We start from the raw sequence: 50,625 nt of genomic DNA, 5'->3' as shown, positions 1-50,625 counted from the left end.
AATATAAGCAGCTTTTTATTCCATCCAACTTTTTTATAAACCTTTTTTTGCCTTTTTTTTAACCATCCTTTTAATGCCTTATTTATTAGCTATTTATATCGCAAACTTTTTTTTGACTTTTGTCTATTTGTCTATTTGTTGATTTGTTTGTTTGGCTTTTGCTTGGTTGTGGGTTAACGATTGAGGCATTGTTGAAGCTCCTCACTTCGGCTACCCTTAGTGACCTTGCTTTTTACTTTACTTAGTAGATTGCATTACACTATATACTATATACTATTAGTGAGAGCGACTGGCGAAAGCGTGACCCTTTGTATTTTATTTAAAAAGACAAAGGGAAACCCCATTAGGTCTTTGGTGTTGGGTGTTGGGTGTTGGGTTTAGATATCTGATTATTTATTTTCATATAATACACATATATATTGTACAGGATTTTGGTTCGTATTATCTTTGCCTGCTTAATATTTATTTTTGTATGATAAAAATTACATTGCCAGACGGCTCAGTTAGAGAATTTGATTCGAGTGTGACTCCAATGGATGTTGCCAAGAATATTAGTGAAGGTTTTGCAAGAAACGTGATTTCTGCAAACTTTAATGGTGTAACCGTAGAAACCACTACTCCACTTACGGAAGATGGAGCTCTTATATTATATACCTGGAGAGATGATGAAGGAAAGAAAGCTTTTTGGCATTCTTCTGCACATATTTTAGCGCAAGCAATTCTGGAATTGTATCCAGGTGCTAAATTATGGGTTGGTCCAGCTATTGATAGAGGGTTTTATTATGACGTAGACATGGGTGATACCGTGATTACCGATAAGGATTTTAAGACGATTGAAACGAAGATGCTTGAGATTGCAAGAGGAAAGCATGATTTTAAGATGCGCTCTGCAACTAAAGAGGAAGCATTATCCTATTATAAAGGTAGAAATGATTATAAGGTAGATCTTGTAGAAGGCTTGGAAGATGGAACGATTACTTTTTGTGATCATGATACTTTTACTGATTTGTGCCGCGGTGGTCATATTCCAAATACAGGTATTGTAAAAGCCGTGAAAGTAATGAGCGTTGCAGGTGCTTATTATAAAGGTGATGAAAATAATAAACAGCTAACTCGTATTTATGGTGTTTCTTTCCCTAAACAGAAAGAGCTAAAAGAATATTTGGAGTTATTAGAAGAAGCAAAGAAACGCGATCATAGAAAACTCGGAAAGGAATTAGAATTATTCACATTTTCACAGAAAGTTGGTCAAGGATTGCCTTTATGGTTACCAAAAGGAGCTGCTTTGCGTTCGCAATTGGAAAATTTCCTTAAGAAAGCACAGCAGAAAGCTGGTTATGAAATGGTCATTTCTCCACATATTGGACAAAAAGAGTTGTATGTTACTTCTGGTCATTTTGCAAAGTATGGAGAAGATAGCTTCCAAGCGATTACAACTCCAAAAGATGATGAAGAGTTTTTATTAAAACCGATGAACTGTCCGCATCACTGTGAAATTTATAATGCAAAACCATTTAGTTATAAGGATTTACCAAAACGTTTCGCAGAATTCGGTACGGTATATCGTTATGAACAAAGTGGAGAGTTACATGGATTGACTCGAGTTAGAGGATTTACACAAGATGATGCACATATTTTTTGTACACCAGATCAACTAGATCAGGAGTTTAAGAATGTGATTGATTTGGTAATGTATGTGTTCGGATCGTTAGGATTTGATAATTTTACAGCTCAAGTTTCATTGCGCGATCCTGAAAAGCCAGAAAAATATATTGGATCTGACGAAAATTGGGAAAAAGCCGAAAGTGCCATCATTAATGCTGCGAAAGAAAAAGAATTAAATTATGTAATTGAATATGGAGAAGCTGCATTTTACGGACCAAAATTAGATTTCATGGTCAAAGATGCACTTGGAAGAAGTTGGCAGTTAGGTACGATTCAGGTTGATTATAACTTGCCTGAGCGTTTTGATCTTACCTATAAAGGTAGTGATAACGAATTGCACAGACCAGTAATGATTCACCGTGCTCCTTTTGGAAGTATGGAACGATTTATTGCAATTTTATTAGAGCATACAGGCGGAAATTTCCCATTATGGCTCATGACAGAACAAGCAATTCTACTACCTGTGAGCGAAAAATATGAAAATTACGGGAAAAAAGTTTTAACTTTGTTAGAAAATAACGAAATTCGCGCCCAAATTGACAATCGTAACGAGACTGTCGGTAAGAAGATTCGTGAAGCAGAAATGAGCAAAGTTCCTTTTATGTTAATCATTGGAGAACAAGAGGAAAAAGATGGCACAGTTTCTGTACGAAGACACGGGGCAGGCGATATCGGAACTATAACTATGGAGGCTTTTGCTGAATTAGTCAAAGAAGAAGTAAAGAATAGCTTGAAACCATTTAATGTTTAACTTAAAATTTTAGAACCATAGCAATACGAAGAAAAAGAAGTAGAGCTCCTAGAAGAGAAATCAAGGAAGATCCACACAGAATTAACAGAAAAATTAATGCTCCTGAAGTACGACTTGTGGGAGATAATGTTGAAGTTGGTGTTTATCCAACAAGGAAAGCACTCGCCATAGCCGACGAACAAGAGTTAGATTTAGTTGAAATTTCACCTAAAGCGAATCCTCCTGTTTGTAAGATCATGGATTATAAAAAGTTTCTATACGAACAGAAAAAACGTGAGAAATCATTAAAAGCCAAAGCATCAAAGGTTACTGTTAAGGAAATTCGTTTTGGTCCTCAAACAGATGACCATGATTATGAGTTTAAGAAAAAGCATGCAGTTAAGTTCTTAAAAGAAGGAGCTAAATTAAAAGCGTATGTGTTTTTCAAAGGACGTTCTATCATCTATAAAGATCAAGGGCAAATCTTGTTATTAAGATTGGCACAAGAACTTGAAGAATATGGAAAGGTAGAGCAAATGCCAAAATTAGAGGGAAAGCGAATGATTATGTTCATCGCACCAAAAAAGAAATAATGTTTCTACTCCGCTCAACATAATTAATGTTAGTAGAGTTGAACTGAAGAATAAGCGAAATATTTAAAACAACTTAGGAATTATGCCTAAAATGAAAACAAAATCCAGTGCTAAAAAGCGTTTTAAGCTTACAGGTTCTGGTAAAATTAAAAGAAAGCACGCCTTCAAAAGCCACATCTTAACAAAGAAGTCTAAGAAGCGTAAGCTTAAGTTAACGCACAGTACATTAGTACACGAGAGTGACGTTAATAGTATTAAAGAACAATTACGTTTAAAGTAATCCGTTCTTTCGGTTAAAACAATTTATAAACCCTGGAGTTAGGCCTATCAATATTGTAAGTTTTTAATTTGCAATTTAAGAAAAGACTAAGTGTCGATGATCGACCGCCTACTACAAAAAATCATTTAAAATTATGCCAAGATCAGTAAACGCGGTTGCTCGTAGAGCCCGAAGAAAAAAGGTATTAAAACAAGCCAAAGGTTACTTTGGAAGACGTAAAAACGTTTGGACAGTTGCAAAGAATGCGGTTGACAAAGCTATGAGTTACTCATACAGAGACCGTAGAAATAAGAAAAGAACATTCCGTGCATTATGGATTACTCGTATTAATGCAGGTGCTCGTTTGAATGGAATGTCTTATTCTCAGTTTATGGGGAAAGTAAAAGCTAATAACATCGAATTAAACCGTAAGGTTTTAGCTGATTTAGCTATGAATCATCCAGAAGCTTTCAAAGCAATCGTTGATAAAGTAAAATAAATCGTCAAATAATATATATTTCGCTTAGAAAACCGACACTAAAAAGTATCGGTTTTTTTTATGCTCTTATTTTGCAGTCACTCTTCACATCCGTTTAGTATCAACCAAACTCCACTCCTATTTTAAATAGCAATAGAATCATCTCAAAAATTATTCAACTAAAAAATTAGTTTAAACTAAAACTTTAGTTATATTTGTTTGTAAACTATTTAAAAATGAAGAAACGTATTTTTTTACTACTTATAATATGTATTGCGAATCTGACTTCTTATGCGCAAGAGTCAAACAATCACCCAAAATTATTAGCAGCATTTAAAGCGCAAAATTCGCTAAACCTAGAAACTTCTAGAGAATTGTTTAGCGCATTATTAAAGGAAACAAATGTATCCAAGAAAGATAGATGCATTGCGCTACGAAAGTTAAGTCTGCAAGATTGGAAGTTTTATAAGGATTATAATCAAGCAAAAAAAAGACTCATGGAAGCCATACAAATTGGAGATTATGTTTCCGAAAGCTATGTTGTACTGAACAGAATTGAAAGTGAAGCTCACAATTATTCGAACGCTTTAGTAGCTGCTGAGAAATCTCTTGAGACTGCAACTTCTGCTTCCGATAGTACCTATGCTACGTATTTATACAGTAAGACAATATTAAAAGAAGCCACAAACGTAACGCTTCAACAAAAACCTATTGACACATCCAAACTACGCAAAGCGTCTACTCTATTACAAAAGATATTAGCCAAAAACCCTACACATGTTAATGCCGCTGAAGTTTTACTAGGTGTGTCATTACTTTTAAAAGACGGATCGTTGGCACTGAAAAGTTGGTTGGCATATTATCGCTTTGTCGATGTAAACGCTGCGTATTCTTATTTAAAAGAACCTGCAAAATTACTGTCACTTGAATTACCTATGTGGAATTCAGAAACCTCAAATTTTCAACGAACAAAAGCGATTATTGTTTCTTTAGCGAATTCTAGATTTTACGACTTTGCCAAATTAGTAGCTCTAAGAGAAAACGATAGTATACAGGCGAAAATTAAAGCTGATTCAGAAATTCAAGATATTATACATTACACCAACTATCTCAAAAAATTAAAAGATACTACAGATGAATACTATCGCTTGTCTGCCATTGAGAAAAATGAAGATGAGAATACTAAAAATAGAGAGGCTTTTATTAGCAATTTTAGAGTTACTAATGATAATTTAATGAATACATTATCCATTTTCAAAAAGAAAAGTAGTGAATATAGCATCCGTGAATTTCGAGAAAAACTGAGAACTCATTTCGGAACTGTACAAATTATTGCTTCTACTAGCAGCTCAAGTACGTTAGGAATGATCATGGGACATATTGTAAATGAACGAACGGAAACCATTAAACAATACAATCATGAAAGCGATTTTACCTTTACAGAAATAGATATGATGGTTTCTAATGGCTATCCAAGTTGGTTTTGGGAAGATCGTGGCGCAGGCGGATTTGCTGTTGAAGATGGTTTTTTACGTGTAAAACAACTTTTTAAATCATTACCTATTAATGCTTGGCAACGTATTACGGATCCGGTAAAAAGAGGGAAAATCGAAAAAGAAATTGCTGAAAAACTATTCAGTAACAGTACCGATGAAAAAACTATTTTTTCGGGTTTATCTCAAAAGCTAGAACTGGATGCTTTGAATGATTTATACAATACATTAAAAACACAAGGCTATACAGGCATACAATTACAATTAAAATTTATTGAAATGTATGAAGCCTACAGAGACAGAGCAACAATGTTTGCACATGAAGGACGTCATTCGTTAGATAAAAAAGTTTTGAAAGATAATTATAGAGCTTTAGGATCTACTGTTATTGAATATCGAGGACGTTTGTCTCAAATAGTATTTAGCAACGAACCACGATTAGAATTAGCCAACATGATTGATGGTGTAAATAATTCTCCAACGGGAATGTCTAACAAAATGATTGTAGATGTTGCCAAAGAATGGATTCTCAAAAATCATAGTGAAATCAAAAATTATGATGCAACGCAAATACCAATTTCACAATTGTACAAGCTTAGCAATGCACAAATTATTGCTTGTTACAAAGCTGTAGATCCTTTTTATATCGATTCAAAAAAATAATTAATGTGAGTTCTATGATAGTTACAACTGATTTTCATAGAACTCACGCTAAACAGAATATTCTACACAAATTATTGAATGCCAAACTACTTACAATTTAAAAATAGAAAAAACGCATATACTTCTAAAAATCACACAAAATCCACGGTATTCGTTATACATTTTTTTTCAATTTCTTTGCATATTTCTGCATAAATTCACAAAAACAAAAAAATATCTTCAATTTAACCCTTAAAAATTTGATATTTTTTCAATTTATCATATTTTTAGGTCGAATTCCCCTATTTATTGTTTATGACTAATATTCTATCGAATACAATGGTTGATAGTGTAGCAACTGTATTGCAAGAACACCAGCATGCTGCCACTTCCGAAACCTTCTCCCAAGGAGAATTGTTCGGGCTATTAGAGTTGCCTTTTTTAATTATTGCGCTCGTCTTTTGTTTCTTAACAGCAAAACGACTTCGCGGCGGAAAATTTGGAAGAGGAATGAACCTAATTGCCTGGGGATTTTTAGTTATGGCAATCGGACACCTTCACATGCAAGTAGATCATTTGTACGGTTACAACTTATTTAATGAGTTACTTGGACATGCTATTGGAAAAATCGTTTGGTTTACTGCATTGATTGCAACTTGGGGATTATCTGCTTTAGGATTTTATAAAATATATAAGGCTAGCAAGATTTAGAAATGTCCTATCTTAATAAATTTTTAAAACGTAACGTACAGAAAGCTACCAAAAATAAGAACGCATCTCTTAGCGTTACAATTTCTGCCCTATTAGAAGATGTAAAGACGCAGCTCTACAAATATTACGTTCATTACGAATTAAGCTCTAAGCTTAAGGTATTTGACAATATGTTTGAAGATAAACGCATTGAAAATTTCCCCAATTTATACTTAGAGATTGAAGATTTTTTAGCGTTACAACCAGATACTAAATTTAATAAAGCGCAATTTCGTCAAAAAATACTGCAAAAATTCCCCTTACTGAACGATGCCGATGAAATACGTACCATATTTATCTCAGATGATCATACACAAAAAGTAATCTTATCAGAGTTGTTTTTGAAAGATGTATTATTGAAATCAAAAGACCTACTCGGAAATTTTAATAATAGCTTTTTAGTCGAAGCTGAAAATCTACTTGTCAATTCTCCATTGTCGTTTGAAGTAGTTACGCAGCAAAAAGCATCCTCTATTTTAAAAGAACTCTTTGAATATTCGAATTTAATACAAAAGAAAATTCAAGAAAGTCTTGGGGTAAATGCAATGTTGAGCATCTATAATAACGCCTACAATAAACACTTTAACAACTACTATTTACTCGAAAACTTTACCATAACTGTGAATTTAGTCCCCGAACAATTATTGGTTGCAGAAAACGTAAACCTACCAAGCAAAGGGCAATTGCATCGCTTGCTTAAATCTCAAATCTCAAGTTTGGAAGATATCAATTCTAAACTAAGCAAAGAGATTTTTCAAAAGTCTCAAATTCAAAAAGAATTAGAAGAAAATGAAAAGCTCTATTCTGCGGTAATTCACAACTCATTAGACGCAAATATCATTTTTAATGTAGATGGAATTATTATTCGATCCAATAAAAAAGCGGCAGAATTCATCAATGCGCATGAAAACCAAATTAACTTTTATAAGCTTTTGCCCGCAGCGTTTTCTGAAAAACTGAAAGCGATTATTGAAAAATTCTCTCTCAATACAAATGCAGGTTTAGCACAAGAATTTTTTGAATTTGAAATCTATGAGAATAATGAGATTATCTATTACAACTTAAAAATCAATCCAATATACATCAACAGTAAAGTGTTGTTTTTCTGTGTGATTCGTGATATATCAAAAGATATCAGAAACATGATTCGTATTGAAGAAGCGCGTGTAATTGCAGAGAAATCTGCCAAAGCAAAGACGACGTTTTTATCAAATATGAGTCACGAAATTCGAACACCTTTGAATGTAATTCTCGGTTTGTCTGAATTGTTCAATAGAAAAGATTTTACGGGAAGTGAAAAAGAATATGAAAACATTGAAGCTATCCGATTTTCTACGGAAAATTTGTTGATGATTGTCAATGATATTTTAGATTTTTCTAAGATTGAAGCCGGAAAACTGAATGTACAGAAGGTAGATTTCAATTTTACAGAACTCATTTCCAATCTTCATAAAGGATTTAAGATTAAAGCTGAAGAAAAAGGACTCGATTTTACCATGAATATTGCCAATACGATTCCTAAATATATTGTGGGCGATCAATACCGATTGAGTCAAATTTTGAACAATCTAATTGGAAACGCCATAAAGTTTACCAAAAAAGGCTTTATCAATATCAACATTATTGCCAAAGAACTTAAAGATAAAACCATTCAATTGTACTTTACCATTGAAGATTCTGGATATGGGATTCCGAAAGAAAATCTCGATAGCATTTTTGAAAGCTTCTATCAGTCAAATCACAGTGAAAAAAAGCCAGAAGGTACAGGTTTAGGTTTGAGTATTACCAAAGAATTAGTCTCGCTTTTAGGCGGAAAATTAACGGTAAAAAGCAAACAAAATGTTGGGACAGCCTTTCATTTTGATCTTAACTATACGGTCAGTGATTTGAGCGATGTAGAATTGCAAAGCACACAAAACATCAATCACAATTTGCGTCACAAACGTATTTTAGTGGCTGAAGACAACAAGTTGAATCAGTTGTTCATCAAACAATTGCTCAAAAAATGGGATGCAGAAACTACGATTGTAGAAAACGGTCAAGAAGCTGTGGAAGTCGTAAAAATGCAAGATTTTGATTTGATTCTTATGGACATTCAAATGCCTGTTTTAGACGGTTTGGAAGCAACTGCGGCCATTCGTGCTTTAGAAAAAGAGAAAAAAGACATTCCAATTGTTGCCTGCTCCGCCGATGTATTTCCTGAATCAAGGCAGAAAGCAGAAGAAGCTGGCGTGAATTACTATATCACAAAACCCATCAGCGCCAAGTCAATCAATGAAATTTTATATTTACTAACGACTAGCAATTAACAATCTAAAAGCGAACTCTTTCAAGTTCGCTTTTCAATTTCATATTCTTTATATACAATCTCTACACGTAGGCATTTCCGTTTGTGTAATACAATCTATCAAAATACTTTCGCCACATGTTTTATAAGCTTGTGTCTCAAAACAAATATTAATACCGTTTACATCAAGCGTCAATATGCATGGTTTTGCCAAAGACTCAATATTATTTCCTCCTCGTTGATGCAGTGCATCTAACTTAGAAATTGTTTTCTTGTTGAGTCTAAATTTTGTGAATTTGTCTTTTTTCATAATAAAAGTTTTAAAATTAATAATGCTGCTAAACAACGTATAAATACTAAGCTTACAAATTGGTTATATCCTAAATTGAACGATTTATGTTGGCACTTTTTGGGGAAAACGAACTAAAATTCAAAAAAAAGCGAACCGAAGTCCGCTTACGTTTATCCTATGAGTTCAATTCTTTGAATCCCTGTCAATCCACTTCCCCCGTAAATAACTTTGGGATTTTCTAGTCTAAACTTCTCTAGTTTTTCTAACATAACTATGGCTTTTAAAATTAATACTAAACTCTTTAAATACTATATGTCCTAGCTTGTACGCCATTTCCAGAGATCATCAGTAGCTGTATAACCTCCTTGAATAGCATGTAGATTTTCAATTGAAAATTGTTCTAATTTTTCTAACATCATAAATTGTTTTTAAATTAATACTATACTAAAACTACTTATAAAGTATCGAACTAAAAACAACTGCTGCCCCAAATTAGATGATTTGTGAACGTAAAACAGTAAGTTTTATACACAAAAAAACCAGCAACTTAAGTTTAACTTGCTGGTTTGTTTATCGTATTTTTTGTCTGTTTGAAACTCTTTAATATTCAAAACCTAAATTTCAAACACTAAAGAATCTGTCAAAATCAAGTTTTCTGCTTTTTCTTTTTTGCCGCTGGAAATAAGATATTATTTAAAATTAAGCGATATCCTGGCGAATTTGGATGTAATTCTAATTCTGTTTTTGGATCTCCTACTCTATGCTGATAATCTTCCGGATCATGTCCGCCATAGAATGTAAAAAATCCTTTTCCTTTAATTCCGTGAATATAACGACCTTCTCCATTGGTTCTATTCTCTCCTAAAATCAATACAGATGGTTTTATTTGTGAACGATCAAAACTTGTTGTTTGTCCCATAAAACCTTTAACTAATGCGGTATGATTTTGACACAACATGGTTGGAATTGGATCCCATTTTGCTGAAAAATCCATCAGCGTGAAATAATCTGCATCTTTTATGATGCGTCGTTTTGAAGTCATATCAATCGAAGAAAACTCATATTTAGTCGAGCTTCTCTCTAATTCAAAGTTTGTAAACGCAAAAGTTTTATTGAAGTCTATCTTATTTTGATAATTTCTATCCGACACATCGCCGTCAAACATTGGCTCGCAAATATCAACACCTTCTGCCGCCAACGCAATATCAAAACTATCTGTAGCACTGCACATGGCAAACATAAATCCGCCACCAATTACATAATCACGAATCTTTAAAGCAACATCGCGCTTTTCTTCTGAAACCTTTGAATATCCTAACTTTTTCGCCAATGCTTCTGCTTCCTTCTTCTCTCGAATATACCAAGGTGCCGATCGGTAAATACCATAAAACTTTCCATATTGACCTGTAAAATCTTCATGATGCAAGTGCAACCAATCGTATTTTATCAAATCATCCGCCAATACTTCTTCATCATACACAACTTCATATGGAATTTCAGCATAGGTCAACACCATCGTAACGGCATCATCCCAAGGAACATTTCCTTTTGGAGAATATACCGCAACTTTTGGCGCTTTTTCCAAAATAACGGCTTCCTGATTTTTACTTGGACTCGCAATTTCTTCTAAAATAGTATTCGTCTTAGCATCTGATAAAATCTCATAAGAAACGCCGCGAATCTTACATTCCTTTTCTACGGCATCAACCGCAGGCAACAAAAATGAACCGCCGCGATAATTGAGCAACCATTTGACTTTAATCTTCTTTTCGAGCGACCAATAAGTAATTCCGTACGCCTTTAAATGATCTTTTTGTGATTCTGAATCCATCGGAATCAGAATATATGAAGCATAGCTACTTACCGAAAACAGTAAAAGTAGTATGAGTGTACTAATGTTTTTAATTTTCAACTGCATGATATTTTATACAACGGAAAGATACGCAAAAATTATACCGCTGTAAAGATTTTATCGTTTCTGTAACAATTTCTATCAAAAATTACGCTTCATCTCTTTAGAATCAACAATTATACAAGTCTAAAAACGTGCTCATTAGAAGCCTAAAATATGGGCTTAAATACTGTAAAATAAGGGCTCACATAAATTCACCCATTAAAAAAAGGGGAAAACACTGAATCAAAAAGCATAAAAACACTCGCAACTAAAAACCCGTATGGAAGTAGTTTTACCACTCTAATATTAACTACAACTCTTTATGGAAAATACCGTAATTATTAACTCTATAGGAAACGCAACTCCTGGAGCTTCAAAAGTATTGTCGGAAGCTTTAAAAGTCCCACAAGACTATATACTGAAACTATTGTACAACGCACCATCTGTTTTATTTCAAAAAGTAGATAAAGATACAGCGCAAAAAGCAGAAGACACACTTACAAAACTAGGTTTAGATGTGTCAGTTTGTACCAAAGATGACGAAATCGATTTAAAAACTGAGTCTATTGATATCAGTGTAAGTCTCGATAATATTTTGTCATTACCTAAGGTCATTGAACAATTGGCTGTATTCTTAGGATGCAAGCAATCGGAAGTATTAAACTTATTGTTGAATGAACCAAGTATTGTACTTGGAAATGTATCTGTAGCAACGGCAGAAGCATTACAAAAACGTACGGATGCCAATGTGCACTTCTCAAATCCGCGTAAAGATGCATATACAATTCTTATCAGTAAAGAAGCTTCGGATGTAAAATTGCGAAATATTGAAAAAATTCTAAAAACAAAAGCTGAAGAAACTCCTACTGCCTATGTAATTGAAAATGTATCGTACGATCATTCGCAGTTACTGTGGAGACAATACCAATCTGACAAAGCTGTAAAACTCTTAAATCAAAGTCATCAACTAGTATCTATTCTTTTAAATGATTTTGATGTTTCTAAAGAAGCACATGTCAATTTCTTGGTAGAAAAAATTGGAATGCCCGCAGAAATTTTAGAAGATATACATGCTGCACTTCCTATTTCATTATTTGAAAATGTGAATAGAAATCAAGCAACAACAATTAGTGCTGATTGTGCTTCAATAGGCATGATCACAACTATTGAAAAAGATTTCATCTTTAAGAAAAAGCTACAAGTTTCAGCCATTGAAGATGCTGAAAATGTCACTAAAATCTTGGCACAATTCATTGCTCAAGAAGATTTACCAAAAGCAAATGCAACCAACTGGACGAGCAAAGAAGAAGTGCCGCCATTAATTGCACGATACCTTTTAGCACAATTAGAACAAGTACAATGTAACCCAGAAATCATCAATTAGTCATGGAAAAAAATATGCTACACTACCGAATTGCAGAACGTGGAAAAATGCACGCTTTAGACAAAAACTATAAAGAAGCATTACGCCATTATAAAGAAGCAATGAAAATGTCACAACAAGAAAAAGATAGCGAACTCTTTTTTCAACACTACAGTCAGTGCGTTATGGAAACCTTAGAACTTTCTGGCGCACATGATCAAGTGATTGAATTTTGTGAAAACTATCGCTCATTCTTAAAAGATAAAGAACAAAGTGTTTTCGTGAGAAAGCACAATGCTTTTGTAAGCGAGCGTCAAGCAATTCAGCATGTATTAAGAGAAGAACAAGACGAAGCAAGAACATTGCTTCAAGAGATTCAAAAGGATCTCGGAAGAGGTAAACAACCTATTACAGATGAGCTTTTAGGTTGGTTGCAAAGAGGATACAAAGTCAATAGAGACCAATTGACCAGACTCCAAAAAAAACATAATTATTTTATTGTGAGAAAAGAATCAGTAAACACCAAAATTGCCATGGATTTACCTGAGGGCATTTCTCCATTCTAACTTTTAAAAACAGAAAATGGCAGACGTACAAACATTTGATCAGGGATCAAAAATACTACAAAACGTAGACGTTAGTAGTATGGTAACTGCGCTCGCCTTGGGTATTGCAGAAGCTCAAGAGCGGCTCGACACGAACTCGGTTTCGCAGCTTATTCGACTTTCCGAAAGTAAAGTAGCTGGGAAATCATTATTAGAATTAGGGTTTCAACCCGCATTTTATGCTTTTGATTATGCTGATATTTCAGCATCCATCAGCTTAAAAATGGCAGTCAAAGAAGAAGTTGAAGTAGACTTTAGCTTATCGGTGGATTATAAAAACAACACCACTTTTGACAAAGATTTCTTTAATCAATTAAAGCAAAACAAAAGCAAATCTTTAAGCAAGTATTCTAAAACGCAAAAAGATATTTCGTTACAAGCAAAAACTTCAGAAGATGTTAGCATCAATGAAAAATCATTCAAAATTCACAAAGAAGAAGGTTCGTATTCTAAAGTAGAGAAAGCGAAAGAACAAATGCGTGATGAAGCGAATGAATTGCGCGTAGAAAGTGTTATTGAAGACGAAAGAAAGCTTGAAGAAAACAGCTCAACTGCTGTGTATATTGCAAAAGAAGAAGGTTATGTAGTTATTACAGAACCGTACATTCACACAGATACAGAAGGTTTATTAAAACTAGATTCTTCATCGTATCCTTCAAGCAATCCAAAACCAGAAATTACACTGAAAGGTGGTAGTCCAGGTAAAAAATTCACCAAAGAAACCGATTATGCAACCACTCTTGGAAACGCAAGAACTGCTAACGGAGGAACTGTGGTGGGAATCAACGCAGATGGAATTCACCGATCTGGAGGAAAAAAAGTACATGAATTTTTCTTTGGTTGGGACAAGTATGATATGAATTATACCTATTCTAACGGCGTAAAATCAGATGCTGTAAATCTAGCAGATGTGACAGCTTTAGCTATGCTTTTAAAAAGAGACACTTCTTTAAATATTACTGTCAAAGGATATACTGATGGAAGCGGAAGTACAAGCGATAAAAATGCTAAATACAACGAAGCTTTAGGTCAAAAAAGAGCAAACTCTTTTAGAAGTGAGCTGAGTAAAATTGCAGGTGTTACCTTTGATGACACTCGTGTAAAAACAGAAACTGAAGGTGAATCTTTAGCCAACGGAAGTTCTGCAAAAGATGCCAATATTCGTAAAGTAACTATTGTATTTCCTGCAGGTGCACCAGACTATATTCTTTTCAATGGAGGAGAAATTACAAAAACTGGAGCAGCTCCAAAAAATACAGGACCAGACCATTTTGTATATGTAGAAACTTCAAACTCTAGTGCCAATTCAGGTTTAGACATCACTTTTAAATATGGAGGAAAAACCTATGTATTGCGCGATACGAACGCGAATCAACTATCGTCTTTAGTGAATAGCAAAGGAAAATATCAAGAGTTATACATCGAAAAAGTAAACGAAACGTATTACCTATTACACGAAGAAACGAAGATCAACTACTTTATTCACTCTAAAGAAAATAAAGAAGTCAATGTAAAGGTAAATAATGAGGCTTCCGCCGATATGAACAAAGAAACCACAAAAGTATATGTGGGTGAAACACAAAACGAATTTTCGAAATTAAAACAATCTCAAAAAGATTTTAAAGGAGATCGTTCGTTGGCAATTAGTGGTTCATTAGATGTTCGTTATGCACGTCAGTTCAACATGTCTGTAGAAGGAAATGCTTCTGTATCGGCACGTATGATTTCTGTACCGCCACCAACAGCATTGGAAAATTATATTCAATCGCTGACAAACACAAACACAAATTCAAACTAATTATTGATGAGTACAACGCCTAAAGTAATACAACAAATTACCAACGCTCCGTTGCCAATGATGCTGGAAAAGCTCGGAATGTCTATTGCCAATGCGCAATCGGCTTTAGATGCGAATTCCATTCGTTTGGCAAATGAATTAGCCGCGGTAAAGATTAATCTAGGCGATGAAGAATACAGTTTATTAAGCCTTGGTTTTGCACCCACATTTTACGCTTTTACAGAAGCTTCTGTAGAAATGAAAATGGAATTTTCTATGGCTGAATCTGAAAGCTACGGAGGCGCATTAGGATTCAGCTATGGAAATAGCAGCAACTCCAACAATAGTTCTAGCTCAAACAATAGTAGTAGTGACAGTACTTCTACACAAATGTTTGGCGTATCTATATCGGCTCATTATTCACGAAAGTTTTCTTCATCAGCAGAAGGCTCCTCATCAATTGCAGCAAAGATTGTATCGTTGCCTGCACCTGATATATATCTTGAATTATTAAAAGCAACAATTAACAAAGAAGAGTAACAAATAAAAATTATAACATATGTTTCATAAAAATCCAGAAATAGGGCAAGAATTACTAAATGTACCTATGGGACAAATGATCGAGAGCATGGCAACATCTATTGCCAATGCACAAATGGCATTAGATTCCAACTCGATCGAAGTAGCAGAAATGATGGGAGGATTAAGTCCTGTGAAATCTACTATTAACGGAAAAGAATTTATCAATTTCAAAGACAGTCGTGTGTTCTTTGGAAAAGAAAAAGTACAAACCAGTGATGCTGTTGAGTTGTATAACTCTAACTCAGACGCAGCCTACAGAGCAGCGATCATCTCTAAAATTGATGCTAATGACATTGAAGACGGATATGACAAATCTGTTGTAAACGTAGACAAAAGTCCTATTGGTGCGAGTGACGCTGTATTTACTCCTGACGATCAGAAGAATGCAGATGTTTACTACAGAAACGGCGGAAGTTGGTATGAATACAATGCAGGAACTGGAGTATATGCTTCTATAACGGCGCCTACCATTGTACCTGGAAAGAAGATGAAAAAACCAGAAAAGCCAGAAAAAACATTGTACTTACCACAGCGTTTGTCGATGTTAGAACTTGGGTTTGCTCCTACTTTCTATCAATTTGTAGATACAATTATCAAAGTATCGATCAGTATTAAGTTTACACGAGAAGGATCATCTTCATACCAATACCAAAGAAACTCAAAAAGTACAGACAGAAGTGCTAGTTTTAGCTGGAGAAGAGGTCTTAAAACCAACAAAACTGTGACAACAACACAAGTAAATGCTGGTTTCTCTCAAAAGTATAGCTATTCGGCAGAAGGTTCTAGTTTGTTACAAACGAAATTAGTTCCAATCCCGCCACCAGCGGCATTAGAAGAGCGTGTTCAACAACAAATGGCAATTGCTAGAGAAGAAGAAGAAAACTAGTATCCATGGGTAGAATCACCAGAGAAATACAAAATGCACCCTTACCCGAGATGATTAAATCTCTGGGTATAGGGATTGCAGAAGCACAGAGAGCTTTGGATAGAGTTTCTATGGATTTAGCAAAAGAACTTGTAAATACCAAAGTAGAAATGGGCGGTGAAGAATATAGTTTATTGGCTTTAGGCTTCACTCCTACATTTTACCAATTTGTAGATACATTTTTTGAATGTAAAATGTCTGTTTCTATGATGGAATCAAGAGAGTTTGGAGCTTCCGTTTCGGTAACTGGAGGATTTAATGTAGGATTTGCAGCTGTAAGCGCCACCGTTTCTGCTAGCTATTCGCAAAAATACCAGTATTCAGCTGAAGCAAGTTCTTTAGTGAGAACCAAATTAGTAACCGTTCCAAATCCACCCGTTTTTGAACAACGTTTACAAGCGTTGATTGAAAATGAGTTGGAAAGTAAAAGACCTTCAAATAATTCAAATACCAGTTCATAAAGATGGCTAAACATTGGAAAAGCTTTGTTAAAAAAGAAGAAACTCCGAAGAAAGAAAACGCAGCTATAGAAGATATAGCTTCGTTGCTTTCTCCTGAGGCAAAAAAATCAGACAAATCATTAGAAGATGTTGCCGAATTTAATTCGAGTTTAAAATCATTGATTGAAGAGCAAAAACAGCTCGAAGATCAAATGGCAGAACTTACTGGTAAGAAGCAAAAGTCAAATACAGATAGAAAGTATGAGAATGATATAAAATCAATTGATCAAAAGAAGAAAGAGGAAGCCGCAGCCGAAGAAAAGCTTAGGAAACGCAAAGAAAGTCATCGCAAAAAAAATGATGATCGTTGGGAAGTAACACCTTCGTTTAACAAGAAGAATAAAGAACGAGAAATTTCTAGTGTTCCGCCCGTTTCGCAAAAGAGAAAAAAAGCGAAACCAAATACAGGTTTTATTCATAAAAAGAAAGCTGCAAAACCCGAAGTTCGCATTCCAAAAGTTCAGCGTAAGCCTGAAACTACCATTGTATCAAAGAAAAAGAAGCAAGCCACAACACTACTTGCATCTATAAATAGAGTTCAACAAGAAAAAAGGTCTGTTGAAGATTTTACGAAGAAAACCAAAAAATCCGTAGCTAAGGTTTCTTCAAAATCACCAAAAAAACCAACTGTACAAAAGCTTTCAAAACCAAAGCCAAAAACGCAAAAACCAAAAAGGCAAGAAAAAACACTTTTACAGAATGTCGGGAAACGAAAAGTAAGTACGCCAATGCAACCACGCAAGAAACCTACTGAAGCGGTTTCTACAGCAGTGAAAAAAGGCGCAAAAAAAATCGATTCGTTTGTCAACAATCCGGCGCAAAAAAAGCAAGTACAAACAGTAAAATCTACTGTAAAAAAGGTTTCTAAAGCAATAGACACATTTGATAGTGTAACCAAAAAAGTATCAAAAGGTATTGATACGTTCAATACAATTCGTAGTAAAGGAAATGAAGTGCAAGCTGGCATCAATAAAGTGGCTAGCGTTGTGAAATCACCTGAATTGCAAACCTTTAGCAAAAAAGTTTCCAAAGGAATGGACATTGTCAATAAAACTGGAAAGAAACTAGACAAAGTGAATCAGTTATTCAATACTGCTAACAAACGTTTAGAAAAAACCAAATCAGTGACCAATCTATTTGAGAAAAAGCTAAAAGCCGTCGATTTTATAAGCGGTCAGGATACCAATACGAAAAATGGGTTCGATTTTGATTTCATTCAACAACAACAAACAAAAAAAGAAGAAACGCAAAGCTTTAATGTTGCCGATAAAAAATTAAATGTTGATTTCAATACCATCAAAAATATCAAAAAAGATATTGACACATTGAAAAACGTAAAAAAGCAAAAAGACAGTTTCGCATTTTAAAAATATACACATGAGCACAGCAAATAACGCATTAACCTTAAAACAAATACTATTAGGAATTTCTGATAGTTTGAATGAGGCGCAAAATCATTTGAGGAATGTAAAACCTTATGACGAATTTGGTAGACCCAATACTTTGTATACGTTGCCATATTTAGATTTCAATTTACAAGTAGAAGCTGAATTTGAGAAAGAAACAAGTACTGAACCTACTGCGGTAGCGGGAAGAACGGCAGCGCTCTCACATGCACAATCATACCAGAAAGGATATTCAAGATCGTTGGCTTTTAAACCTGTAGCAAGTGTAGCCACAGATACGAAAGAAACGAACAAAGTAACAAGTACCATTTCTGGGCGATTTATTGCAGTAGTTCCGAATGAAGGATTGCCGCAAATGATTATCAATGCTACACCAAAAGCGACTTCTAATGTTCATATTTTTGATATTGATGTAGAGGTGTTTAATGCTGCTGGTGAAAAGATTTCTGATGCATTGGTTGAATTCAATTACAATCAGCAAAAGACAGAATTGTTAAATCCGAGCGCAACCTTAAATCATGGAACTTCTTTCTTAAGTACTAGTGAGATTCGTACAGACGTGAATGGAAAAGCGGTAACACAAGTAAAAGTAGATGGTGTTGACTTCACTAATGGAAACATTTTAATTATAGAAGTGAACGTTGGAAACGTACTCACTAAAATTTCAATTCAAAAATAGTCATGGCAATTAATATACAAAGTATTCAGTTTAAGCATCTGTTGTATGATGTAACTAATAAGCCTGCAAAAGCCGTGAAGGTACAAGTGCAGTTTTACAATGTAAATACAAAATCGTGGTTGGCACTTACGAGCGCACTTGCTTTAACGAGTGGAAAGTTGGCGTATACATTAACGATTCCTTCGAGAATTTCTACAAAAAATCAAACAATACGCGTTGTTCGTGAAGTATTAAAATCTGGAGGTACACCTTCGTTTAGAATTATCAGAGTTTCACAGTCGAGACTTCCTGAAGTCATTGCTACAACCTTTAATGCAACTATTATAGGTGATTCAAAAATTACCATCGATTTTAATAAAAGTTGGTTGTTAGATTCTAAAAAATACATCACAAAAAGTGATCATGTAGTGATAGCTTCCGAAGTTCCTATGTTTGAGCTCATGAACTCAATTCGCGTGATAGAAGAAGAAAAAGAAACCGCAGTTGCACAAGTTTCAGGACTCAATGCAACGATTATTTCTTTGTCTGACGAACGTGAATCGTTACGTACACAATTGTTGTCAGCACAAAATACTGTTCAAAACAGTTCACAAGAAGTAGCCGATTTAAATCTTAATTTACAGACAGTAACGGCAAATTTAGCCAATGAAAGAGCACTGAGAGAAACGCTTGAAACGGATAAAGCAAACCTAGAAACAGCACTTGCAACACAACGTGAAGAAATGGAAACCATGGAAGTTTCTGGAGATATTCGCGCTATAGAAATAGAGAGAGATACTGCTTTTGCTCAAATTTCTGAATTAAACGAGAGTGTAGCTTCTTTGTCTAATGAACGTGAAATGCTACAAACACAACTTTCAACGGTTCAAAATGATATTGAAACCAAAGAACAGCAAGTAGCTGATTTAAGTGTCGATTTACAAACTGTGAATGCAAACTTAACCAATGAACGTCAACTGAGACAGACACTGGAAGCAGATAAAGCAAATTTAGAAACACAACTTGCGGCACAACGAACGCAGATTGAAAATATGGAAGCTGTCAGCGTCAGCGGAAGCAATTTTGAAGTGCTCTACAACGATTTACAACAACAAGTTTCTGTCATTACGATAGATAAAAATAATTTAGAGCAGCAAGTAGCAGACATTTCTATAGAAAGAGATAATCTGCAACAAGAAAAAGTATCTTTCTTAGCTAGTATTTCTCAATTACAAACCTCCGTACAACGAGAAAAAGCCTTAGTGACTGCCAAAGATGTTGAACTACAAACACAAAAAACATTGGTAACTACTTTGGAACGTGAAAACGGAAAGCTACAAGAACAACTGGCAGAAGCTCAAGATTTCACAGTGACAGATCATCCAAATAAATTATCTGCTGCCAAAGTATATAGTAGTATTGTAAATGATGTGGTAAAAGCCGATCAAGAATTAATCAATTCTAAATATACGCTTGCCAATGTCTCTTTAAACCTTAAAACTACGGTTGAAAAAGGTCCTGACGGAACTGTGTTTGGTTTGTTAGATTACGAATCTGCCAAAGATGTAAGCAGCGCAGCCATTAGTGATATTAGCATTGACATTGTGCCTACTGGCAATACAAGCACTACTGTGAATCAGAAAATGCCGAATATTTTAGGATTGACAGAAACTGCTGTTAGAAAGGTATTGCTCAACAATGGCTTAAAACTAGATGCTGTATATCATGCAACTAATGATAAATCGCTCATTGAAGGACAATCTTTCAAACAATCGCCAGCACCCGATGCAGCCGTTGAAGAAGGACAAGAAGTAATAGTAATTTTCGCAAAACCAATAAACTAAAAAAATTATGTCAAGCAATTCATACGATTATGTAAAAGATGCCTTTGCCGCACCTCTAGGAGATTTTATCGCTTCCATTGGAGAAGGTGTTGGAGAAGCACAAGCCGCACTTGACGAAGGTTCGTTAAGACAAACATTAGAAATATATAATAGTGATCCTGATAAAGGTTCCGAAACCTTAAAAATGCTCCGTGAAGTTGGTTATCAACCTACATTTTATACGATTCCGAAAACGACAGCAAAAGCAAAAATTTCCTTATCTATTTCACAGCAAAGCACTGGAAATACACTTCAAAACGGACGTTCATTTCGCCCAAAAATGTATGCAACTCCGGTGAATGCTTCCAATACAAATAAATATAATTTGGGATTGAACGCTACAGCGGAAATTGAATTTGATATTGTGCCAGTGCCGCCATCGGAAGCACAAATTATTCGCTTTTTGCCAAATATTATTGAAAAAGAAGGCAACGTAAAGAGAACCTTTGGAGAGATTAAAACCTTATTGACTGAGTATGGACTTGGCTATGAATTTGGTGATCATGTAGATGAAGAAGCTATTACAGACGAATCTACTTTTGATACGCAATCGCCAGCTTTTGATGTCAACAAACCGAGCATGGTTCGTGCAGATGATATCATTACATTAGATGTCAATGCTCCTGATCCTGATGATGCTTAATTGGTATTGAGATATTAGTATTGAGTATTGAGTATTGAGTATTGAGATGTACATTATTTAGTGGTTCACGATAGAAGAACTGCAAAACAAATAAAACTAAAACGGATCACAGATTTGCCTCTCGAACTGACGTTGACAAAATGTAAGATAGACATTGAATTCAGAACGTCATTTCGAGTAGTGTGCGTAAAGCTGAACTTGATTCAGTTTCTCATAAAGGCTTAATCTAAAATATAAAGAGTACGTTTTAAAACATTCGTGTATTCGTGGTTAAACACTTAAAAATTTAGAGCCTTTTTATAACACATCTTTTATCACGAATTCACAAATAGTGTTTAATTAATAGCTCAACTTATAAGTATTCACACAAATAGTCAATACAAACTAGTAGTTTTTCCATCAAAAATAATTTAGATAAAAGCACACACTAAAAAATTCGTGTATTCGTGGTTAAAACTTAAAAGCAAGACGGTTTTTAACAACACTACCTTTGTCACGAATTCACAAATAGTCTTTAATTAATAGCTAAACTTATAAGTATTTACACAAATAGTCTATACAAATGGTTTTCCAGCAAAAATAATTTACATCAAAGTACACTCTAAAACATTCGTGCATTCGTGGTTAAAAACTTAAAAACTAAAAGCCTTTTTATAACACATCTTTTGTCACGAATTCACGAATAGTGTTTAATTAATAGCTAAACTTATAAGTATTTACACAAATAGTCAATACAAACTATTTGGTTTTCCAGCAAAAATAATTTACATCAAAGTACACTCTAAAACATTCGTGCATTCGTGGTGAAACTCTCAAAAACAAGACGATTTTTGACAACACTACTTTTACCACGAATTCACGAATAGTGTTTAATTAATAGCTCAACTTATAAGTATTTACACAAATAGTCAATACAAACTAGAGGTTTTCCAGCAAAAATGATTTACATCAAAGTACACTCTAAAACATTCGTGTATTCGTGGTTAAAAACTTAAAAGCAAGACGGTTTTTAACAACACTACCTTTGTCACGAATTCACGAATAGTGTTTAATTAATAGCAAAACTTATAAGTATTCACACAAATAGTCTATACAAACTATTTGGTTTTCCAGCAAAAATGATTTAGATCAAAGTACACTCTAAAACATTCGTGCATTCGTGGTTAAACACTTAAAAACTAAAAGCTTTTTTAAACTTTTCTTATCACAAATTCACAAATAATATTTAGACGCTATTCATTACTTCTATTCTTTGATTTCAATTGAAATTCAGTTAGTTTTAGCTTCAATAAAACTTACAAACAAGTACCAATCATGAAAAGAATCATATCTCTATTAGTCCTGATTTTAGCTCTTCAAAGTTGTAACGAAATAGAATTCAAAAACGGAGGAAATTTCATAGCAGAAAACAATGATTTATTTTATGCGCTTCAGATAAATTCTGAAATGGACTCTATACAAATCTTTGTCTTAGATGAATGGCCGATTTTAAATTCAGAAACTCTTGCCAAAAAACAAAATCGAGAAATGTCTGTTAAAGGAACAATCAACATAAAAGATAATACAATCATAATCACGGAACTTGAAAGTGACTATCCTCCATCAGAAAGATCAAAACTTACGAATTTCACTATCAAAAACGGAAAAATATACGCTGATTGTAAAAACTTAACAGGATATATTTTTGGAAAAACGAATCTACAGAACTGTCCATCAGAAAAAATTGAATTTAGCCGAATGAAAAACTAAGTCCATACAATACTGCTTATAAAAAACGTTATAGCTAATAAAACTAGCATGACCATAAAAACCCAGTTAACTCGTCTATTCTTTTTTTTATCATTTTCAGTGCTCATCATTGGTTGTAAAAGTGTAGCACAAAAAGTGAATACAAACCTAGATACCATATATTCCTGTTCAGAATTTAAAAAAAGTACTCCAACTGCTGAATGGGAAGAATTTTCAAGCCTTTTTACAGCAAACAGCATAAAATCTGAACGTTTTGAAGGACTCAATCAAGATGAAAAACATTTTTTACAATCTGCAAAAGAAGCAAAAGCTTGGGATTTATTTGAAGAAGCTACGACATTACTTCAAGCTGATAAGAATAGAAAAAAAGCAAACAATCTTTTTACCAAAATTGCAACTGATTATCCTCAAACATACTATGCAAACCAAGCAAAAGAACTTTCAAATCTTTTATCTCAAATGATGATTGAAGATGCAAATTGGAAAGAACCATCGGACATAAACGATTTATCATTACATCAACAAATTGAATATCATATTTACCAACTAAGAAATATTGCTGCAGAACAAATAGGACAGCCAGCTAATTGTAGTGTTTTTGATACTCCAAAAGGTGAATACAATGCTGCTATAAGTTTAAAAAAAATAGGAAAACCTGCCATTCCTTTTTTAATCAATTTACTAGACGATAGAAGACCATTATCCACAATTGGTTATTTTAGAGACTTTTATCCGACAAGAACTATCTTAAGATATCAAGATGCGGCTGTTGAAATATTAAATCAAATAACTCAAGAAAGTTTTTATACCAATACATGTACAGCATGTTATTTTTCAACGGAATCTTGTGAATTTAGAACACAAAAATGGAATGACATTAAGAATTGGTATAACAAAGAACCTAAAAATAACTGATACGAAACTATAGAAAACAATCATGAACCAAAAAATTGAACCTATACTACATGCATTAAGCGAAACTCCAAGATTGTTGGCAGAATTGATTTCTGAAATAGATCCAGCGCTTTATAAAAAGGAAATTATCAAAGGAAAATGGTCCATTCATGAACATGCAACACATATCGGAGTTGGCGATATGTACGGATTTCAAAAAAGACTCCAAGATTTTAAAGAACACGAAAAACCAATTTTTGAACCTTTGTCAGGAGATAATTTTGATTCAACCTTTTTTATTGAATTGGATTTACAAAAAACCATCACTGATTTTTTTGACATGCGAAACAAAACCATCGAACTCGCCAAAGAATTTAACGCAGACGATTGGAACAAATTGGCAATGCATCCAGAATACAAAACTTATACGCCGTATATCATGCTCAGGCATTTGTTAATGCATGACCACAATCATTTGTACAAAATTGAAGATATGGGCTTTGGAATTGGACATGTGAAATAAGGAAGTGAAACCTTCGATGAAAGTGAGTATGAACGTTGTATTGAAACGTCATTACGAGGAAGAATGACGAAGTAATCTGTTTTTAAGTCAATCAAAATAGTTTTCCTAACAAACAGATTGCCACGAATTTATTCTAAATTCTCGCAATGACGAATCATAAAAAAAAGTATCCTATTTTAAAATGTCATTTCGAGCGCAGTCGAGAAATATTTGATATGAATACTCCTTAAGAATCTCGACTGCGCTCGAAATGACATCATATTTTCAAAAACAATCTATAGTTTTATTCCTAAGAGTTGTTCCAAGGCTTTGAATGTAATCACTTTTCTATTCTTTTGAAATGCTTTCTGATCAAATTCTTTTGAAATCGGTTCCACATTGGTTGCAAAAAACAACAATTGATCGCCATTTTCAACGTAACCCACAAACCAACCATTATGCTGATCGCCTTCAATAGACCAACCCGTTTTGCCGCGCAACACGTAGTTTTCCGTCTCTTTGAGAATCATGATTTCCTTCACAATTGTTGAGGTTCGATTTGAAATGGGCAAGCTTTCTTGTTGAAAACGCTTTAGGAAATCGATTTGTTGAAATTGAGTAATCGTTGCATTTCCTGTCAGCCAAAAGTTTTCCAAATTTGTTGCGTCAACTGTAATGTTTCCGTATTGCAATTTTTCTAAATATACATTCATTCGCTTCACTCCTACTTTTCGTGCAACTTCTTGGTAACACGGAACACACGAACGTTGAAACGCTTGTCGCAACGTTAAATCGGCTTCCCAAGATTTGAACATGCGTTTTTCTCCATTCCATTTAAAAATACTGTTTTGATCTTTAACTTCTTTAGTTTCCAATCCAATAATAGAATTTGGAATTTTATAGGTAGAAGCTGGCAATTTTCCTGTTAGTGCCCATTCAAAATTGTTGGAATAATATAATTCTTTCTTTACATCGTACACTAAAATTGAACCTTTTAAGTCCACAGAATCCATGATTTTTTGAAATGCTTCTTTGTGGATGAGATTATTTTTTATTTCTGGAACCACCGTAGTTTCTTCTGGTTGTGAAAGCTTTTTCGCTTCTTCTTTACAAGCGAAACACAAAATACAAAGCAAAAAGATGAATCGTTTTTTCATGGTTTTTCTTTAAGATTGATCACAATTCCCCCAAACCTAGCTTCTTCTGCTACAAATTCTTTATCATCAATATAACAGACATCCAATTCGTATTTTTCTTGTTGATTTGTTTCTGAATAATATCCTTGACAACCATAACCGCCGATGTGTGAATTAAAGAATTCGACACTTCTCCCATTCTTATCAGTCACTTTTGGCAAGCATTCATGACAAATTGATTTTGGGTATCGTTGAATAAACCCTAATCTTTCAGAACCACAATTTGCACAATAAGCTTTTAGTTTCTGACTTTCTTTCAGCACCAATTCGCTTTTATCTTTATACCGAAATAATAAATTATCCCATCCTGCAATACTATAAATTTCTTTCTCTGAAAATTCCATTTCTCGTCGTAATTTATTTGTTGCTTGTACAATAAATGGTGCCAAAATCTCAATATGTTTTTCTAGATTCTCAATTGTGCCTGCTTGGTATTCCACATACCATTTTTTTGATTTGGTGATATACTTCCAAAATTCGAATAGAGAACGAAATTTTTTAGTGTAAACATGTTTTGTTTTGGCTTCAGCATGTGCGTTTGTATTGATTCGATCTGGAAACATCACAATCGTTTTCTTCATCTTTTTCAAATAATACACATTCTTGGAATCAGAAAGCACGTAATGCACATATTCTTGCCTTTTGGAATTATCCTTAGTGCCAAATATTTTAGAAAATAAACTCATAAGAAAAAGTCACGTTCTGATTTTTATTTTGAAGATACTATTAATTAAAAAATCACCCGAATTAAAAGGCTATATATTTTAATTTTTATGCTTCAATTCTACTTTTCTCCCATCTAAATCCTGCACTAAAGCCGTTAATCCCCAAGCTGTTTCTTTTGGTTTGGATAGAATTTTCCATGTAGAACTTTCTAACATTTTGATCTTAGCTTCTAAATTTGCAACGTCAAATCCTAATCTGGTAGAATTGTCTGCTTTTTGTTGAGATTTTGTAAGTGGATAAATTTCAAAGACAAATCCGTTTTGTTCAGAAGCATAATGAAATGGCCCGTTTCCATGTTGATGGTACTCAAATTGAAAACCTAATTTTTCATATTGATCTTTCAATACTGCTGGATTTGGGGTTCGAATGACTAATAAATTTAATCGCACAATTGTAGTTGAATTGGTTTAATTAAAATCGTAACTGCTTCATTCCGGAAGTCAAAAATGGCATGATGGGCAAACAACTCATCACTTTGATATCTTCCCATACAGAACTTTCATTGCCTAAAAATGCTAAAATAGTTTCAATTGGACGGTTTTTAAAGATGGTTGCAAAGATTTCTTTTCCTTCCAATTTCTCTGAAAGAATTACTTCCAACAATGTTCGGTCGTACCATTGATACATCTTGTCACGAAACGTTACTTGCGGATTTGGATATTTTCCTGCTTTCAATAGTTGGATGATATTTTCCGTATGCTTTTGCACAAATTGAAACGTATATCCACTACTCGCTTTCGTGAATCCGCCCGCAGTTCCTAAGTTGATAATATTTTTTTGATTCGGAACCTTTCTGGAGAATTTTGCCAATGACATCGGAATAATTCCAAATTCCGTATGAAGAATCTCGTAATTATCAATCTTTAAATAGTTTTGAATATATTCTTTGAGTGCCGTTTTGTATTGTTCTTTTTCAAGCACTTTTTCAGTGAATAAGGTATATTCAACCAAAGCCTCTGTTTCACTCGTTGGCAATACGTACATAAATGTGGCGCCATGTTCTTGCGACAATCGAAAGTCCATCAATCGACCAACATTTTTATCAAAAACTGGTGCTTTTGTTTGAATCACCCAACCTTCAAAATGTTGTAATAATGAATTGTTGGTGTCCATTTTTGGATAGAATAAACTTGTAGAGTTGAACACGTAATTCGCAGTATACGCAGAAGTTTCAGTTGTAACTTTACCTATTTCGTTCTCCGTTGTAATTGCAGTAATATTTTCAGAAACAAAGGTTACATTTTCAAATTCTTTGGCAACTTTCAACACATGGTTATAGAAATCAATTCCTTGAATCATTTTATAACGGTATTCCGACATATCGAATTTGCGCTGAAAATCATCTGAGAGAAATTCGAGTGTTTTCCACTGATGTGTCACAATGGATTCAAAGAGTCCGTTTCCTTTTTCCCAGAAACACCACGTACGATCGTTTTTATTTTTTTGCGATTTATCTATGACTAAAATCTGCTTTGCGCTTAATTCAGAATCTTTCAGCATTCTGTACAGCAAACTTAATCCTGCACATCCTGATCCTGCAATTATATAGTCATATTTCATGTAATTGTTCTATTTTGTTTGTCACTCCTGCGTAGGCAGGAATCCCAAGAATTTCAAAAGTGGATTCCGCATCTAGTGCGGAATGACAACTGAAATTCAATCGTAAAAAACCTTAGTGTCACTTCGATAATGCTCGATTTGACATCTTATTATTTTACTGAATACTTCCATTCGATAAAAGAAGGCACATCAGAAAATAGCTATTACAAAAATACGGATTTCTTAGAAAGGAACTTCGTTATCGTCTGGATTAAAATCATCATTCATAGAACTCCCGAACGCTTCATCTGCACTTGGAAAAGTATCTGGTTTCAATGTATCATCGTTTGCGGCATCGTTCATTTTCGAATGGAATTCAAACGGCGAATCAAAGGTTTCTAAGTTATCAAACTTACCTAAGTGTCCTAAGAATTTGAGTCGAATGTTATCCAAACCACCATTCCTGTGTTTTGCTACAATGAATTCTGCTTGTCCATCAGTTGGAGAACGTTCTTCATCATCCCATTCTTCAATTTTATAGTATTCTGGACGGTAAATAAACGATACAATATCCGCATCCTGCTCAATCGCACCCGATTCACGTAAATCAGAAAGTAACGGACGTTTGCTTCCTCCACGTGTTTCTACCGCACGTGATAACTGAGATAAGGCAATTACCGGAACGTATAATTCTTTTGCTAATGCTTTTAGGTTACGAGAAATCATCGAGATTTCCTGTTCACGGTTTCCTCCTTTTTGACTTCCACCTGCGGTCATTAACTGCAAGTAATCAATCATAATCATTCTAATTCCGTGCTGCGATGCCAAACGACGCGCTTTTGCACGTAAATCGAAGATGGAAAGCGATGGCGTATCATCAATAAATAAAGGTGCTTTTTCAAGTCCTTTTACTTTTACATTTAATTGTTCCCATTCGTGTTTGGCTAGTTTTCCTGTACGAAGTTTTTCAGAAGACAAACCAGTTTCTGATGAAATTAAACGTGTAATTAACTGTACAGAAGCCATCTCTAAAGAGAAGAATGCTACGGGTATATTTTGGTCAACCGCAATGTTTCGTGCCATCGATAAGGTCAATGCCGTTTTTCCCATACCTGGACGTGCTGCGACAATAATTAAATCACTCGGCTGCCATCCGGAAGTTAGTTTGTCTAATTTGGTAAATCCGGTCGGAATACCACTCAAACCTTCTTTATTGGAAATTTCTTCAATTTTTTTCTTGGCTTGAATTACCAAACTTTGCGCCGTTTCCGACGATTTTTTAATGTTTCCCTGCGTTACTTCATACAAGCGTGATTCTGCTTTATCTAATAATGAGAAAACGTCTGTAGTCTCATCGTAAGCATCTTCAATAATTTCATTAGAGATTTTAATCAAACTACGTTGAATAAATTTCTGCAAGATGATACGTGCATGAAATTCAATATGTGCCGAAGAAGATACTTTTTGTGTGAGTGAAATCAGATAAAAATCGCCACCAACAATTTCTAAGTTTCCATTTTTACGAAGCTGCGACGAAACCGTCAACAAGTCAATTGGCTCAGAGTTTTCAAACAGTTGAAAAATGGCTTCATATACGTGTTTATTCGCTTCTTTATAGAAAGCGTCTGGACTTAGAATATCAATTACCTCATCAACACCTTTTTTGTCAATCATCATTGCACCAAGTACAACTTCTTCCAAATCGATGGCTTGTGGAGGTAATTTTCCTTTCTCAAGGTTTATTAAATTGCTTTTATCAGTTTTATATGTTTGCTTAGGGTTTACATTTTCCATGACTGCGAAAGTAACTAATCCTTTTACTTTTTAAACTTTAATTTATAATAAGAAATTGTTGATAAGTTCTTTTTTTTGTTAATAAGCGGAAAAAAAATCCGAAGTCTTCACTTCGGATTTTTCGTCTTCCCTATGTAGTATAGGTTTATCCTTTAAATTCTCCCATTTTGGAATACTTTTCCATACGAGAACTTACTAAATCTTCTTGTGATAAGTTTTTTAATTTGTCATAATGTTCAACAATGGCATCACGAACTGCAATGAAGGTTCCTTCACGATCTGTATGTGCGCCACCAAGTGGTTCTTGGATGATTTCATCAATTACTTTGATTTTCATTGCATCCGTTGCTGTTAACTTTAAAGCGTCTGCTGCTTTTTCTTTGTGTTCCCAGCTTCTCCATAAGATAGATGAACAGTTTTCTGGAGAAATTACAGAATACCAAGAGTTTTCAAGCATTAATACGCTATCTCCTACTCCTATTCCTAAAGCTCCACCAGAAGCACCTTCACCAATAATAACCGTGATGATTGGTACTTTTAAACGTGTCATTTCTAAAATATTTCTTGCAATTGCTTCTCCTTGTCCGCGCTCTTCCGCTTCTAATCCTGGATACGCTCCCGGAGTATCAATTAATGTCACTACAGGAATTCCAAATTTTTCTGCAGATTTCATTAAACGCAATGCTTTTCTATAACCTTCAGGATTTGCCATTCCGAAGTTTCGGTACTGACGTGTTTTGGTATTGTATCCTTTTTGTTGGCCAATAAACATATACGATTGATCACCAATTTTACCCAATCCACCAATCATTGCTTTATCGTCTTTTACATTACGATCTCCGTGTAATTCTAAGAAAGAATCTCCACACAATGCGTTGATATAATCTAAGGTATACGGTCTGTTTGGATGACGTGACAATTGTACACGTTGCCAAGCCGATAGGTTTTTATAGATATCTTTTTTGGTTGCTTCTAATTTTTTCTCGATCTGTTGACATGTTTCTGTAACATCAATGTCACTTTCATCGCCAATTGCTTGGCATTTTGTCAATTGATCTTTTAATTCCTTAATAGGTAGCTCAAACTCTAAATATTCCATGCTTTGAGTATACGTTTAGTTGTTTCAGTTTACAAATATAAAACTTTAATTTAGGAAATATCAATGCCATCTCCTGATTTTCTTTTTCTACGATTTTTTAGGATTCCATTTGCTAAAACTGTCGCCACGACAAGCAAGCTTCCGTAGTAAAATCCTGGGCTCATTTTTTCATCTATTGGGAATAGAATTAAGGCTAAAATAATTCCGTAAATGATTTCTAAATTATAGGTCAACACCACTGTATATGGGCTTATATAGCGCATGATGTACGTGGAAGCAATAAATGCATACGCCGTACAAATTGATGCTAATATAAAGATGTATATCCAATCGTTAGTTTCTAAAACAAAGAAGTTTTCTTTCATGAATCCATCTGCGGCAAACGCTAAATAGATAGAAATAAATGCCACTCCACAGATAAATTCGTAAAACGAAATGGTCGATGCATTGTGACTTTCTACAAATTTACCGTTCAATACCGAAAATAATGCGGATAAAAAAGCAGAAGAAACTCCTAAAAGAATTCCGTTGATATATTTAAATTCTGTATTCAAAATGATGGAAACTCCAACAATGACAATAATTCCAAATATAATTTCGTACCATACAATTTTTCGCTTGTAGACTATCGGTTCTATGAACGAGGCAAAAAACGCACCTGTAGAGAACATGACTAGCGTAATGGAAACATTTGATACATCGATAGCGCCAAAAAACGTAATCCAATGCAATGCGACGACAATACCCGCAATGGCAAACTTAAAAAATGTTTTGAGCGAAATTTTTAGTTTGATTTTTGAGATTTTGATAAACGCAAACATCAATATACCTGCAATGAGCATACGAAACCAAACTAGTGGAATTGCTTTGATCGTAATTAGTTTTCCTAATATTGCTGTAAAACCAGCTATAAAGACTAATAGATGTAGATGTAAATAGTTTTTGAGTTTATCGCCTAGCATTGTACAACAAATATAGGGCTAATACACCAAAGACAAGATTAGGAACCCAAACTGCTAACATTGGAGAGAATCCAGATTTTTCTGCCATCGTGCCAAATATCTTATCAAAGAAAATGTATATAAATGCTATAGAGATTCCGAAAGCAAGGTTGATTCCCATTCCTCCTCTACGTTTCATAGAAGATACCGCAACCGCAATAATGGTTAGAATAAACGCCGTAATTGGCAAACTCCAACGCTTGTATTTTACTAGTAAATGCTTGTTGACATTTGGCGAACCTGATTGTTTTTCTTTCTCAATGAATTTATCTAATTCTTGATAGTTTAAGGTTTCTGCCATATACGTTACTGGCGTTAAATCTTCTACATCAAACGGGAAAATAGTATCTAACTTTCGTTCGCTAATTAAACTATCATTCATAGCGCCCACAATACGTTTTTTATAACCACGCAATGTATATGTACTATCTTCTGGATTATATTTTATGGTACGCGCTTGTAGTTTATACTTCAATAGATTGTCCTCAAAATGCTCTAACGTAAAATGATCTCCACGTCCACTTTTGAAGTTAAACGTTTTTAAATAGATAAAATCATTGTTGGTGATTTGCTTATAGATTTCGGAGTTGTCACGTATTTTTTTACGTCCTTTTTTTATGTATTCAAATCGAAATTCATTGAAACCTTTACTGGCATTGGGAACAATGTACATTCCCATCACAAAAGCAAAAACTGCTACAATTGTTGCTGCCACTAAGAATGGACGCAGGAAACGTAAATAAGAAACTCCTGAACTTAAAATTGCAATGATTTCGGTATCATTCGCCATTTTGGACGTAAACCAAATCACTGAAAGAAATAAAAATATAGGAAATAAGAGATTGGCAAAATATAGGACAAAATTCACGTAATACATGATAATTTCGTCTGTTGGCGCTTTGGTAGCCAACATTTTATCAATATTCTCAGAAATATCAACCATGATTCCAATAGGAACAAATAGCAGTAACATTACAGAGAATGTTAGTAGATATTTTTTAATGATGTACCAATCTAATATTTTCATGCGCTATATTATAGACGTTTATCCATTTGTTTGACCATCTTGTTCTTCCATTCATTAAAATCTCCCGCTAATATATGTTTTCTCGCTTCTCTAACCAACCAAAGATAGAATCCTAAGTTGTGTATGGTGGCAATTTGTTTTCCAAGCAATTCATTTACAGTGAATAAGTGACGTACGTATGCTTTTGAATATTCTAAATCTACGTATGTAATGCCCATTTCATCAATAGGAGAAAAATCGTCTGCCCATTTTTTATTTTTGATGTTGATGGTTCCGTGTGCTGTAAATAACATTCCGTTTCTGGCGTTACGTGTTGGCATCACACAGTCAAACATATCAACACCTAAAGCAATATTTTCTAGAATATTGATTGGAGTTCCAACGCCCATTAAATATCGAGGTTTGTCTTCGGGAAGAATTTCACATACTACATCTGTCATAGCATACATTTCTTCAGCAGGTTCTCCAACCGATAATCCTCCAATGGCATTTCCTACTGCATCTCGTGAAGCAATAAATTCTGCTGATTGTTTTCGTAAGTCTTTGTACGTACTTCCTTGAACAATTGGGAAAAATGCTTGACTGTAATCGTATTTGTAAGGTGTTTTTTCTAAATGTGCAATACATCTGTCCAACCAACGATGTGTCATGTGCATCGAACGTTTCGCATAACGGTAATCACATGGATATGGCGTACATTCGTCAAAAGCCATGATGATATCAGCACCAATAGTACGTTGAATTTCCATGACATTTTCTGGCGTAAAGAAATGGTATGAACCATCAATATGTGATTTAAACTTTACACCTTCTTCTTTTATTTTTCTGTTGGCAGATAAAGAATATACTTGATACCCTCCTGAATCTGTCAAAATATTACGATCCCAATTAATGAATTTATGCAATCCACCTGCTTTTTCGAGAATTTCGGTTTGCGGACGTAAGTATAAGTGATAGGTATTTCCTAAAATAATATCAGGATTGATATCTTCTTTCAATTCGCGTTGATGTACACCTTTTACCGTTCCTATGGTTCCCACTGGCATAAAAATAGGCGTTTCTATCGTTCCATGATCGGTCGTCAGTACGCCTGCTCTTGCTTTGCTTAGTGGATCTTTTCCTTTTAAATCAAATTTCATTATCGTATCGCTATTGCCTACTAATTGTTTGTGTGTTACCGCGAGATTCTTCTGGCGAAAGCCTAAAAAATATTAAAAAATCGCATTACATAGCGGCTTCATCAGTTGGCAAATATAGGTAAGATTTACTGATGATTTCGCTAATGAAAACTTAAAATTTAATAACTATAAATTATCATTAAGTATATCAAACTATTCTTTACAAACATTTGTCAAGAATTTTAAGAAAATGAACAAGCGGTTTCTTCTTAATTTCTTTATTCTTCTTTTTAGATTCTGCAATAATTCCATTACAATTACTAAATAACTTTTTTAATGTTTTTAAAGTTTTTTTGTTCGTTTTATGTTGAAATTTATACTTAATAAAGTTACTTCCTTTTTCTGTGACAAAAACTAAATGGTTATAAGAAGTCCCAAGGGTATTTCCATTTGGACCACTCGTATTAAATATAAATTTTAGACCTTTTCCATTAAATGAATAGTAATTGTGATTTTCACCTTTAAAAATTAATTTACTGGCTAGCGGAGTATCAGATCCTTTTTTAGGGTTATATAAAATTTTAAATTCAGCATAATGCTTTTTAGTTATATCAATTCTCTCTCCTGACTTTAAATTGGGATACATTTGATACATGCCCTTTAGACTTTTTCTAAAGTCTCTAATAATTGTAATATTATCAATATTGGAAAGTTTATATTCTTTACAATTCTTATAATTATTATCGCAAAGTTGAATTTTCCTATTTTTTTTAGGGTTATAAATTCCATACAAATCTACTTTCCCTTCTTTAATATTACCATTTGTGAATTTGATGATGTCTTTATCTATTTTTTCTGATTGATCTTGTGAAAAAACTAATTGTGATAAAATTAAACAAGCAATAAGTAATAGTCTATTTATATTCATGATTATGTAATTTTTACAAATCTAAATAATTTAAATAAAAGTAAAGAGTGAACATCTGAAATAAAAATGATCGTTATAATTTGAAAAAACATTTCAAAACCCGAACAACCATTATCAATTCATTATCAAACATTTATACACTTTTTTAGACTTTGTAGTTTATTCACAGTATTTCGTTAATAAAAGCCTGCAAAGTTCTTTTGTTAACGCTATTTTATGACTTACTTTTGGTGCTTTACAAAAACTACTAACAAATACACAATGTCTGATAACAAATCGTTAGAAAATTTAGTAACTCAAGTACGTAGAGATATCTTGAGAATGGTACACAAAGTAAATTCTGGTCATCCAGGAGGTTCACTAGGTTGTGCCGAATTTTTAGTCACTCTATACAATGACATCATGAAGCTGAACGATGGTTTTGCTATGGATGGTAAAGAAGAAGATGTTTTCTTTTTATCAAATGGTCATATTTCCCCTGTAATTTATAGTGTTTTAGCACGAAGAGGCTATTTCCCTGTAGACGAATTGAATACGTTTCGTTTGTTAGATTCTCGCTTGCAAGGACACCCAACTACGCATGAAGGTTTGCCTGGAATCCGCATTGCTTCTGGTTCATTAGGACAAGGAATGTCGGTTGCTATTGGAACTGCTTTGACGAAAAAGTTAAATGGTGACAATCACTTGGTATATTCTTTACATGGTGATGGCGAATTACAAGAAGGACAAATTTGGGAAGCTGCTATGTATGCCGCTGGAAACAATGTTGACAATTACATCGCAACGGTTGATTATAATAAGAAACAAATTGATGGTGCTACCGATGATGTATTGCCTTTAGGTTCGCTTTCAGCTAAGTTTGAAGCTTTTGGTTGGGAAGTATTAGAGATTGAAGACGGAAACAACATCCAAGCAATAAAAGACGGAATGGCCGCAGCAAAAGCGAAGACTGGAAATGGAAAACCTGTGGTTGTATTATTGCATACGGAAATGGGGAATGGTGTTGATTTTATGATGAACACACATGCTTGGCACGGAAAAGCTCCGAATGATGAGCAATTGGAAAGCGCTTTAGCTCAAAACCCTGAAACTTTAGGTGATTATTAAATCGCAACTAAATTTTCTATAAACGAAGTTTAATCAAAAAATAGATATCCACTTTCGTGGATAATGAATATGAAAAAATATACAAACACAGGTAGTAAAGATACACGCTCAGGATTCGGGGATGGATTGACTGAACTTGGAAAAACGAATCCAAACGTAGTTGCACTTTGTGCAGATTTGACAGGATCGTTAAAAATGAATGCTTTTAAAGACAATCATCCAGAGCGTTTTTTCCAGATTGGAATTGCAGAAGCAAATATGATTGGAATTGCCGCAGGAATGACCATTGGTGGAAAGATTCCGTTTACAGGAACTTTTGCCAATTTCTCAACAGGTCGTGTATACGATCAAATTCGTCAATCTGTAGCGTATTCTGATAAGAATGTAAAGATTTGTGCTTCACACGCAGGAATTACGTTAGGAGAAGATGGCGCAACACATCAAATTTTAGAAGATATTGGTTTGATGAAAATGTTGCCAGGAATGACCGTAATTAACACTTGTGATTATAATCAAACCAAAGCAGCAACGTTAGCGATTGCAGATTTTCACGGACCTGTATATTTACGTTTCGGACGTCCGAAAGTAGCAAACTTCACTCCTGCCGATCAAAAGTTTGAAATTGGGAAAGCTGTACAATTGACAGAAGGAACAGATGTTACTATTGTTGCGACTGGACATTTAGTTTGGGAAGCATTACAAGCAGCAGAAACATTGGAAGCCGCTGGAATTTCTGCGGAAGTGATTAACATTCACACCATAAAGCCATTAGATGAGGAAGCTATTTTAGCCTCTGTTGCTAAAACAGGTTGTGTAGTTACTGCTGAAGAGCATAATTTCCTTGGCGGATTGGGAGAAAGTGTAGCACGTACGTTAGCTTTACACAGACCAACTCCACAAGAATTTGTTGCTACGCAAGATACATTTGGAGAATCTGGAACACCAGCACAATTGATGGAAAAGTATGGATTAAATGCTGCTTCGATTGTAAAAGCGGTCAATAAAGTTATAACTAGGAAATAATAGATTCTAAAATAAATCGTTTCTACTGTATAACATTAAACATTAACATTATGAAAAACAACCTATTATGTTTTGCACTTCTGTTTGTTTCGGCAAGTTGTTTTGCGCAATTTGGAATCAAAGCAGGATTGAATTTTAACTCCAACGGAGAGTTACGTGAGATTGTTACTGCAGGAGAAAATATTTTAGAAGATAGCGGGGATGCAAAAATCGGTTATCATGTAGGCGCGTATTATGAAATTAATTTTAGCAAGTTATACCTTCGTCCAGAAGTTGTATATACTGCTACAAAAAGTGAATACGGCTCTAATGCTTATGATATGTCTAAAATTGACGTTCCAATTTTACTTGGAATAGATGTTATTGGTCCGTTGAGCATATTTGCTGGACCTGCATTTCAATATACACTAGATAACGATTTTGAAAATTCTACTATTTCTGATGTGCAAAATGATATTACGGTAGGATTCAATTTTGGAGCTGCTGTAAAATTCGGAAATATTGGATTGGATGTACGTTATGAAAGAGGATTTTCGCAAAACGAAGCTAATATTTTAGATTCAAATAATATTGCAGTTGGTACCTTAGATTCGAGACCAAGTCAATTGATATTTAGTCTTTCATTACGATTGTAAGATTGAACCTTTTGAAAATATATACGAAGCACTTCTTAACGGAAGTGCTTTTTGTTTATTATATTTTATAATCATCTATTAAAAAAGCTTCTAAACTGTTCCAATCGGAATTACCTTCAGAATATCCGTCCCATGGATGCGCATCTTCAAACCAATAATATGTATGTACGCCTTTAGAACTTTTATCACAGTTTAAAAGAATCACTTGTTTATCTCCTTGAGATGCAATACTTATATGCAATCTTAAGACATTTTCTGTAGTTTCCATTTCTTTAAAATCTTCGCCATATAAGTCTAACCAGTGCCTTGTATCGCTTATGACCAGTCTCTCTCCGTGAAAATAATCCCAACCATTATGCAAACTTCCTCCTATACTCTTTAAAAATTGAATATATTCATCTGGAATTGATAAGTTTTCCTTTATATACTCTTTGCTAAAAAATGGAGCGAATAAGTCGCTGATACTTTCTATGAATTTTTCCAAATTGAAATCTTCCAATATGTCAGAATATTGATAAAATCCTTTTGAAATAAGCTTTTGAACTAAAGGACTATTTAATTTTTGTTCTTTCATAACTATATAGAGTTCAAATTCTATTTGTACATGCTTAAAGTATAGTATTAATAGCTAAAATAGGAAAAGAAAACTACATGATTTGGCTCAATTCAAAGTAAAATGGGCTTCTCTAGAAAATTGATCATACAAAAAAACACTTCCGTTAAGAAGTGTTTTCATTGTATAGTTAGGTACTAAATTCTTTTAGTTATTATCTAAATAATCTGGAGTACCATCTCCGTCTGTATCTGTTAAAGTTACCGTTGTAATGGTCGTTACTCCAGCAGCATCTGTATCTCTAGTTCTTACAATTTCATTGCTAGCATACGTTGGCTCTGGATCTCCAGGATTTAACGTGTATGTATCTTGTCCTACTTCATTTACTGTTAGGGTTCCATCTCCGTCATCATCAGAATCTCTAAAATCAGGAATTCCATCTCCGTCTGTATCATCATTTGCAACATCATTATTTCCGTCTCTATCTTCCATTGAAGACAATAAACCATCTGAATCAACATCTATATATGTAGCATCAAATATATTGAAAGAGAAGATTAATGGAGAATATGCATCAATTCCATCTTGAGGAACACTGAAATATCCTAGTCCTGAAGGGAAAAATATAGCTCCTAGTCCACCATTTCTAGCTTCTAAGAAACCGTCTCCACCTTCCACAATACTTTCTGCGGCATTAAATTCAGGCAAACCTAATTGAAAACCACGTACTGTACTTACAGCAGCTCCAACTAATAATATATTTTGTTGTGTAATTCTGAAATCAAACGTTTCTAAATCGAGTGTCTGACCTCTATATGTCAAATTCACCTCATCAAAACTTGTAAACGTTTTTCCTCCACCTTGACGTAACTTTAATACATAATACTTATAATCTACATCAAAGTATGTAGTTGTACGAACTTCTACTTGATCAATTAAAGGTGTTTTATCTGCATTAGCGCCTTCAATTTTACCAAATGTCATTGTAAAAGTATCATTTGCTGTACTTTCAGGATTCGTAAAATCAAAATCTTCATAATTATAGAAATGTGTACTTAAAAATTCCACAAGAGCAGCATCATCTTCTATCTGCTGTTCACCTCTATCACGTAGCTCTGCAAAAGAAACTGGATCGTCATCACTTTTACACGATAAAACAATCACAGTCGCGATTATTGTTAAAAAGGTAAATTTTACAAACTTCATCATTGTTTTTTAAATTTTGGGTTGCAAGATACAATTTTATCCTACTTTTGTATATTCTTTAACGTAGTTTTTAGAGTTTTTGTATGAGGATAGATAAATACCTTTGGTGCGTGCGTTATTTTAAGACCCGAAACATTGCTACAACAGCATGTAAGAAGGGACACGTAAAAATAAATGGCGCTACTGTAAAGCCTTCTCGAGATGTATATCCTACGGACAAAATTGAAGTCCGTAAGGAGCAAGTTTCAAGACATTTAACCGTACTTGATATTCCACCAAATCGTGTTGGTGCAAAGCTTGTTGATATTTATAGAGTTGATACGACGCCAAAAGAGAACTTTGAACATTTAGAATTGTTAAAACACGCCAAAGATCATTATCGCAAACAAGGAACTGGAAGACCGACTAAAAAAGATCGTCGTGAAATTGATGAATATCTAGATGATACTTTTGACGATGATGAAAGTAATTCTTAATTTTACTCGATAATCAAGCATTTAAATGTTCTGAGCTTTGCCTCTACATCGTTTACTTAAATTTTTGAAGTCATGACCGTAACGGGAAATATTATACTCAATCACCAGCAAATTCAACACAAAACACGTCGTATAGCTTACCAAATTTTGGAATCGAATGTGAATGAAGAGGAAATCATCATTGCAGGAATTGCGAAGAATGGATTTGTTTTTGCACAAAAGATAAAAGCTGAGTTAGAAAAAATTACAGACGCTGCTATTACCTTGTGTGAAGTTAAGATTGATAAGCAAAATCCGTTACAAACAATTACGACTTCTATTCCAAAAGAAGCCTATATTAATAAGCCTTTAGTTCTTACGGATGATGTTTTGAATTCAGGTACGACTTTAATTTACGGCGTAAAGCACTTTTTAGACGTTCCTTTGAAGAATTTTAAAACTGCTGTACTTGTAAATAGAAATCACAAGAAGTATCCTATAAAAGCAGATTTTAAAGGAATTTCATTATCTACTTCTATCCAAGAACATATTGATGTTGTTTTTGCAGAAGAAGACACAGCATATTTAATCTAATTGTGTCTTAATTTCTTCTACCAAACTTTCTATTGTTTTTTGATCTGTCAAAATGCTATGCGTAGCTTGTTGATAAAACGCATTACGTTCAAACAAATGCTTTCCAATAAATTCTGGTAAGTCTTCATTGGCAATCTCACTAATCAAAGGTCTCTTTGCTTTTTCATCTTTCACTCTGTTGATAATTTCTGGAATAGAAGTTTGCAGATAGAACGTTTGCTGCGTGTATTCATGAATTAACTTCATATTATTCGCATAGCACGGCGTTCCGCCTCCTAAAGACAAAATCATTGGTTCTTTTGTTTCTAATACTTCTTTCAAATATTGATGTTCTTTCATTCGGAAATAAATTTCTCCTTTCGTTTCAAAAATCTCAGGAATTGTTTTTTCCTCTTTCATTTCAATATAATCGTCTAAATCGAGCACGGGCAATTCCAATTCGGTTCCCAATAATTTTGAAACAGAACTCTTTCCACTTGCCATATATCCTAAAAGTATTATCGTCATTTCTTCTATTATAATTTATTTATTTTTAAGCGCTTACAAAAATCAGAAAAAAAAAGAGAAAATTATATTAAAAAAGACTTGAAAAATAAAATTATGATGTTATATTTGCACCCGCATTCAAGGAATTAATATTAGTTCTTTTTGAATGACCTGGTAGCTCAGTTGGTAGAGCATCTCCCTTTTAAGGAGAGGGTCCTGGGTTCGAGCCCCAGCCAGGTCACAAAATTACACTACAGAGGTCTATGACCTGGTAGCTCAGTTGGTAGAGCATCTCCCTTTTAAGGAGAGGGTCCTGGGTTCGAGCCCCAGCCAGGTCACAAAAGGAGTTAAGCATTTGCTTAACTTTTTTTATTTTTGCAAAGCACATAATACCGAAGTGCTGGAATTGGTAGACAGGCATGGTTGAGGGCCATGTGTTCATTAGAGCGTGTGGGTTCGACTCCCATCTTCGGTACTAAGAAATTTCTTCTTAATAAAAAATCCTAGCAATTGTGTTGGGATTTTTTTGTTTGTAAAACTAATACTAATTAAACATCGATAGTCGATTACTATCATAGTTTGTTATTAATATTTCTTGTCAATATCATTGATCCTACTGTTTTTTAAATTTCTTTACGCTTATGTATTTTTTTTCAAACTCTTATCTGATTTTATTAAATTGATTATTTAATTCTAAATAATATTCATATGAAAAAACAATCTTTAAAAAGGTTATCTCTCAACAAACACTCAATTTCAAATTTTAAAGCCTCTCAAATCAGTGGAGGATCAGAAGGAGATCATGCTGACGAATCGGGTGTTGTTCGTCCCTACCCTACAGATGAATGTCCTACGAACATTTGCCCATCTACTGAATGGTATTGCACTGTTATCATCACATTTACTTTGTAAGTACTAAAATAAAGAAGGATTGTTTTTTAAACTTCCTTCTTTATTTTGAATGCAGTGACTTGTGTTCTTTTTTGATGACTTAAGACAATGATTTTATCTCTTTTTCTATAAAAACACCTAAAGTCTATTTATTCAAGCCATTTTCTGAATTCGCTAGTAGTTGAAGCACTTGTAATTAAATGCTGCTTGTAGTTTTTGATAGAAATAGCCAATCTATCTCCAAAATAAGGTTCAATTTTTTCAATAAAATTAATATTAACGATCTCTCCTCTATTGATTTGAAAAAACTCTTTCGGATTAAGTTCTTTGATTAAATCTGACAACTTGTAACGAAATTCATTTTCTTTTCCCTTCTCATCAATAGCGATACACTTTCCAGAATTCGATAAAATGGCTCCTGTATTTTTTGTAGTTAAGATTTTTAGTTCTGTTTTGGTTTTTATGATAATACGTTCTTTGTAATTCGTATCTAATCCGTGAATTGCCTCAGATATTTTTTTCCAATCAACTTCATTGTTTTGTAGATTTTCATACTTTTCCATGGCCTTGCCAAACTTGTTATAACTAATAGGTTTTAACAGATAAGCGATTCCGTTTACATCGAAAGCCTCTTGGTAAAAGGTGTTGTAAGCCGTTGTGAAAATGATAGGAGATTTTATAATATTGGTTTTCAATAGCGAAAATACATTTCCATCTAACAATTCAATATCAGAAAATACTAAATCTACTTGCGCATTCGTTTGACTCCATTTTTCGACTTCTTCTTTACTTCGGAGCGATGCTACAATTTCGATTTTGTCATTGTATCGCAGTATATGATCTGAAATAATTTCAATATTAATAGCTTCGTCCTCTATGATTAATACTTTCATATTTCAAAAATTAATGGAATTTCAACAATAAATTCAGTATCCGTTTCAGTAAAAACTACTTCTTTTGTAAAATTGATTTGGTATTGACGTTTGAGATAATTGTTTCCCACACCTGTTCCCAAGGTAAAATCTACTTTATTCAACTTGTTTTTGATGATGATGCTTTCCGCTGTGCTAGAAAGTGAAATGAATAATGGAGCTTCAGCGCTTGCTTTGTTATGTTTGATTGCGTTTTCTACACATAATTGCAATGAACATGGAATGACAAGTCCTTTTGGATTTTCAATTTCATTTATAATTTGATACGCTTTTCCAAAACGTTTTCCCATCAAACTCATATATTTTTTTATAAATGATAACTCATTCGTTAAATCGACTAATTGATGATTTCCATGCTTTAAGTAGTAACGATATACATCTGAAAAATCATCGATAAAATCTTCCATTTGTTCAGGATTCTTTTTTGCTAATCCTGATAAAACACTCAAATTATTGAATAAAAAATGTGGTTCTAAATTCTTTTGTAGCATTTGTGATTGAAAAATTGCCTTTTCTTTTTCGGTTTCTTCTAATTCTAATGCGATTTTTTGAGATTGTCTGAAATATAAAAATGCAGAAGTAAGTGCAAAAACATCACTAAAGAATATAGTGACTGACAACATGTTAAAAAATCTTCCTATATAATCATACGACTCATTATTAAGTGTTGTCCACAGTATATAATCGATAACAAGTCCTACACTATTAAATAATATAAAAGATAAGGCATAGACTTTTATAAACTTTAAAATTGTTTTTGAAGTATCAATTTTATTAATGAGTTTCCAAGAAACAAATACCGATATAAATGAAACTATAGAAAATAGTAAAATAGTTAGATGATGGTAATAGTCATAAAAATCAATATCACCTTTAATTCTAACATAATAGAAAACAAAAATTTTAACGGCATTGCTTATAAACAATAATGCTAATACAATTAAAATATGCTTTAGTTCTATTTTTTGATTGAAAATCTTCACTTGCTTGTGATTTTAGGTTTACAAAATACATTTTTAGTTTAAGATAAGACTGTTTAAAGCTCCAATACTTTAAACAGTCTTATTGTGAATTAGTTATTTTTTGCTCTGTCTTGTTCTTCTTCGTTTCCAGAGTTACGTTGCTTCACTTTTATTTTTTTATTGCCAAAGCTATAGTTCAAGCTAAATTTCACACTTCTAGTGTCAAAATAATTATAGTACGTTTGGTCAATTCCATTGGTTTTGGTATTTACACTCGTTGCTCTACGTTTTAAAATATCATTGACAGCCAATACACAATTTAGTTTTTTATCGAGTAAGGAAAACTTTAAACCCAGATCAAGACTCACCATTTCTGATATTGAAAAATACATTAATTTTTGTGGAGTAGCATAGATGAACGTAGTTTCTGCTTGAATTGTTTTTGCTTCGTTTAAATGAAATGTATTTCTATTGTAAAACTGAAAATTCCATTGGCTTAATAATTCAGCATCTAAATCAAATCCGTCTTTATAACGCGTGTCCATTTTTGATAATGTTGCTTGGGTTGTAGTATTCCACCATGGAGTCGGATTGTATATGAAAGTTTCAGTTAATCCATAATTAAAAGCTGTATAAAAATTATCGAATGTTACTACAATTCTTTGTTGCGCTCCGTCTTCTGCTTTGATAATATTGAAATATCCATCATCTACATAACTCACAAATGCTTTACTAATAAGTTTTCCTTTGTAAATGTGAGTGAATTCTAAATTATCAGAAATTTGTGGTCTTAAAAACGGATTTCCTTCTTGATACGAAATTGAATTGATATAGAAACGAAACGGATTTAAACGTTCAAAACTTGGTCGTTGAATTCTTTTGCTATAGCTTAGATTAAACATATTTTTTTCACTTGGATTGTATCCTAAAAATACAGATGGAAATAGTTTGTTGTATGTATTGATGTCCGTTTGATTGTTTGTTTTTGAAACTCCTTTTGTTCGTGTATTTTCAAAGCGAAGTCCAATTTTTGCTTGCCATTTTTCATTTAATGGTTTAGACATATCTGCATATACAGCGTTGATATTTTCAGAATACATGAATTCATTACTTTGCGTAGGATCAAAAACTGGAATGCCTGTAGTAGTATTGTAAAAGGCAACATCACTATCCGTTTTTGTAACAGTACTTTTAACTCCATAAGAAAAGCTTCCCCATTTGCTTGGATGCTCTACATCTATTTTTCCACTATAGTTTTTAATGTTTTGATTGGTGTTATTTCTTGCTTCAAAATAGTTTTGATTTGTGATAAATTGTTCACTGCTAAAGTTTCTATCGAAAGAATTTTTAAAATTAAAATAATCGACATCAATAGCTAATTTTCTACCAAGTGTATCTAATTTTTGAATGTAATGCGCATTGATTGAATGGTTTTTATTAGTTGTATTAGCATTCCCTTGATTTATTGTAAACGTTCCATTTCCATCGTCTGTACGTGTTCTTCCACCATCGTTTATGCTTTTATCTTCAAACGAACCAATATATGAAATTCCAACTGTAGCATTATCGGTTAACTTATAATCTAAACCGAGTCTTCCTGAAATCATATTTTCTTTATTTTTCATGTCAAGATTTGTTTCGGTAGATGCCGATGGGTAAATAATATCAAATTCATTAAACTGTGCTGTGTGTCCTTTTGTTCCATTCAATGATGCAATTACACTTACTTTGTTTTTATTATAGTTAAATGTATTTCCAAAATTGAATAATGCGTATGTTGCTTGCGTGTAAGAAGTTCTAATTTGATTATTCCAACTGTTTTCTTTTGATTTTTTTAAAACAATATTGATAAGTCCGCTATTACCTTCAGCATCATATTTTGAAGGTGGCGTTGTAATGACTTCAATATTTTTAATATCGTCGGATGCAATGGTGTTCAAATAAGCAGTGAGTTCATTTCCTGATAATTGTACAATTCTATCATTAATCATTACGCGAACATTCCCTTTTCCTATAATAGCTAATTTATCCGTTTCTACATTTACACTTGGTGTGGCTTTTAATGCATCAAGTGCTGTTCCTCCAGTACCAGCAACGGTATTTTCTACATTAAAAATTAACCTGTCTACTTTTTGTTGAATGAGTTTTTTACGTGCCGTTATTACAACTTCTTGTAGTTGCTGTCCTCCTTCTTCTAAAACAATTGTTCCAATATTTGATTGAGTAGGGTTTATTTTCTTGGTGATAAATCCAACAAAACTAACTTCTAAATATATGTTTACATTTTTCACTTCAATAGAGAACGCTCCATGTTCATCAGAAATCACTCCAGTAATTAGCGAATTATCAGTTGTATTTTTTGCAACCACATTCGCAAATGAAATAGGTTGATTTTGTTTGTCGATTATTTTTCCTTTAAAAGTCTGCCCAAAACTAATAGAGCAAATAAAAGTGATTAAAAATGTAATTATAGTTTTCATAGTGTGTAATATTTCATGATTAATAACACACCAAAAGTATCTTGAAGAGGCAGTTTTTGAAATAGCATTGCAATGAATTGAGGGAAAAATGAAATGAATTAGTGGAAAACGAAAGATTGGTTGTTGTTAGATTGAAAAGTGTTCAATGTAAAAGAACTTTAAGCTCATTTTAATAAGCTAAATCCTCTATCAAAAAAGTACGATTGTAGAAACTTGAAGTATTAAGAAATTCTTCTAAAAATTAAATCCCAACATTGCTGTTGGGATTTTTCAATTTTCATAAAAGTTTATAATACCATCAAAGTATATTATAAATCTATCTTCTTATAAATTTTAGATTGCCAATTTTTAAAATCACTCGTATAATATTTAGAAAAACGCTTATCAGATACTCCACCAGCTATGTTTGTGAAAATAGTTTCTGTTGACATATCTGTAACCATTCGGAAAGAAGGAGCAAAAGAAGTCTGTCTTCCATTACTTTTATAGACTTGTCCTTGATGAATGGTGGCTCTTCCTCCAGGTAAAGGATATGGACCTTTATTAAACCCTAAAAACTTAGGTAGCTTCTCTCCTAGTAAGATATCTGTTAAGTAAAATTGATTGAAATCTCCCCAAGGTTTTGCTTTGGTTTGTAAAGCTTTCTCTATTGCTTCTCGATAGATTTCCGTTTTGGTTTTATCGCCAAACCATTTGGATTGATCTGCTAATAAAATAGCATCAAAATTGGCGTAAAAATCAATATAAACGCCTGTTTCATTTTGTAAAAAGTCATTCACATCTTTACCGAGTACTTTCCCAAATACTTCTGCGTAAAGCGTTCTATAAATTTGTTCAAATAGATATGCACCTTTTGAATCTGTATCATAGCAATAATCCCAATGTTGAAGAATGTCCCCATTTTCAGTTTTCGGGAGTAACGTTTTTATAAAAGGCATCATTTTTTCTGCTTGCAATGAATAGGTGTCATAATGCATTTCTTTTATAAAATCTACGGTAATTTTCTCTTCTGCTTCTAGTATTTTACATATTCTATCCGCTCTGTAGCTTCCCATGGTTATGGTATGCGGATTCACCTTTCCATATTGACTCAAATTTTCATTCGCTGTCGCAATAAAACCTTCTTTAGGATTATAACGTCTTGGTAAATCAGAATGCGGATAAAATCCTTGCCAATCATTTTCCTTTTCCCAGCCAATTAGCGGTACAAATCCATTATTTCCATTTTTTCGTATCGGTAATAAGCCTGACATTTGATATCCAATATTCCCTTGAACGTCTGCAAGTACCCAATTAAACGACATTTCTAGTTTTCCAAGAACTTCCATTCCTTCTTGCACACTTTTAGCATTCCATAGCTTTAAACCGCTTTTTATTGAATCTGCACCTCCTAGACTCCCTGACCAACGATTTGCTAAATAATATCCTTCTTCAAAAGGATTCCCTTCCAAAAATCCGTGGTCGTTTTCATAAACTATAAACTCAATATCTGAATCCTTTTTACGATGTATCATTTCTTTACGAACTGTAAAATCGTGCCATGCACCATCTTTCAAGTATTTTCCATCTTTACACTGTTCTATCCAAGAATCCATCGCATCCATAAAAGTATAGGTTGCTCCCCAAGACAAGTCTTTAGTTCTCCCAATAAGCATCGCGCTTATCCCAGGCATTGTTGCGGTATATGCTGCTTTATCGTCAAGTTCAAATTGCATTTCATACCATACCGTAGGAATTCGATTTATTTCCAAATGCGGATCATTAGAAAGAATCGGCATGCCGCTTTGCGTTTTTTTACCTGCCACGACCCAATTATTGGATGCCATTAAAGGAGCAATCATAGCATTCCATTTGACTGCATCTGGAATAATTTTTCCTTGTAATTTTATTTTCTTGAGAATCTCTTCATCATACGTATCTAAAATATCTGGAAACAGTTCTTCAAGCATTTCTCTTGGCGTATCCTTTTGTACCATTTCTATAAAAAGTCGTTCTATTTCACCTTGCGATTGTGCTAAAGTCAAATATCCGCTCATTCTTCCTAACAATAGGATATCTGAAATTTCCCAATCAAACTTTTTATATTTTAAAAGATTTTTAAATGCCCAAGGAGTTTTTTTAGAAAACGATACTTTGACACCTTCGCAATAGGCCTTTAATTTTTCGATTTCTTCTTTGGTGAATTTTTCTATTTCGCTTTCAAGATGACCATTCCAATTCATTTGTCTAAAAAAACGATCTATTTCAAGCATTTCAGGTTCATTTGCCAAATGTTCTGAGGCAGTTCCTTGTCCTAAAATGCGCATTAGCAACATTTGTGATCCTCTATCCATTGCATGACAATATCCCATTCCGAAATAAATATCTAATTCATTTTTAGCAATCACTTTTGGGATTCCTTGTGAGTTTCTGGTAATGGTAATTTGTTCGCTGCCTTGAATATTCATAGTATCATTTTGACTAAAAATACAACTTTTATAACAAAACTATAGCAGCATTCAAAGAACAAGAATGTTTATTAAAAAATCTGGCAGTTATGTCAGTTTTTTTGGTTTATAAAACAGGATTTTGTTTTTTATATTTAAGCTTAGTTTAATCCAAATTCTTAATCATGAAAACAACGAATCTTAAATCATTAGAGCTTAAAAAGAAATCAATTGCTAGCATTACTTCCAATGAAGTAAAAGGTGGCTTGACAACAATTCAAAACATTACAAGATCCTGCCCACATATTTGTGGTTCTAAAAAATAGAAACGTATCAGAGCATAAAGGCGGACTTTGGTTCGCTTTTTTATGTAGTAACTGCAAATTCTCCATCAAAAAAGATCGATTATAGTAATCTCAACAAGCATGTTGGGATTTTTTATTTTCTTTAATGCTTTCATAATACGATTCCGTATTTTATTCGGTTTGTATTTGTTAACTTTATCCAACATTAACAGAAAAATCAAACAAACCGATGAAAAGATTAATATGTATTTTTTTGATATGCATTTCATGTCAAAGTCAAACCTCCGATAAAAAGCAAGATTTAAATGAAATTCAAACGATCGAAAATGGTTTGTTATTAGGAATACAAGTAGAAGGCGATCCTGTAAAGACGTTTAATATTGTGGATCGAATGAACTTCTATAAAGTTCCTGGAGTGAGTATCGCTGTTGTAGAAGATGGAAAATTAAAATGGGCAAAAGGATACGGAATTGCAAATTCTAATACGGGAGCTAAAGTTGACGAAAATACGATGTTTCAAGCAGGTTCTATCAGTAAACCTATAGCCGCATTAGCTGTATTACAATTAGTTGAAAAAGGCATACTTGATCTTGATGAAGATGTAAATAATTATCTGAAAGATTGGAAAATTCCTGATAATGAGTTTACAAAAAACGAAAAAGTCACGCTTAGAAGATTACTGACGCATACTGCTGGTGTAACGGTTCACGGATTTCCGGGTTATAAACAATCGGCTACATTTCCAACGACAACTCAAGTTTTAAACGGAGAAGGAAATACTTCTAAAATATTCGTAGACACTGTTCCTGGTTCAATATGGCGTTATTCTGGCGGAGGTTATACTATTGCTCAAAAAGTGATTGAAGATGTTACGCAGCAGTCATTAGAAACCTATATGGCTAGTAATGTGTTAGAAATTATGAACATGGAAAACAGTACGTTTGAACAACCGTTAGCTAATCGGGAAGCCAATGCAAGTGCAGCGTATGATTTTCAAGGAAAAATAATAGATGGATTGTGGCACAATTACCCTGAGAAAGCTGCTGCAGGTTTGTGGACTACGCCATCCGATTTAGCAAAATACTGTATTGAAATTCAAGAAATTTTAAAAGGCAAAGAAAATGCGGTTTTACAAAAAGAAACTGTTGTTAAAATGCTTACGAAGCACAAAAACGATTGGGGATTAGGTCCTTCGTTACATTCAGGTGAAGACTTTTTGATATTTCGTCACGGTGGAAAAAATGCTGGTTTTACCAATAGATTCCTCTCGTTTACAAAACGTGGATATGCTGTGGTTATTATGACAAATGCGGATAATGGAAATAGTCTGATTGACGAAATTTCAAGAGCAATCTCTAAACATTATGACTTGGGAATAAGTGACACAAGAACTGTTAAAACCGTCGAATTAAGCAACGAAGAACTCAGCAAATTCACAGGTAAATACAAGCTAAATTATCAAGTTCCCAATATTGGTGATTATTTTATTGAAATAAGCATTAAAAATAATAAGCTATTTGTGAACGATCCCAACAATGGAGATACCAAAGTTCTAACAGCTTTAGGAGATTT

General features: G+C 33.7%; 46 protein-coding genes and 3 tRNA genes (1 of these 49 cut by a window edge). 30 read left to right on the top strand and 19 right to left on the bottom strand.

The annotated features are described in order from the left end of the window. The first annotated feature begins 472 nt into the window (after positions 1–472). The 7 genes from thrS (at position 473) to Q0845_RS22030 (ending at position 8,919) form a co-directional block, all read left to right on the top strand. Positions 473–2,416: a threonine--tRNA ligase gene (gene thrS / locus Q0845_RS22060; RefSeq protein WP_298518021.1), complete on the top strand. Its 1,944-nt coding sequence runs from the start codon at positions 473–475 to the stop codon at positions 2,414–2,416. Between the two features lie 59 nt (positions 2,417–2,475). Then, complete coding sequence (gene infC / locus Q0845_RS22055; RefSeq protein WP_298518024.1) at positions 2,476–2,988, top strand: translation initiation factor IF-3; 513 nt, start codon at positions 2,476–2,478, stop codon at positions 2,986–2,988. An 82-nt stretch (positions 2,989–3,070) separates the two neighbouring features. After that, positions 3,071–3,268, top strand: a complete 198-nt coding sequence (rpmI, locus tag Q0845_RS22050; RefSeq protein WP_073181711.1) for a 50S ribosomal protein L35 — start codon at positions 3,071–3,073, stop codon at positions 3,266–3,268. Positions 3,269–3,401: 133 nt separating this feature from the next. Then, positions 3,402–3,746, top strand: coding sequence for a 50S ribosomal protein L20 (rplT, locus tag Q0845_RS22045; protein WP_046744546.1), 345 nt, complete (start codon positions 3,402–3,404; stop codon positions 3,744–3,746). A 215-nt stretch (positions 3,747–3,961) separates the two neighbouring features. Further along, positions 3,962–5,881 (top strand): hypothetical protein, encoded by a 1,920-nt coding sequence (locus tag Q0845_RS22040; RefSeq protein ID WP_298518000.1) that lies wholly within the window; start codon positions 3,962–3,964, stop codon positions 5,879–5,881. A 294-nt stretch (positions 5,882–6,175) separates the two neighbouring features. Then, positions 6,176–6,571, top strand: a complete 396-nt coding sequence (locus tag Q0845_RS22035) for a hypothetical protein (protein ID WP_298517998.1) — start codon at positions 6,176–6,178, stop codon at positions 6,569–6,571. A gap of 170 nt (positions 6,572–6,741) precedes the next feature. Then, on the top strand, positions 6,742–8,919 hold the full coding sequence (locus Q0845_RS22030) for an ATP-binding protein (RefSeq protein WP_298517996.1): 2,178 nt from the start codon (positions 6,742–6,744) through the stop codon (positions 8,917–8,919). A 48-nt stretch (positions 8,920–8,967) separates the two neighbouring features. Here the strand turns inward: Q0845_RS22030 and Q0845_RS22025 are convergent, their stop codons facing one another. Together Q0845_RS22025 and Q0845_RS22020 are read right to left on the bottom strand one after the other, a co-directional pair. Continuing rightward, positions 8,968–9,207: a hypothetical protein gene (locus tag Q0845_RS22025; protein WP_298517994.1), complete on the bottom strand. Its 240-nt coding sequence runs from the start codon at positions 9,205–9,207 to the stop codon at positions 8,968–8,970. A 628-nt stretch (positions 9,208–9,835) separates the two neighbouring features. Continuing rightward, positions 9,836–11,107 carry an asparagine synthetase B gene (locus Q0845_RS22020; RefSeq protein WP_298517992.1) on the bottom strand — a complete coding sequence of 424 codons (1,272 nt, stop codon included), beginning with the start codon at positions 11,105–11,107 and terminating at the stop codon, positions 9,836–9,838. 298 nt (positions 11,108–11,405) lie between these two features. Here Q0845_RS22020 and Q0845_RS22015 point away from each other — a divergent pair, with 298 nt between their 5' ends. The 13 genes from Q0845_RS22015 (at position 11,406) to Q0845_RS21955 (ending at position 24,591) form a co-directional block, all read left to right on the top strand. Then, on the top strand, positions 11,406–12,467 hold the full coding sequence (locus tag Q0845_RS22015) for a hypothetical protein (protein WP_298517990.1): 1,062 nt from the start codon (positions 11,406–11,408) through the stop codon (positions 12,465–12,467). Positions 12,468–12,469: 2 nt separating this feature from the next. Beyond that, positions 12,470–13,012, top strand: coding sequence for a hypothetical protein (locus Q0845_RS22010; protein WP_298517987.1), 543 nt, complete (start codon positions 12,470–12,472; stop codon positions 13,010–13,012). A gap of 16 nt (positions 13,013–13,028) precedes the next feature. After that, a complete protein-coding gene (locus Q0845_RS22005; protein WP_298517985.1) occupies positions 13,029–14,849 on the top strand; it encodes a hypothetical protein in 1,821 nt (606 codons plus the stop codon). A gap of 6 nt (positions 14,850–14,855) precedes the next feature. After that, positions 14,856–15,368, top strand: a complete 513-nt coding sequence (locus tag Q0845_RS22000; protein WP_298517983.1) for a hypothetical protein — start codon at positions 14,856–14,858, stop codon at positions 15,366–15,368. A 19-nt stretch (positions 15,369–15,387) separates the two neighbouring features. Then, complete coding sequence (locus Q0845_RS21995) at positions 15,388–16,296, top strand: hypothetical protein (protein WP_298517981.1); 909 nt, start codon at positions 15,388–15,390, stop codon at positions 16,294–16,296. Between the two features lie 5 nt (positions 16,297–16,301). Continuing rightward, complete coding sequence (locus tag Q0845_RS21990; protein ID WP_298517979.1) at positions 16,302–16,796, top strand: hypothetical protein; 495 nt, start codon at positions 16,302–16,304, stop codon at positions 16,794–16,796. A gap of 2 nt (positions 16,797–16,798) precedes the next feature. Then, positions 16,799–18,202 (top strand): hypothetical protein, encoded by a 1,404-nt coding sequence (locus tag Q0845_RS21985; RefSeq protein ID WP_298517977.1) that lies wholly within the window; start codon positions 16,799–16,801, stop codon positions 18,200–18,202. Between the two features lie 10 nt (positions 18,203–18,212). Next, the gene (locus tag Q0845_RS21980; RefSeq protein ID WP_298517974.1) at positions 18,213–18,920 is read left to right on the top strand and encodes a hypothetical protein; all 708 of its coding nucleotides are present in this window, start codon (positions 18,213–18,215) and stop codon (positions 18,918–18,920) included. A 2-nt stretch (positions 18,921–18,922) separates the two neighbouring features. Continuing rightward, the gene (locus tag Q0845_RS21975) at positions 18,923–20,743 is read left to right on the top strand and encodes a PASTA domain-containing protein (RefSeq protein ID WP_298517971.1); all 1,821 of its coding nucleotides are present in this window, start codon (positions 18,923–18,925) and stop codon (positions 20,741–20,743) included. Positions 20,744–20,750: 7 nt separating this feature from the next. Beyond that, positions 20,751–21,425 carry a hypothetical protein gene (locus tag Q0845_RS21970; RefSeq protein ID WP_298517967.1) on the top strand — a complete coding sequence of 225 codons (675 nt, stop codon included), beginning with the start codon at positions 20,751–20,753 and terminating at the stop codon, positions 21,423–21,425. 1,314 nt (positions 21,426–22,739) lie between these two features. After that, positions 22,740–23,174: a hypothetical protein gene (locus tag Q0845_RS21965; RefSeq protein WP_298517965.1), complete on the top strand. Its 435-nt coding sequence runs from the start codon at positions 22,740–22,742 to the stop codon at positions 23,172–23,174. 48 nt (positions 23,175–23,222) lie between these two features. Further along, a complete protein-coding gene (locus Q0845_RS21960; protein WP_298517962.1) occupies positions 23,223–24,089 on the top strand; it encodes a hypothetical protein in 867 nt (288 codons plus the stop codon). Positions 24,090–24,111: 22 nt separating this feature from the next. Continuing rightward, positions 24,112–24,591: a DinB family protein gene (locus Q0845_RS21955; RefSeq protein WP_298517959.1), complete on the top strand. Its 480-nt coding sequence runs from the start codon at positions 24,112–24,114 to the stop codon at positions 24,589–24,591. 275 nt (positions 24,592–24,866) lie between these two features. Here Q0845_RS21955 and blaOXA read toward each other — a convergent pair whose 3' ends face one another. The 10 genes from blaOXA to Q0845_RS21905 form a co-directional block, all read right to left on the bottom strand. Beyond that, positions 24,867–25,727, bottom strand: a complete 861-nt coding sequence (gene blaOXA / locus Q0845_RS21950) for a class D beta-lactamase (RefSeq protein WP_298517955.1) — start codon at positions 25,725–25,727, stop codon at positions 24,867–24,869. After that, entirely contained in the window at positions 25,724–26,452 is a 729-nt protein-coding gene (locus tag Q0845_RS21945; protein ID WP_298517952.1) for a hypothetical protein, read from the bottom strand. The genes blaOXA and Q0845_RS21945 overlap by 4 nt, the downstream gene beginning before the upstream one ends. Positions 26,453–26,530: 78 nt before the next feature. Next, entirely contained in the window at positions 26,531–26,881 is a 351-nt protein-coding gene (locus tag Q0845_RS21940; protein ID WP_298517949.1) for a VOC family protein, read from the bottom strand. A 22-nt stretch (positions 26,882–26,903) separates the two neighbouring features. Then, positions 26,904–28,052, bottom strand: coding sequence for a lycopene cyclase family protein (locus Q0845_RS21935; protein WP_298517946.1), 1,149 nt, complete (start codon positions 28,050–28,052; stop codon positions 26,904–26,906). A 222-nt stretch (positions 28,053–28,274) separates the two neighbouring features. Continuing rightward, on the bottom strand, positions 28,275–29,825 hold the full coding sequence (gene dnaB / locus Q0845_RS21930; protein ID WP_298517943.1) for a replicative DNA helicase: 1,551 nt from the start codon (positions 29,823–29,825) through the stop codon (positions 28,275–28,277). Between the two features lie 145 nt (positions 29,826–29,970). Next, positions 29,971–30,924: an acetyl-CoA carboxylase carboxyltransferase subunit alpha gene (locus Q0845_RS21925; protein ID WP_298517940.1), complete on the bottom strand. Its 954-nt coding sequence runs from the start codon at positions 30,922–30,924 to the stop codon at positions 29,971–29,973. 50 nt (positions 30,925–30,974) lie between these two features. Continuing rightward, complete coding sequence (locus tag Q0845_RS21920; RefSeq protein ID WP_298517937.1) at positions 30,975–31,886, bottom strand: DMT family transporter; 912 nt, start codon at positions 31,884–31,886, stop codon at positions 30,975–30,977. Continuing rightward, positions 31,873–32,952: an LptF/LptG family permease gene (locus tag Q0845_RS21915; protein ID WP_298517934.1), complete on the bottom strand. Its 1,080-nt coding sequence runs from the start codon at positions 32,950–32,952 to the stop codon at positions 31,873–31,875. The genes Q0845_RS21920 and Q0845_RS21915 overlap by 14 nt, the downstream gene beginning before the upstream one ends. 8 nt (positions 32,953–32,960) lie before the next feature. After that, positions 32,961–34,091, bottom strand: coding sequence for a tRNA guanosine(34) transglycosylase Tgt (gene tgt, locus Q0845_RS21910; RefSeq protein ID WP_298517931.1), 1,131 nt, complete (start codon positions 34,089–34,091; stop codon positions 32,961–32,963). A gap of 199 nt (positions 34,092–34,290) precedes the next feature. Beyond that, entirely contained in the window at positions 34,291–34,998 is a 708-nt protein-coding gene (locus tag Q0845_RS21905; RefSeq protein WP_298517929.1) for a hypothetical protein, read from the bottom strand. Positions 34,999–35,259: 261 nt separating this feature from the next. Here Q0845_RS21905 and Q0845_RS21900 point away from each other — a divergent pair, with 261 nt between their 5' ends. From Q0845_RS21900 to Q0845_RS21890, 3 genes are all read left to right on the top strand, one after another. Further along, the gene (locus Q0845_RS21900; RefSeq protein ID WP_298517926.1) at positions 35,260–36,105 is read left to right on the top strand and encodes a transketolase; all 846 of its coding nucleotides are present in this window, start codon (positions 35,260–35,262) and stop codon (positions 36,103–36,105) included. A gap of 69 nt (positions 36,106–36,174) precedes the next feature. Then, positions 36,175–37,128, top strand: a complete 954-nt coding sequence (locus Q0845_RS21895) for a transketolase C-terminal domain-containing protein (RefSeq protein WP_298517923.1) — start codon at positions 36,175–36,177, stop codon at positions 37,126–37,128. A gap of 50 nt (positions 37,129–37,178) precedes the next feature. Continuing rightward, a complete protein-coding gene (locus Q0845_RS21890; protein WP_298517921.1) occupies positions 37,179–37,763 on the top strand; it encodes an outer membrane beta-barrel protein in 585 nt (194 codons plus the stop codon). A gap of 58 nt (positions 37,764–37,821) precedes the next feature. Here the strand turns inward: Q0845_RS21890 and Q0845_RS21885 are convergent, their stop codons facing one another. Continuing rightward, positions 37,822–38,337 (bottom strand): SMI1/KNR4 family protein, encoded by a 516-nt coding sequence (locus Q0845_RS21885; RefSeq protein ID WP_298517918.1) that lies wholly within the window; start codon positions 38,335–38,337, stop codon positions 37,822–37,824. A gap of 186 nt (positions 38,338–38,523) precedes the next feature. Continuing rightward, on the bottom strand, positions 38,524–39,525 hold the full coding sequence (locus tag Q0845_RS21880; RefSeq protein ID WP_298517914.1) for a hypothetical protein: 1,002 nt from the start codon (positions 39,523–39,525) through the stop codon (positions 38,524–38,526). Between the two features lie 80 nt (positions 39,526–39,605). On the opposite strand from Q0845_RS21880, the gene Q0845_RS21875 reads away from it, so the two are divergent. Together Q0845_RS21875 and Q0845_RS21870 are read left to right on the top strand one after the other, a co-directional pair. After that, positions 39,606–39,998 carry an RNA-binding S4 domain-containing protein gene (locus Q0845_RS21875; RefSeq protein WP_298517911.1) on the top strand — a complete coding sequence of 131 codons (393 nt, stop codon included), beginning with the start codon at positions 39,606–39,608 and terminating at the stop codon, positions 39,996–39,998. 72 nt (positions 39,999–40,070) lie between these two features. Then, positions 40,071–40,571 (top strand): phosphoribosyltransferase family protein, encoded by a 501-nt coding sequence (locus Q0845_RS21870; RefSeq protein ID WP_298517909.1) that lies wholly within the window; start codon positions 40,071–40,073, stop codon positions 40,569–40,571. Here the strand turns inward: Q0845_RS21870 and Q0845_RS21865 are convergent. Then, complete coding sequence (locus Q0845_RS21865; protein WP_298517906.1) at positions 40,563–41,078, bottom strand: shikimate kinase; 516 nt, start codon at positions 41,076–41,078, stop codon at positions 40,563–40,565. The genes Q0845_RS21870 and Q0845_RS21865 overlap by 9 nt on opposite strands. Positions 41,079–41,225: 147 nt before the next feature. Between Q0845_RS21865 and Q0845_RS21860 the strand changes: the two genes are divergently transcribed. From Q0845_RS21860 to Q0845_RS21850, 3 genes are all read left to right on the top strand, one after another. Then, a tRNA-Lys gene (locus tag Q0845_RS21860) sits at positions 41,226–41,298 on the top strand. A gap of 24 nt (positions 41,299–41,322) precedes the next feature. Then, positions 41,323–41,395: transfer RNA gene (locus Q0845_RS21855), tRNA-Lys, on the top strand. A 53-nt stretch (positions 41,396–41,448) separates the two neighbouring features. Beyond that, a tRNA-Leu gene (locus Q0845_RS21850) sits at positions 41,449–41,532 on the top strand. A 565-nt stretch (positions 41,533–42,097) separates the two neighbouring features. On the opposite strand, the gene Q0845_RS21845 is transcribed toward Q0845_RS21850, so the two are convergent. The 4 genes from Q0845_RS21845 to Q0845_RS21830 form a co-directional block, all read right to left on the bottom strand. Next, positions 42,098–42,841 (bottom strand): LytTR family DNA-binding domain-containing protein, encoded by a 744-nt coding sequence (locus tag Q0845_RS21845; protein ID WP_298517904.1) that lies wholly within the window; start codon positions 42,839–42,841, stop codon positions 42,098–42,100. After that, positions 42,838–43,863 carry a sensor histidine kinase gene (locus Q0845_RS21840; RefSeq protein ID WP_298517901.1) on the bottom strand — a complete coding sequence of 342 codons (1,026 nt, stop codon included), beginning with the start codon at positions 43,861–43,863 and terminating at the stop codon, positions 42,838–42,840. Before Q0845_RS21840 ends, Q0845_RS21845 begins: the two co-directional genes overlap by 4 nt. An 89-nt stretch (positions 43,864–43,952) precedes the next feature. After that, positions 43,953–46,322 carry an outer membrane beta-barrel family protein gene (locus tag Q0845_RS21835; protein ID WP_298517898.1) on the bottom strand — a complete coding sequence of 790 codons (2,370 nt, stop codon included), beginning with the start codon at positions 46,320–46,322 and terminating at the stop codon, positions 43,953–43,955. A gap of 308 nt (positions 46,323–46,630) precedes the next feature. Continuing rightward, on the bottom strand, positions 46,631–48,769 hold the full coding sequence (locus Q0845_RS21830; RefSeq protein ID WP_298517895.1) for a penicillin acylase family protein: 2,139 nt from the start codon (positions 48,767–48,769) through the stop codon (positions 46,631–46,633). A gap of 164 nt (positions 48,770–48,933) precedes the next feature. On the opposite strand from Q0845_RS21830, the gene Q0845_RS21825 reads away from it, so the two are divergent. Together Q0845_RS21825 and Q0845_RS21820 are read left to right on the top strand one after the other, a co-directional pair. Further along, entirely contained in the window at positions 48,934–49,074 is a 141-nt protein-coding gene (locus tag Q0845_RS21825) for a hypothetical protein (RefSeq protein WP_298517892.1), read from the top strand. Positions 49,075–49,282: 208 nt separating this feature from the next. Further along, on the top strand, positions 49,283–50,625 hold the 5' portion of the coding sequence (locus Q0845_RS21820) for a serine hydrolase (RefSeq protein ID WP_298517889.1). The gene runs 112 nt beyond the window's last position; the window shows 1,343 of its 1,455 coding nt (coding positions 1–1,343); it begins with the start codon at positions 49,283–49,285; its stop codon lies off the right edge, out of view.

It is taken from the genome of uncultured Kordia sp. (assembly GCF_947489565.1).
Lineage (GTDB): Bacteria > Bacteroidota > Bacteroidia > Flavobacteriales > Flavobacteriaceae > Kordia.
The sequence above is the reverse complement of the archived record's forward strand: the minus strand, read 5'-3'. Positions and strand labels throughout refer to the sequence as shown.

What these genes read in the sequence shown, in the direction of transcription:
- thrS (WP_298518021.1), top strand. Translation starts at nt 473, where the DNA reads ATGATAAAAATTACATTGCCAGACGGCTCAGTTAGAGAATTTGATTCG.
- rpmI (WP_073181711.1), top strand. Translation starts at nt 3,071, where the DNA reads ATGCCTAAAATGAAAACAAAATCCAGTGCTAAAAAGCGTTTTAAGCTT.
- rplT (WP_046744546.1), top strand. Translation starts at nt 3,402, where the DNA reads ATGCCAAGATCAGTAAACGCGGTTGCTCGTAGAGCCCGAAGAAAAAAG.
- Q0845_RS22040 (WP_298518000.1), top strand. Translation starts at nt 3,962, where the DNA reads ATGAAGAAACGTATTTTTTTACTACTTATAATATGTATTGCGAATCTG.
- Q0845_RS22035 (WP_298517998.1), top strand. Translation starts at nt 6,176, where the DNA reads ATGACTAATATTCTATCGAATACAATGGTTGATAGTGTAGCAACTGTA.
- Q0845_RS22030 (WP_298517996.1), top strand. Translation starts at nt 6,742, where the DNA reads ATGTTTGAAGATAAACGCATTGAAAATTTCCCCAATTTATACTTAGAG.
- Q0845_RS22025 (WP_298517994.1), bottom strand. Translation starts at nt 9,207, where the DNA reads ATGAAAAAAGACAAATTCACAAAATTTAGACTCAACAAGAAAACAATT.
- Q0845_RS22020 (WP_298517992.1), bottom strand. Translation starts at nt 11,107, where the DNA reads ATGCAGTTGAAAATTAAAAACATTAGTACACTCATACTACTTTTACTG.
- Q0845_RS22015 (WP_298517990.1), top strand. Translation starts at nt 11,406, where the DNA reads ATGGAAAATACCGTAATTATTAACTCTATAGGAAACGCAACTCCTGGA.
- Q0845_RS22010 (WP_298517987.1), top strand. Translation starts at nt 12,470, where the DNA reads ATGGAAAAAAATATGCTACACTACCGAATTGCAGAACGTGGAAAAATG.
- Q0845_RS22005 (WP_298517985.1), top strand. Translation starts at nt 13,029, where the DNA reads ATGGCAGACGTACAAACATTTGATCAGGGATCAAAAATACTACAAAAC.
- Q0845_RS22000 (WP_298517983.1), top strand. Translation starts at nt 14,856, where the DNA reads ATGAGTACAACGCCTAAAGTAATACAACAAATTACCAACGCTCCGTTG.
- Q0845_RS21995 (WP_298517981.1), top strand. Translation starts at nt 15,388, where the DNA reads ATGTTTCATAAAAATCCAGAAATAGGGCAAGAATTACTAAATGTACCT.
- Q0845_RS21990 (WP_298517979.1), top strand. Translation starts at nt 16,302, where the DNA reads ATGGGTAGAATCACCAGAGAAATACAAAATGCACCCTTACCCGAGATG.
- Q0845_RS21985 (WP_298517977.1), top strand. Translation starts at nt 16,799, where the DNA reads ATGGCTAAACATTGGAAAAGCTTTGTTAAAAAAGAAGAAACTCCGAAG.
- Q0845_RS21980 (WP_298517974.1), top strand. Translation starts at nt 18,213, where the DNA reads ATGAGCACAGCAAATAACGCATTAACCTTAAAACAAATACTATTAGGA.
- Q0845_RS21975 (WP_298517971.1), top strand. Translation starts at nt 18,923, where the DNA reads ATGGCAATTAATATACAAAGTATTCAGTTTAAGCATCTGTTGTATGAT.
- Q0845_RS21970 (WP_298517967.1), top strand. Translation starts at nt 20,751, where the DNA reads ATGTCAAGCAATTCATACGATTATGTAAAAGATGCCTTTGCCGCACCT.
- Q0845_RS21965 (WP_298517965.1), top strand. Translation starts at nt 22,740, where the DNA reads ATGAAAAGAATCATATCTCTATTAGTCCTGATTTTAGCTCTTCAAAGT.
- Q0845_RS21960 (WP_298517962.1), top strand. Translation starts at nt 23,223, where the DNA reads ATGACCATAAAAACCCAGTTAACTCGTCTATTCTTTTTTTTATCATTT.
- Q0845_RS21955 (WP_298517959.1), top strand. Translation starts at nt 24,112, where the DNA reads ATGAACCAAAAAATTGAACCTATACTACATGCATTAAGCGAAACTCCA.
- blaOXA (WP_298517955.1), bottom strand. Translation starts at nt 25,727, where the DNA reads ATGAAAAAACGATTCATCTTTTTGCTTTGTATTTTGTGTTTCGCTTGT.
- Q0845_RS21945 (WP_298517952.1), bottom strand. Translation starts at nt 26,452, where the DNA reads ATGAGTTTATTTTCTAAAATATTTGGCACTAAGGATAATTCCAAAAGG.
- Q0845_RS21935 (WP_298517946.1), bottom strand. Translation starts at nt 28,052, where the DNA reads ATGAAATATGACTATATAATTGCAGGATCAGGATGTGCAGGATTAAGT.
- dnaB (WP_298517943.1), bottom strand. Translation starts at nt 29,825, where the DNA reads ATGGAAAATGTAAACCCTAAGCAAACATATAAAACTGATAAAAGCAAT.
- Q0845_RS21925 (WP_298517940.1), bottom strand. Translation starts at nt 30,924, where the DNA reads ATGGAATATTTAGAGTTTGAGCTACCTATTAAGGAATTAAAAGATCAA.
- Q0845_RS21920 (WP_298517937.1), bottom strand. Translation starts at nt 31,886, where the DNA reads ATGCTAGGCGATAAACTCAAAAACTATTTACATCTACATCTATTAGTC.
- Q0845_RS21915 (WP_298517934.1), bottom strand. Translation starts at nt 32,952, where the DNA reads ATGAAAATATTAGATTGGTACATCATTAAAAAATATCTACTAACATTC.
- tgt (WP_298517931.1), bottom strand. Translation starts at nt 34,091, where the DNA reads ATGAAATTTGATTTAAAAGGAAAAGATCCACTAAGCAAAGCAAGAGCA.
- Q0845_RS21905 (WP_298517929.1), bottom strand. Translation starts at nt 34,998, where the DNA reads ATGAATATAAATAGACTATTACTTATTGCTTGTTTAATTTTATCACAA.
- Q0845_RS21900 (WP_298517926.1), top strand. Translation starts at nt 35,260, where the DNA reads ATGTCTGATAACAAATCGTTAGAAAATTTAGTAACTCAAGTACGTAGA.
- Q0845_RS21895 (WP_298517923.1), top strand. Translation starts at nt 36,175, where the DNA reads ATGAAAAAATATACAAACACAGGTAGTAAAGATACACGCTCAGGATTC.
- Q0845_RS21890 (WP_298517921.1), top strand. Translation starts at nt 37,179, where the DNA reads ATGAAAAACAACCTATTATGTTTTGCACTTCTGTTTGTTTCGGCAAGT.
- Q0845_RS21885 (WP_298517918.1), bottom strand. Translation starts at nt 38,337, where the DNA reads ATGAAAGAACAAAAATTAAATAGTCCTTTAGTTCAAAAGCTTATTTCA.
- Q0845_RS21880 (WP_298517914.1), bottom strand. Translation starts at nt 39,525, where the DNA reads ATGATGAAGTTTGTAAAATTTACCTTTTTAACAATAATCGCGACTGTG.
- Q0845_RS21875 (WP_298517911.1), top strand. Translation starts at nt 39,606, where the DNA reads ATGAGGATAGATAAATACCTTTGGTGCGTGCGTTATTTTAAGACCCGA.
- Q0845_RS21870 (WP_298517909.1), top strand. Translation starts at nt 40,071, where the DNA reads ATGACCGTAACGGGAAATATTATACTCAATCACCAGCAAATTCAACAC.
- Q0845_RS21865 (WP_298517906.1), bottom strand. Translation starts at nt 41,078, where the DNA reads ATGACGATAATACTTTTAGGATATATGGCAAGTGGAAAGAGTTCTGTT.
- Q0845_RS21845 (WP_298517904.1), bottom strand. Translation starts at nt 42,841, where the DNA reads ATGAAAGTATTAATCATAGAGGACGAAGCTATTAATATTGAAATTATT.
- Q0845_RS21835 (WP_298517898.1), bottom strand. Translation starts at nt 46,322, where the DNA reads ATGAAAACTATAATTACATTTTTAATCACTTTTATTTGCTCTATTAGT.
- Q0845_RS21830 (WP_298517895.1), bottom strand. Translation starts at nt 48,769, where the DNA reads ATGAATATTCAAGGCAGCGAACAAATTACCATTACCAGAAACTCACAA.
- Q0845_RS21825 (WP_298517892.1), top strand. Translation starts at nt 48,934, where the DNA reads ATGAAAACAACGAATCTTAAATCATTAGAGCTTAAAAAGAAATCAATT.